Origin of the sequence: Cohnella sp. 56, from assembly GCF_037963805.1 — a bacterium.
Lineage (GTDB): Bacteria > Bacillota > Bacilli > Paenibacillales > Paenibacillaceae > Cohnella.
On record NZ_JAZDQE010000029.1, the window covers coordinates 1 to 52173 of the forward strand.

Genomic DNA, 52173 nt, shown 5'->3' on the forward strand with positions numbered 1-52173 from the left:
ACGAGCCCAACGAGCCCAACGAGCCCAACGAGCCCAACGAGCCCAACGAGCCCAACGAGCCCAACGAGCCCAACGAGCCCAACGAGCCCAACGAGCCCAACGAGCCCAACGAGCCCAACGAGCCCAATGAGCCCAATGAGCCCAATGAGCCCAATGAGCCCAACGAGCCTAACGGGCCCAACGAGCCCAACGGGCCCAACGAGCCCAACGGGCCCAACGAGCCCAACGAATGGCCGGCGCGTCTCCCGAGGTCGATCAGCCGCCTATGCGCGCGATCAGGCCGTTCAGGCCATGAACGTACCGGCCGTGCACGATGCCGAACTCGGCGTTGACCTGGTCCAGATAGCGCGAGGTGCCCGATTTGTCGTGCCAGCGGTAGGCGGTGAGCGGCGAGTTCACGAAGTGAAAGTCGATGCCGGACAAAATGACCCGGAGCCAGTAGTCGTAATCCTGCGTATAGCGGAGCGATTCGTCGAACCAGCCGATCCGTCCGATGACGCTCCGGTGCATCATGACCGTGCAGCCGTTGATCGGGCAAAAGGTATGAAGCGCGCGCAGAAAATCGGCAGCGCTCGCGAACTTGACGGCCAGCTGCGGCTTCAGCAGCTCGCCGTGCGCGCCGATCAGATCGAAGTCCGTGCTGCTGATGAGCGCGCCGCGGCTCAGCATATGGCCCAGCTGTCCGGCCACCTTGTGCGGATAAAAAATATCGTCGGAGCTGAGCCAGGCGATGTACTCCCCGGTAGCCATCCGAATGCCGTAATTCAGCGCGCTTGCCGTGCCGCCGTTTGCTTTGCCGATGTAGTGAATCCGGGACCGGTAAGGGTCCAGCAGATGCTGATTGGCAGTGGAGCCGTCGTCAACCACGATGACCTCGATATGGGGATACGTCTGTGCCAGGGCGCTGGCAACCGCCTGGTTGACATAGCCGTCGTTATAAAAAGGAATGATGATACTCACCAAGGGGCCCGACACGAGCATGCCCTCCCTTCCACGCATCTGTACATAACAGTCTATGTATCAGATGAGAGGGGAGGCACGACGCTTGACAGGGGGCAAGCGTCACAGTCGTCAGCGCCGGCTGCAAGCGGACAGATACGCCCGGAGCGCCGAAGGCGCGGCAGGTCCCATGGGAGCCGAGACATGCAGAGTCGTAGTCGCGTCGATCGTCGTCAGACGCCCCAGCGCAGCAGCAGGCCGGCCTGTGTGAGTCCGCTGCCGAACCCGTACAGCGCGACCGTCTGTCCCGCCGCGAGCCGGCCGTCCCGCACGGCCAGATCGAGCGCCAGCGGGATCGAGGCCGCGGACGTATTGCCATACTCGGCCGCGCTCGTCAGCGCGCGCTCGTACGGCAGTCCGAGCCGCTCGCAGATCGCCTCGATCATGCGCAGATTGGCGCTGTGGGGCACGAGCCAATCGAGCGACTCCGCCGCGAGGCCGGCGTCGTTCAGCAGGCTGCGCACGCCGTCCGGCACAGTGGACAGCGCCCACTTGTACACCTCGCGGCCGTTCTGCACGATGCGGCCGTCGCCCGCGAGATGCTGCCCGTTCCATTCGCGCGACAGGCCGGACGCGTAGACGTGGATGCCGCCGCCGCCGTCCGTCACGGCGTGCGACGCCAGCATGCGGCCTTGCTCCGCAAGCTCCACGAGTACGGCGCCCGCGCCGTCGCCGAACAGGATGCAGGTGGACCGGTCCGTATAGTCCGTAATCTTGCTCAGCGTCTCGGCGCCGATGACGAGAATCTTGCGGTACATGCCGGACAGAATCAGACCGTTCGCCGTCTGGAGCGCGGAGACGAAGCCCGCGCAGGCGGCGTTCAGGTCGAAGGCGAGCGCTGCCTTGAAGCCGAACGCCGCCTGCACGCGCGAGGCGACCGACGGGAACGGATTGTCCGGCGTCGTAGTGGCGACGAGGACGCCGTCGATATCGTCGGTCGCCGTCGGGTAACGGCGCAGCAGATCGCGGACGGCGGCGATCGCCAGGTCGCTGGTGTATTCGTCGTCGGCTGCGATGCGCCGCTCGCGGATGCCCGTGCGCCGCACGATCCATTCGTCGTTCGTATCGACCAGGGCGGACAGCTCTTCGTTGGTCAGTCTGCGCTGCGGCACATAGCTGCCGATCGCGGTGACGGCGGAGCGGGATTGAAGCGCGGGTACGCGCGGATCCATGATCTGCAAGTCGATCGCCTCCATATAGTATCTGGTACTAATACTAGGTAATGATATCATAAGCTGTATTCGAGCGGGTGTCAATCTTTGTGTAATGTCAGTACAGCCGCACATGTGCAGGCTTTTTCTTCATTTTATACGATTTGCTCACAAACATCAGAATAGTTCACCTTCACGGAGCTCGATTGGTCAACATCGATCCGAGAGTACACTGTAAGCGCAGCAGAACCTGCGTTAAGCTCAATAAAGCATCGTTGATTATTGGAACTTATAGCGCTAAAAGGATCGTCGCCAAACTGTAGTGAAAAGTACTTTGGGTCGAGGGAGGAACCGTATATGGATTATTTGTTTCATCATCCTCGGTTGCAGGCATGCAGGCGGGAAGGGTCATCGTATCGATTTGACGAAAAAGGCGGGGGGGTATTTTATCGCCTTAACGGCAAGCAGCTGGAAGGGTATACTTACTTGCTCGCGGATGTGGAGAACAAGGAAGACTACGCCATCTGCTTGAATGTTAGCTTTTGGGAGGAACATGAGGATAAAGCCTGCGATTTGTTTATCGCCGTGGGCGTGCTGCCTCGCGTGACGACTACGATATGTGTTCCTCTGCAATATTTGGACGGACAGACGCTGTTCGGACCTCGCCGCCCCGGCATATTGAAAACAGTCGTAAAAGGCAATCGAATCAACCTGGATCGATTGGCGGCCTTTTCCTTAGGTTTGCCTGCCTCCCACAGCCAAACGGAGCTGACGGTAAGCAACGTTCGTCTGTCGAACACGGAGCCGATGTTGGACGCCAATCTGCACGCGCTGGTCGATCCCTTGGGGCAATATGCCAAGAGGGAATGGATCGGCAAGACGGGAAGTATCGAGGAGAGCAATCGCCGTCTAACGGCATTGAGAGCCGAGGCGCAGCAATTTTTAGCGAATCATGAGGACGGATTTTACGGGGCGGCGGACATCAAGTTCGAGGCTACCGGTTATTTTCGGGTGGAACGGGAAGGGGAGCGGCATTGGCTGGTCACGCCCGACGGACACGGCTTTTTTAGCAGCGGAATGGATTGCGTCCGCCCTCATTCGCCGGGTCCTCTGGACAGCGGTACGGAAAGTCGGGATTATCCGGTCGAGAACCTCAAGCTGGCTTTCGGAGCGGAATGGAATACAGCTTGGAGCGAGATCACCAAGTACCGCTTGATCCAGTGGGGCATCAATACCGTTGCCGCATGGAGCGATCACGAATTTTCCCGGCGCGCCAAGATTCCTTTTGTGGCGATGCTGAACCATTTTCCTGCGACGACCGCTGCCATTTACCGGGATTTCCCCGACGTATTTTCGCAGGAATATGAGGCGCAATCCCGTGTATATGCCCGTCAGCTGGACGAGTACCGGGGCGAGAAGTGGCTGATCGGCTATTTTATGTCCAATGAGCCGAATTGGGCTTTTGTGGACCGCCTGAATTTGGGCTACGAGCTGCTTCGAAATCCGGCGCAGCTGGCTTCCAAGAAGCGGTTGATCGAATTTCTGAAGGCGCGTTATGCCGATTTGGATGCGCTTAACCTGAGCTGGGGAACGACGGTGTCGAGCTATGAGGATCTGTTCGGGCTGGGGGATTTTCCGGTGGTAGCCGAGAGGGGATTGGCCGATCTGCAGGCATTCTCGCGCATCCTTATCGACGAATATATCCGGGTTCCCGCACAGGCGCTCAAGCAGGCCGATCCTCATCACTTAAATCTGGGCATTCGATACGCTTATATCTCAAGCTCGGACCTATACAGCGGCAGCGCGTATTTCGATATTTTCTCAATCAACTGCTACGAGCATATGTGCAGAACTGCGGTAGAAGAGGTATACGGCCATGTCGGAAAGCCGGTGATGGTGGGAGAGTTCCACTTCGGCGCTATCGATCGGGGATTGCCGGCTACCGGCATTCGCGGCGCGCTGGACCAGGAGAACCGCGGCAAGGCCATCCGCCGTTACATTGAAGATGCGGCAGCGCAGCCGAACTGTGTGGGCGTGCATTATTTTCAATTGAACGATCAGCCCTTCTTGGGCCGGTTCGACGGCGAGAATTACAATATCGGCCTTGTCGATGTGTGCAATCGGGCGTATACGGAGGTCACGGAACCTTTATCCGAGGCGAACAGACGGCTTTATTCGCTTCGGAGCGGAGCCGAGAAGCCGATTGAGGAGCCGGTCGCTTATATACCTGCCATCTTCTACTGAACGCGGTATGATAGCCAGCCTTGCGGCGGGATAGCCGTGCAGAAAAGCGCTCGGACATGCAGAGTCCATCCCAAGACAAATACAAATGGCTTCACCCGAAAGGGAAGCCATTTGTCCTAAACTCTTTATCTGAGAGGCGCGAAGCCGGATACCGGCTTTAAAATTTGTTCTACGCGCGATAGCACGTCTGCCGTTAAGTTTAGGTCGACAGCCTTTATGTTTTCTTCAATCTGCGATGGACGGCTGGAGCCGATGATGGCCGAGCTCACGTTCGGTTGGCGCAGCACCCATGCCAGAGCAAGCTGCGATAAAGTAAATCCAAGTTCTGCAGCCAACGCTTCCAGCTTGGCGGTGCACGTGAGCACATCCTCACGCAAATAGCTGTTAATCACGCCGTTCGTCTTTTCATTGGCTGCTCTGCTGTCTTGCGGTATCGTATGGCCAGGCTTATATTTTCCGGTCAATACGCCTTGCGCAAGCGGCGAGAAGACGACCAGTCCAATACCGTCCAGTTGGCATTGCTCGATTACATTTTCTTTCTCGATATAGCGTTCAAACATATTATAGATGGGCTGATTGGAAACCAAAGGACGCAAATTTAATTTTCTGCCTAAAGCTGCTGCTTCTTCAATCTGCGATGCGTTCCATTCGCTGACGCCGGCATAGAGGATTTTTCCTTGAGCGGTCAGATCGTCAAGTGCGCGAAGCGTCTCTTCGATCGGCGTGTTATCGTCGAAGCGATGGCATTGATAAAGATCAATGTAATCGGCTCCTAACCGTTTCAGACTGGCTTCGCACTGTTCTACGATATGCTTGCGGGACAATCCGCGTTCATTCGGTCCGTTTCCTTGCGGGAAGAACACTTTTGTCGCCAGCACATAACTGCTCCGATTGTATGCTTTTAAAGCATTGCCGAGTACCTGTTCAGCGCCCGAATAGGAATTGGACGTATCGAAGAAGTTGATCCCAAGCTCATAAGCTCTTGAGATGCAGGCGGCCGCCGTCTCCTCTGCGGTCGTCGAACCGTAAGTCAACCAGCTTCCCAGACCGATTTCGCTTACTTGAAGTCCGCTGTTACCGAGCCTTCTGTATTTCATAATATAGATCCCTCCGAGATTAATGATCCCATCCAGAATAAAGGCTAAACTTAACTTCAGGTCAACACCTGGATGGAAAAAATATAGGGGGAGATTTAGATGGAATATTCAATCAAGCAAGTTGCAGAGAAATTGAATTTACCTATTTCCACTCTTCGCTATTATGATCGGGAAGGGTTGATGCCCTTATTAAAAAGAACGGAGTCGGGCATCAGAAAGTATTCGGAAACGGATATTTCCTGGCTGGAGTTAGTATGTTGCTTGAGAAATACCGGCATGCCCTTGGAGGAAATCAAAGCATTCATGGAATTATGCTTAACGGGCTCGTCGACCGGCGAGCAACGCAAGGAACTGCTTGAACAGCATAAAGCTTTTATTTTAAGCCAGATGAACATGCTGAGTCGCAGTTTGGAAATGATCAATTACAAGCTTGCAAACTATAACGAAATAGGAATCTTTCATATAATTTGAGGAGATGGAGCCATGAACGGACCTTTATATCGCGATCCTGTTTTTGACGGCGCGGCGGACCCTGTCGTGATCTGGAACAGGCAGGCGCAGCAATGGTGGATGGTGTATACATGTCGGCGAGCGACGGCAGAGGGAGCAGGCGTCACATGGGTTCACGGCACCGATCTCGGCGTTGCTTCATCCCATGACAACGGAAATAGCTGGACGTATCGGGGGACTTTGCAGGGGCTGGATATCGAATGGGGACGCAATACGTTCTGGGCGCCGGAGATCATCTGGCATGAGGGGCAATATCATATGTACGTAAGCTACATCCAGGGGGTGCCGGACCGCTGGGAAGGCCACGCACGTCGCATTCTTCATTATACGAGCCCGGACTTGATGGACTGGACTTATCGTTCGACGCTCGCGCTCAGTTCCGACCGGGTGATCGACATCTGTGTCTATCCGCTGCCGGACGGTCGCTTCCGGATGTGGTACAAGGATGAAGATAACGGTTCGTTCACCTATGCGGCCGACAGCGACGATTTGTACGACTGGAGAGTCGCAGGTCCGGTTCTGACGCATCGAGGGCATGAGGGACCGAATGTTTTCCGGCTTAAAGGATATTATTGGATGATTGTGGACGAATGGCGGGGACAAGGTGTGTTCCGTTCGGACGATCTCATACATTGGGAGCGGAACGGAATCATTCTCGATCAGCCCGGTATTCGCGAAGACGACGGATCAATCGGTTTTCATGCCGATGTGGTGGAGCAGGGAGAGGAGGCTTATATTTTCTATTTTACGCATCCTGAGCGCGGGGAAGCGAATCAATCGGAGTTGTCCTCGCATGCCAGACAAAGGTCTTCCATTCAGGTTGCCCGATTAGACGTGGCGGATGGTGTGCTCGTATGCGACAGGAATGAGCCGTTTACGCTTTCTCTCCGATTGAATGACGATTCGATACGATGAAGCCGATATAAGAGCGAAGTGAAGAACCGTTAAGACGCCGCGTCCCCGGTCGCTCATTTACGTGCTGCTCGCGTTCGTCTCGCTGATCGTGCTGTTCCCGATTTGTATCAGTATCTTCCGGGGCAAAAAAATCATCATGGCGCTGTTCGTCGCCGCGATGATCGTGCCGTTCTATACGACGGAGGTCGCCAGATTCCAGATCAGGTAATAGCCGCCAAGCAGGAGCAAGCGTGGAATCACAGGCAGAAGGCGAATCCGCGAACATGCGCGGATTCGCCTTTTTGCCGATTGCATGAGCGGGATAACGGGGACGGTCGGATACCGTCCTCCCTCCACCCGGATTTAGCCTTTGCGGCTCGGCAGCTTGGTGACGGAGCCGGTGCCCGGATTTTGCTCGGAAGCGAATTCCGTGTCGCTTTGGCTCGTGGACGGGAATTTGTTCGCGTTCACGTTGGCGCCTTTGCGGGTCGTTCCGTTTTGCTTGTTGTTCGGCATCTGTCGCACCCCCGAATATGATGTACAGCCCCTTTAGCTTCCCGAATCCGCATGCCGAATATACGGAGCGCGGCCGGCCTAGATCCCGAAGTCGAAGTCGGGGTATACGTACGGATCTTTTGCGGGTTTGATCTTGACGGATTTGTCCGCCTTCAGCAGCATGACTTCCGCTCCGGTGGCCGCATATACCGTTTTTTCGAGCGTGCCGGTAATCGTCATCCAATCGTCGTTTTTATACAGCTTTTCGTCCACATACTCGACGATGATGCCGTAGGGGAGCGCATCCGCCGTGCAGCACTGGACGGCGAATCGTCCGAGTACGAAGCGGCCGTCGCCGATCGTTTTATCCCGATAGACGAAGCCCGAGAGCGAGATCTTGCGGCCGATGAACCGGTCGAGGAAGAAATCCAGGGTGGTCAGCGTCTCGATATAGCTTTTTTCCTTCACTTCAATGACGGGCTGACGGTACAGCTTGAAGGCGTACTTCGCATAGGGCTCCATCAACGAATCGTGCGGAAAAAGCTTGTCGAGCTCGGAGTCGGCAGAATCGGAAGAAGCGGCGGACTTTGCGGAGTCGGTGGCGGAATCGGCGGTCGCGGCGGAATTGTCGGAAGCCGGGTTCTGGCCCGGGATCTCGCGGTTCGGCTCGGATGCCGCCGCTTTTCCGGAAGCATCCGGCGATGCAGTCGGCGCTAGGACTGTGTTCTGGACTGCTGGAGCGTCCGCTGCTCCTGCTTTTGATTTCAATGCGGATGCGCTGTTCAGGTTGATGCCCTTCTGGGAGGCCATCGCGCTCCCGATCGTCGTGTCCGGCGACAGGAAAAAGACGGCCAGCGGGATGACGAACATACTATAGACGGCAAGGTGACGATGCCATGGTCCGGCCGGCGCATGGCTGCACTGTTCGTCGCATTCGTGAGCATGCTGGCCATTCCATTCGCGCAGCGCCTGGTAGAAGAGGGACGCGGCGATCAGGTAGAGCCCGGCTGCCGCCAGCTTCGTGTAGATAGCCATACGGGGTGCGATATACAGCTGCAGATGTCCGATATTGTGCAGATGAACGATGTAAAAAGCGATGCCGGCCAGTATGACTGCGCGAACGAGAGAATGGGCAATCAGGCGGTAGTCGGTCGAATGGGGCATATGAATCGAATCTCCCTTCATCCATGACGGCTTGTCCAATAACCGGCAAGCCACGAGAAAACGAGCACGAACAATGTGACCAGCACGATAAGACGAACGACAAAACGGGATTTGAACACGGACAGCAGCATCAGCGTATTTTTAAAATCGATCATCGGTCCGTAGACCAGAAATGCCAACAGCGCGCCTTTGGGAAACAAACCTGTAAAGGAGGCGGCGACAAAGGCGTCGGAAGTCGAGCAGAGCGAGATCAAATACGCGAAGCCCATCATCAGCAGATGCGATCCGAGCACGCCCCCGCTCAGCTCCAGCAGCTCGCCCCGGCTGACGAACGTCTGAATAAGGGCGGTCAGAAGGGCGCCGAGCATCAGAAATTTTCCCATCTCAAAAAATTCGTCGGCGTCGTGCGTGGCGAGAGAGAGCAGTCGTGACGATCCGCCGGACGCGTCGTGCGAATGCGTGTGTGCATGTGTATGCGTATGATGGGGCTGATGGCCGGACGGGACGACCCCGGTCGCCGGGCCTGGCGCTGAAGTTCGTATCGGATTGGCACGCTGGAACAAATAAAGCGTAATGCCCACGGCTACCGCTACCGCAAAGCCCATCAGGGTACGGTACAAAGCCATATCTGTCATCGTGCGGAAAGCGGCGTAAGTCGCGAAATAAGTTACGGGATTTACGATAGGCGCGGCCAGTATATAAGCGATTCCGATATAGACAGGCATGCCTTTGCGGAGCAGCCGGCGCACGATCGGGATCATGCCGCACTCGCATACGGGCAGCAAGATGCCCAATAGACAAGCGCACAGGACGCCCAATACGGGGTTGCGCGGCAGCCATCTGGTGAGCGCGGCTTCCGAGACGAACAGATTCAGCAGCGCCGATACAAGCACGCCGAGCAGCATAAAGGGCAGCGCTTCGAGAAAGATGCTCACAAATATCGTTTTGATCGCTTGCCATTGTGAACGATCGACATGGGTGATCCGGGCCAGAGAGCCGATGCCCTGTCCGGTGAAAATAAGATAGAGCAATATGAGACAGCCAATCGTAGCCGAATTCAGCGTCCATCGGTACACCAACGAAGACAAGCCGTTCACCTCGCTATGCTATGTATTGCCTGGTATTCTATTAGATCGTATGCGAGAGAGAAGAGAAATGTTCTCTTAAAATAAAAATTTTAGCTGCTAGATTAGAGGCGAGAACGAGAATTGACAGAGCTAGCGGTCTCTGTTACCTTTATTTAAGAGTAATTATTACGAATTAGCAAGTGGAGATGCGAATCGCCTCTCGTAGTGAAGGCGATGGCGGCTGCCGGGCATCGAGATGGCGAATCGCCTCTCGTAGTAAAGGCGATGGCGGCCGCCGGGCACCGAGATGGCGAATCGCCTCTCGTAGTGAAGGCGATGGCGGCCGCCGGGCACCGAGATGGCGAATCGCCTCTCGTAGTGAAGGCGATGGCGGCCGCCGGGCACCGACGTGGCGAATCGCCTCTCGTGGTGAAGGCGATGGCGGCCGCCGGGCACCGAGATGGCGAATCGCCTCTCGTGGTGAAGGCGGTTATCTTTTTGGACAACAGTAGTAATAATTACAATTATACGACTTTGGAGGCACAAAATGAATTCAAAAGTGAAAAAAACATTGCTTGTATCGGCCGGGTTGACGTTGCTGCTGGCGGGCTGCGGCAAAAACTCCGGGGCATCCGACGCGCAGGACGACGCCAAGCTCAATGTCGTTACGACTTTTTATCCCATGTATGAATTCAGCAGACAGGTCGGAGGGGAGCACGCGAATGTTACTGCGCTCATTCCGCCCGGCGTCGAGCCGCACGATTGGGAGCCGAGCGCCAAGGATATGGTGAAGCTGAAGGAAGCGGACGTTTTCGTGTACAACGGCATCGTTGAGGGATGGGCGGAAGACGCGCTGTCCAGCGCGGCGAACGACAAACGGCTGGTCGTGAAGGCGAGCGAAGGCATCACGCTGATGGAAGGATTGCCGGAGGAAGAGGAGGAAGGCGAAGAAGCGCATGAGCACGAGCATGAGCATGAAGACCATGCGCTCGATCCCCATGTATGGCTGAATCCGGTATTGGCGCAGCAGGAGGTGGCCGCGATCGAGGCTGCATTCGAGCTGGCCGACCCCGAACACAAGGACGACTACAAGAAAAACGCGGAAGCGTACATCGCCGAGCTGAAGAAATTAGACGAGCAATACCAAGCCGGATTGAAGGATACGAAGCGCAAGGAGTTCGTCACCCAGCATGCGGCATTCGGCTATCTTGCCAAGCAATACGGATTGACGCAAGTGCCGATCGCGGGCTTGTCGCCCGAGCAAGAGCCTTCCCCGGCCAGCATGGCCGATATCGCCGAATTCGCCAAGCAGCATCAGGTCAAGACCATTTTCTTCGAAACGCTGGTCGAGCCCAAAGTAGCGCAGACGGTAGCCGACGAGATCGGCGCCAAAACGGATGTGCTGAATCCGCTCGAGGGCTTGACGGATGAGGACAGGAAAAACAATCTCGACTATATCGGCATTATGAAAAATAACCTGGAAGCGTTGAAAAAGGCGCTGAACGAATAGTGCCGAGGCACGTTAGCCGAAGGAGACCCCTAAGAAGGTCTCCTTTTCGATATGAAATCGCTTGTCGGCTTCGAAGCCGCTCTATCTTTTCAACAATATCAGCAAAATTCAGTCCGATAAAGCAATAAATTTCATGTTCACTTTATCATTACACTATCCTCGATGCTCGAATTTAAATACACTCATTCGTGCAATCAATCATTCGGACAAGGAGGCGAATGCAGGACAAGACTTGGATGGATAAAAGTAGTCGCAACAAAATGGAAGCGCTCTATTTATCTAATTCAAATCATGGAGGAATGTGTAGTGACGGCTCAGACGTTAAACCCGCAATCGGCGGCAAGAAAATGGATCATATGGATGGCGGCTTGTCTCTTGATTCTCTCTCTCGGCATGCTTCAGCCGAAGCCGACGGCCGCGGCAGCGCAGACGATCGCCAACGGTACGCCCTGGAAGGATGTCAACAATGCGACGTTCCAGGCGCATGCCGGCTCGATCCTGAAGGTCGGCTCGACCTATTACTGGTATGGGGAAGACAAAATTCACAATAGCGCAAACTTCAAAGCGGTCACGGTCTATTCCTCGACCGATCTGAAAAGCTGGAAATGGCGCAGCTATGCGCTCACGACTTCGTCCGCGGCGGAGCTGGCTTCCTCCAAGATTGAGCGGCCCAAAGTCATTTATAACGAGTCGACCGGCAAATATGTCATGTGGGCGCACTATGAGAACGGCTCGGACTATTCGCTCGCACGTGTGGCTGTCGCCACCTCCTCCACTCCCGCGGGACCGTTCACGTACCAGGGCAGCTTTCAGCCGAACGGCAAAGCCTCCAGAGATATGACCCTGTTCAAAGACACGGACGGACAGGCCTACCTGATCTCGTCGTCCGACAACAACTACAACCTGAGACTGTACAAGCTGACCTCCAACTATCAGGGCATCGCATCCGAGATGAACATGATCTACAATGGGGATCATCGCGAGGCGCCGGCGATCGTCAAGAAAGGGTCGACATACTACCTGATCACGTCCGGGGCGACCGGCTGGTATCCGAACCAGGCGATGTACTCGACGGCGACCAATCTGAACGGACCGTGGTCCGCGCTCCAGCCGATCGGCAATTCCTCGACATTCTACTCGCAGCCGGCGTTTATTCTGACCGTGCAGGGCAGCAGCGCGACGTCGTACATTTATGTAGGCGATCGCTGGAATTCGAGTACGCTGGGCGATTCGCGGTATGTCTGGCTGCCGCTCACGCTGAACGGCACGACGGCTTCCATGGATTATTACGACAATATCAGCGTCGATGCGGCGACAGGCGCCGTCTCGGGCGTGTCCAACGGAACGCTGCTGTCGCAGGGCAAGCCTGCGACGGCGCAATCGGCCGCATCGGGCTCCCCGGCCAGCTATGCGAACGACGGCAATTACCAGACCAAGTGGGTGGCCACGAGCGTCACCTGGCCGCATTGGTGGAAGGTCGACCTGGGGTCGGTGAAGACGGTCAAAAACGTGCAGCTGTCGTGGTATATGGTGAACGGCTCCGAAGGCTTCTACAAATACAAGATCGAGACGAGCACGGACAACGTCAACTGGACGGTTGCGCTGGATCGGACCAATAATACGACTTACGGATTTACGTCGGACACGCTGTCGGCTTCGGCCAGATATGTGCGCATCAATATGGTCGACGCCGACCTGTGGAACAATCCGGGCAACTGGTATACCCCGCAGCTATGGGAAGTGAAGGTTTACGGCACGTAATCGACTCGCACACGTTCGTCCGGCAATAAGGAATTGAAGCTGGGAACATTTCGTTTTACCAGCTTGTCGATGATGGAATTGATATGGAGGGCATCGTGTTGACTACACCGAACGCTGCGTATGCGGGCTATCTTTTTGTACATTTCACAGGCGAAGACGCGGAAGGAGAGCAGGTTTATTTCTCCTACAGCGAGGACGGCCTGCATTGGAAGGATCTGAACGCAGGTTTGCCGGTGCTGCGTTCCGGCATCGGGGAGCAGGGCGTGCGCGATCCGTTTCTGGTGCGTTCGCCCAAGGAGAACAAGTTTTATCTGATGGCTACGGATCTCCGGATCGCCGGCGGCAAAGGCTGGACGGCAGCGGTGAACGCCGGCAGCCGCGACATCGTCGTATGGGAATCCGCCGATCTGGTGAACTGGTCCGCGCCGTGGACCGTCACGCTGGGCATTCCGGGGGCCGGCTGCGTCTGGGCGCCGGAAGCGATATACGACGAAGCCGCCGATGAATTTCTGGTGATCTGGGCATCGATGACGCAGGAGCCGGATGCAGCGGCAGCGAAGCATAAAATTTATAGCGCCCGCACCCCTGATTTTCGCAGCTTCGGCCTTTCCGAAAAGTATATCGAGCGGGACAACGATATTATCGATACGACGATCATCGCGCACGACGGGCAATATTACCGCTTTTCCAAGGATGAAGCGACGAAGCGGATACGGGTCGAGCGGAGCGCCTCGCTGGAGAGCGAAGGCTTCGCCTATGTGAGCGCCCCGGTATTGGAGTCGCAGCCGGGCGTCGAAGGCCCCCAGATTTTCAAGTTCAACGACCGCGAAGCCTGGTGCCTTATCGTCGACCGGTATGCGGAAGGCAAAGGCTATCTGCCGCTCGTGACCGACGATCTCGCAAGCGCCGATTTTCGTGTGCTGCCCGACGAGGCCTTCGATATGGGCAAAAACAAAAAGCGCCACGGCGGCATCCTGCCGATCACCGCGGACGAATGCGCGCGCCTGATCGCGGCGTTCGGCGACGGCCAGCAGGCATTGCCGGGCCAGTATGCCGATCCGGACCTCGTCAAGTTCGGAGACCGCTACTATTTATATCCGACGACGGACGGCTTTACCGGCTGGTCGGGCACGCAATTTCATGTGTTTTCCTCGGCCGACATGCGGCTGTGGCGGGACGAGGGCGTCATCCTGGATCTGGCGACGGCGGACGTGCCCTGGTCGATCGGCAGCGCCTGGGCGCCGGCCATCGGCAGCAGAGCCGGAAGGTACTACTATTACTTCTGCGGCAAAGCGGAAAACGGCAAGAGCGCGATCGGCGTCGCGGTCGCGGATTCGCCGGTCGGGCCGTTCCGCGCCGAGCCCGAGCCGCTGCTGACGATGGAGCTGATGGCGAAGCTCGGCATACAGATGGGACAGACGATCGATCCGTCCGTCTACGTCGAAGAGGACGGCACGCCGTACCTGCTGTTCGGCAACGGCCACGCCGCCATCGTGCAGCTCGGCGAAGATATGGTCAGCATCGCCCGGGATACGATGCGCAATATCGAAGGCGCGCTCGACTTCAGGGAAGCGATCACGGTGCTCAAGCGCGGCGGCCTGTATCACTTCACATGGTCCTGCGACGACACGAACAGCGAGGATTATCATGTCAAGTACGGCACTTCCGCGCAGCTGTACGGACCTGTGCAGTACCGCGATGTCCTGCTGGCCAAAAACAAGGAAAAGGACATGCTCGGCACCGCGCATCATTCGATTATGCAGGAGCCTGGCACCGACGATTATTATATCGCGTATCACCGGTTCGTCACGCCCCTGTCGCGATTCGCGGAGGGGAAGGGCTATCATCGGGAAGTCTGCATCGCCCCGCTGGCCTTCGGGGACGACGGTCTGATGCAGCGCGTGCGGCTATAGATGAGATTGGCGGATGGAGGAGCGGACATATGACGCAAGATCGCGATTACTGGCTCGATATGCTCTTGCGCATCGCGCGACCCGTACTGGAGGCACTGCACGATAGGCGGCTGAAAGACAGCATGCCGGTCGCAAGCGGGGGACAGGGGCGGGAAAAGTACGCCGGGCTCGAAGCGCTCGGCCGTTCGCTGGCCGGACTGGCGCCGTGGCTCGAGCATGGCGTGCGGGACGGCGAGGAGGGACGGCAGCGGGAGCGGATGGCGGGACTCGCCCGCGCTGCGATCGACGCCGCGACGGATCCGCAGTCGCCGGATTGCCTTAACTTCTGCGAGGGCGGCCAGCCGCTCGTTGATGCGGCCTTCCTCGCTCACGCGCTGATCCGGGCGCCGCAGGCGCTGTGGGACGAGCTGGAGCCGCGCGTACAGGTCCAGTTGCGCACGACGCTGTTGTCGACGCGGGCCATACGGCCGGTGTTCAGCAACTGGCTGCTGTTCTCGGGCATGATCGAGGCCGCGCTGTACCGGATCGGCGAAGCGTGGGACCCGATGCGGATCGATTACAGCGTCAGGCAGCATGAGCAGTGGTACGCGGGGGACGGCATCTACGGCGACGGTCCCGAGTTCCACTGGGATTACTACAACAGTTATGTCATCCAGCCGATGCTGATCGATATATTGGACACCGTCGGGCATTGTCACGAAGACTGGCGGGCGCTTCGGGAAAAGGCGGCTGTCAGAGGCGTGCGGTACGCGGGCGTGCTGGAGCGAACGATCGGGCCGGACGGTTCGTTTCCGCCGCTCGGCCGTTCGCTGGCATATCGCTGCGGCGCATTTCAGCATCTGGCGCAGATGGCGCTGAAGGAGACGCTGCCTCCCGATGTCGAACCCGCCCAGGTCAGAGGCGCGCTCACCGCGGTCATCCGCAAGACGCTGGACGCGGACGGCACGTTCGACCGCGAAGGCTGGCTGACGATCGGCCTGCACGGCTATCAGCCGCAGCTGGGCGAACCTTATATATCGACCGGCAGCCTGTATTTGTGCTCGACGGCGTTTCTCCCGCTCGGACTGCCGCCCGGCGCGGCCTTCTGGCAAGGGGCAGCCGATTGGACGCAGAAGCGCCTGTGGGATCGGCCGGGCGAACTCGCCGTGCCGATCGACCACGCGCATGAGGAGAAATATGGGAAGTGAAAGTATACGGCATGTAAACCGGATCAAAGGGGATCTCTTCGGAGGTCCCCTTTGTCGTTCATGAATTAAGAGGTTTAAATCTTTAAGCATTAGGTTTGCATTCATAACGGTGAGAGACCGAGGATTCAATATAATTGGGATGAAACGCGGCAAAACAGCAACAAGGAAGGGAAGTTTATTTTTTGCAAAAAACAAACGGGAACTCGTTCGGTTTATGGATGCTCGCCTGGCCCATCTTCCTTGAAATCTTCCTGCAGACCTTGCTGGGAACGGTAGACACCCTGATGGTGAGCCGAATCTCCGATGACGCCGTGGCGGTCGTGGGCATATCCAGCCAGTTGTTCGGCGCTTTGATTACGTTGTTCACATCCTTCGCCGGCGGAGCGGGTATCCTCATCGCGCAGCGCATGGGCTCGGGCCGTCTGGAGGATGCCGGACGCTTCGCGCTGATGGGGGTCACGTTCAGCGGCGCGCTCAGCATTCTGCTCAGCCTTGCGCTTTTTTTATTCGCCGGTCCGATCGGCGGCATGCTGGGGATCGCGGATTCGCTGCGTCCGATGGCGAGCGTGTATATTTCATACGTGGGCGGCGGCATGTTTTTGGTGGGACTCAGCATTTCGTTCGGCACGGCCATCCGCAATACAGGCTATACGCGCGGGCCTATGTATACGGGCGTTGCGATAAACGTGCTGCATATCGCACTCAATTATTTGTTCATTTTCGGCGCACTCGGCTTCCCGAAGCTTGGGCTTGAAGGCATCGCTTGGTCGAATCTGATCAGCAGGCTTATCGGCGCAGCGCTTCTGTATGTGATGTTCCGGCAATGCTTCGGGGACCGGGTGAGGCTCCGTGAGTTTTTTGCGCTCAAACTTGCCTATGTCAAGGAGATTATCAAGATCGCCTGGCCGATCGGCATCCAGGCGTCCAGTTGGACATTTTCTCAGTTGTTGGTCTATTCGTTCATCTCATGGATCGGCACCGAGGCGCTGGCGGCCAGAACGTACCTGAATACGCTGGAGTCGTACTGCTTCACGCTCGGCTATGCCGTCGCCATGGCAGGGCAGATACGCACCGCGCATCTGTTCGGAGGGGGCCGCATCGTCGAGGCATACAGAGGCGCTTATCGAACGCTGTATATTGGATGGATCATCGTCATCTCGAACATGCTGCTCATGTGGGGGCTGGGGCGGCCGCTCATCGGATTGTTCACGCACAATCCGGATATTCAAGCCCTATGCCTGTCGATGCTCGCGATCAATCTGCTGCTGCAGCCGGCCAAGATGCTGAACATGGCGATGAGCAATGCGCTCAACGCCATCGGCGATACCCGGTTCACGATGTGCACGGCGCTCGTATCGATGTCCGTCATCGGCGTCGGATGCGCCTACGCATTCGGCGTGGAGGCCGGCCTCGGCCTCGCCGGCATCTACTGGTGCATGCTCGCCGACGAGACGGTGCGGGGTATGCTGGTGCTGAGCCGGTGGCGGAGCGGCAAAATATTGCGGGCGAGAGAGCGCCGGGCCGGGACGGCGGCGATCGCCGAGCAGGCATGAGGCGCACATGCAGGAAGGGATCTCACGAGAACTGCCCGCGGTATTGACGGGGCGATACGCCTTCGAGCCTCGCGAAGGCGGAGCTGAAGTAGGTCGCGTTGCGAAAGCCGACCTCCGACGCGATCCGCGTCACCGTGTAGGCGGATTCCATCAGCAGCAGCTTGCTCTGCTCGATCCGGTAGCGGATCAAGTACTCCATCGGCGAGCAGCCGTACTTGCGCTTCATGCAGCGGGCAATGTAGACCGGATGGAAGTTCAAGCGAGCGCCCAGCATCGCGGCTGTGATCGGTTCGCGGTAGTGCGTGCGCAAGAAGGAAGCCGCCCGCTCCGCGCAATGGGCATGTGGCGTCAGCCGCTCACGCTCGAGCGAGCCGATCAAGAGACCGAGAATCTCCTGGAACAAGATCTGCTGTCTGAGCGGGGTGGAACTGAGATGCGCCGAAGGGGAGAGGCTGTTAAGCTCTGCGAAGCTCTCCTCCATGGCTGCGGGCTGAGACAGCGTCGTATATTGGGGCAGCCTGAGCGTGAAAGGAAGCGTATCGAACTCGGAGGACTGCGGCCGAGTTCCGGGCGCAGGCTCGGGTCTCGGCGCTCCGTCATCCTCTGCGAGACGCCTTTCGCCCGTCGTACGGAAATGAAGCCAATGATAACGCGTCAGCGTCTCGCAATCCTTGACCCCAAAATGATGCCTGTCCGGACTCAGAATCAGCGCCTGGCCCGGCCGAAGCTCGTAGTGCGTCTGATCCTCCCCGATGAACAGGCAGCCGCTGAGCACGTACAACAGATCGAATACGCGGATATGCTGGCGGCTGCGATGCCGGTCTCCCGGATGAAACCGGGCCGAGCCGCTGGCGATGTAATACGGCAGCGGCGGCGAGGTCAATTCAAAGACGCGCATGTCGGCACTCCTTGCGTTAATGAATTTCCTTGTTCCTTGATTTCTAATAATGGGGGAACAGCGGCCGCATGGCAAGCAACGGCTATTTCCGAAGCGGCAATATCTGATGTAAACTAGACGGGAGGAGGATGGTATTGAGCATGAACGCCAGAATTGGAGTAAACATCATTTGGCTCGCATTCGCTGGGGCCGCGATGCTGTCCGGCTGTCAGGACAAGGAGCAACCAGCGGCTTCCATCCCCGCATCGTCCCCCGTCTCTTCGGCAGCGCCCGCAGTGACGTCTGGCCGAGAGGCAGGAATCGATACATCCGAGCACGTCGATCTTCAGTTCTACATGCTGGGCGATGCGCCCAAGGACTTGCCCCAAGTCCAGGAAGCCGTCAACCGGATGGCCGAAGCCGAGCTGAATGCGACGGTGCAATTTAACTATATCGCCTGGACGGACTACGATTTGAAGTACAAGATGCTGCTGTCCTCCGGCGAACCGGTCGATTTGCTGTTTACGGCGGACTGGACGCAGTATCAGACATATGCCAAGCGCGGCGCTTTCCGGGCGCTCGACGACCTGCTTCCTGCGGCACCCCGGCTTCAGCAGTTCGTGCCGGCTGAGATGTGGGATGCAGCCAGGATCGACGGCAAAATATTTACCGTGCCGTCGACCTACCAGGAATATGTGACCGGGGGATTCGTATGGCGGGAGGATTTGCGCGAGAAATACAACCTGCCGAAGCCGGTAGACATCCCAACGTTCGAAGCCTATCTAAAAGGCATTAAAAAAAACGAGCCGGATATTCAACCGGTTGCGATCGGCGACAAGATTCAGGACGCGCTGGCCTTCTCGTACCTGGATGTGTCGAGGGATTCCATCGGTTCGATGCCCTACGGCATGCTTGCCACGTACGATCATCCGGAAGCGATCAAGTCGTACTGGGGCTCTCCGGAGCAGCTGGCGGACCTCAAGCTGTTCAAGCGCTGGGCCGATCAAGGCTATTTTTCCAATAACGAGCTCAATACGTCGGAGTACAATCAGGATAAAATCATCAACGGCACGGCGGCCGCCATGTTCGGCGACAATCCGACGCGCTACAACGAGATGCTGAACAGCATGCAGGCAGCTCATCCGGAGTGGGAGCTCGGCTACTACCCGTTTCCGATGGCCAAGGGTTATTCGACCCCGGTCTATCCTACGCACAACGGCTACGCGATCCCGAAGACTGCGAAGCATCCTGAGCGCGCGCTTGCTTTCTACGAGAAGCTCGTGACCGACAAGCGCTACAATCAACTGACGCAGTACGGCTTCGAAGGCGTCAACTATACGATCGAGAACGGTTATTACCGGATGATCGGGGATCTGTCCACGAACGGCTTCCCGCGTGAGGCGATGAACGGCTGGGCGTGGCGCAATCCCGACTATATGCTTTTTACGCCCAGCTATAAAGATGTCGAGCGCATGTTCGCAGAGCTCGATCGGATTCGCAGGCCGGATATTTATTCGGGCTTCGCCGAAGACGATTCGAGTTATCTGGCGGAGAAAACGGCGCTTGAGCAAGTGCAGAAGCTTTATTTATACCCGCTGTTGGCCGGGCTCGTCGACGATGTAGACGCCGGCGTGCAAGTTTTCATGAAAAACGCCAAGCAAGCGGGGCTTGAAAAAGTACAAGCCGAATATAAGAAACAGTGGCTGACCTATCTGCAAACGCGCAGTTCCAACTGATATTCATCCGCACCCTAAGCATGCGATATCCAAATCGCATGCTTTTTTTGTGTCCAAACCGGCTTTTGTGCAGAAAAGTCAGAATCGTTCACTGAACAAAACGCTCGATACTTCACGGGTGAACTGGATTTTCACTATGGCAGGCCAGTGCGATCTACTATATTTGAGTCATTCCCGAGGACGGCAATCGCGATCCGGGTTCACAACAGATTCCATGCAGATTGATTTGAAGGAGGGCTCGACATCATGTCGAGAAAGAACGGATTCATTCAGGAACTGGTAAAAAATCGGATTTTGTTTCTTATGCTGCTGCCGGTGCTCGTTTATTTCTTCATCAACAACTATCTCCCGATGATCGGCATCTATTACGCGTTTGTGCGGTTCGACTTCAACACGTCGCTGTTCAAACTGGACTTTGTCGGACTGCAGAACTTCGACTTTCTATGGAAGTCGGGCAAGCTGCTCGAACTGACCTACAACACGATCGGATACAATGCAATCTTCATTATTTTGGGCAACGTGCTCTCCATTACCGTCGCCATCCTCGTCAGCGAGGTGAAGAGCAAATGGTTCAAGAAGATTACGCAATCCGTATTGTTCCTGCCGTACTTCGTCTCGTTTGTCATCCTGAGCGTCATCGTGTTCAACATTTTCAACTATGAACACGGCGTTCTGAACACGGTACTGAAGTCGCTGGGGGCGGACCCTGTCGACGTGTACAGCAAGCCCAAGCTATGGATTCTGCTGATCGTCGTCTTCTACCTGTGGAAAAGCTTCGGCTACAGCATGGTCATCTACCTCGCTTCGATCACGGGCATCGGGGAGGATTACTATGAGGCTGCGAAGATCGACGGCGCCAATACGTTCCAGCGCGCCTGGCATATCACACTTCCGATGCTGAAGAACACGTTCGTCATCCTGCTGCTCTTCTCGCTCGGATCGATCATGAAAGGTCAATTCGACCTTTTCTACCAGATGGTCGGCAACAACGGCCTGTTGTACAGCACGACGGACATCCTCGACACCTATGTCTACCGCTCGCTGAAGGTGACATTCGATATGGGAATGGCCACTGCTGCCGGCGTGTACCAATCGCTGTTCGGATTTACGCTTATCATCGTCGTCAACGGCATTATACGCAAGATCAACAAGGAATACGCGCTGTTCTAGGAGGCATATCCGATGAGAATCAAGGAAGACAGGACATCCGTCTGGTTTCAAATTTTAGCTCACGTTATCGTTATCGCGGGCTGCATTTTATGCATACTCCCCTTCGTGCTGATTCTGTCGGCTTCATTTTCCAGCAATGCGTCCATCATCCAGGGCGGTTACAGCCTGTGGCCGAAGGATTTCTCCCTGGAGGGCTACAAGGTTATCTTCCAGGTACCGGACGAGGTGCTGCGCGCATACGGCGTGACGACGCTCGTCACAGTCGTCGGCACCACGCTCGGACTGCTGCTGATGACGATGGCAGGCTATGTGCTTCAGCGCAAGGACTTTAAATACCGGAACGTATTTTCCTTCTTCATCTACTTCACGACGCTGTTCGGCGGGGGACTCGTTCCTTATTATATGCTGATCAACAATTATCTGAAGTTTACCGACTCGTACTATGCGCTTATCTGGCCGTCGCTTATGACGCCGTTCCTGATTATTCTCATGCGGAGCTTCATCAGTTCCGCCGTGCCGGACGAGGTCATCGAGTCGTCCAAGATCGACGGCGCCGGCGACTTCCTGATCTACTGGCGTATCGTGATGCCGCTCGCTATCCCGGGACTGGCGACGATCGGCCTGTTCCTCGCGCTCCATTATTGGAACGACTGGTTCTCCTCCGCGCTGTTCATCAACAGCACCGCGAAGTATCAGCTGCAATTCTATCTGTACAACATCATCAACACCTCGTCGTTCCTGTCGAGCATCGGCGCCGGAGCGGGCATCATCCTCTCCGACGGAGTGCCGACCGAGACGATGAAGATGTCGATGGCGGTCGTCGTCACCGGACCGATCCTGTTCCTCTATCCGTTCGTTCAGCGTTACTTCGTCAAGGGACTGACGATCGGAGCGGTCAAGGGCTAAGCGGTTAGAACCGGGCATGCTCGCCATGCCCGGCTAACATAGATCAATAATGATTAGGGAGGATTCACATGGTTAGCAGAGTAAAGAAAACAGCCGGGGTCGCATTGTCTCTGGCACTGACAGCGTCGGTCTTCACGGCATGCAGCAGCAATAACAACGGCAACAATGCAGGCGCTTCGTCCGAACCGGCCAAATCGTCCGCACCGGCATCGTCGTCTGCCTCATCTTCCGCATCCGCATCCGCATCCGCTTCTGCATCGCCCGCCGGTCTCGATACGTCCAAGAAGGTTCACCTGCAGTTCTACATGCTCGGCAACGCGCCCAAGGACTTGCCGAAGGTCGAGGCCGAGATCAACAAGATGGCGGAGGCGGATCTGAACGCGACCGTCACGTTCAACTTCACGACATGGACGGACTGGGATCAGAAGTACAAGCTGCTGCTCTCGACGGGTCAGGACGTCGACCTGATCTTCACCGCCGACTGGACGCAGTATCAGCAGTACGCCAAGAAGGGCGCATTCCTGCCGCTGGATGATCTGCTGCCGAAGGCGGCTCCGAAGCTGAACGAGTTCGTGCCGAAGGACATGTGGGACGCCGTCAAGATCAACGGCAAGATTTACACGATGCCGGCCACTTATCAGGAATACGTCACGAACGGCTTCGTATGGAGAGAGGATCTGCGCAAAAAGTACGATCTGCCGACGCCGGTCGACATTCCGACGTTCGAAGCCTATATGGAAGGCATCAAGAAAAACGAGCCGTCGATCCAGCCCGTTGCTTTCGGATCGGATGTAAAGGGCTCGCTGAACGACACGTTCCTGGATGTGTACCGCAAAAAGGTCGGCGCATTGGCATACGGTATGTTCGCATCCTATGACAAGCCTGCCGAGATTACTTCCTACTGGGGATCGCCGGAGCAACTGGAAGATCTGAAGCGCTTCAAGAGCTGGCAGGACAAGGGCTACTTCTCGAAGAACGAGCTGAACGAGAAGACGACCAACCAGGATAAGCTCGTCAACGGCACGGCAGCCGCCATGATGGGTGACAATCCGACGCGCTACAACCAGACGAACAGCAATATGAAAACGCTCCACCCGGATTGGGAGCTCGGCTATACGCCGTTCGCGGTCACTACGGGCTATGCGACGCCGGTACATCCGATCCACAATGGCTTCGCGATCCCGGCCAGCAGCAAAAATGCGGAACGCGCCCTTGCTTTCTATGAAAAGATGGTTACGGACAAGCGTTATAACCAACTGACCGAGTATGGCTTCGAGGGCGTCAACTACACCGTTGACAATGGCTATTACAAAATGCTGGGCGACGCCAACACGAACGGCTTCCCGCGCGAAGCGATGCAGGGCTGGGCATGGCGCAATCCGGAGTTCATGCTGTTCGAGCCGAGCTATGACGGCGTCAAGAAAATTTTCGACGAGCTCGACAAAGTCCAGAAGCCGGACATCTACACGGGCTTCGCCGAAGACTACACGGAATACCAGGCAGAGCGCTCGGCGCTTGAACAGGTTGAGAAGCAGTATTTGTACCCGCTCCTGGCCGGTCAAGTCAAGGATGTAGATGCCGGCGTGAAGACGTTCATGGACAAGGCCAAGAAGGCAGGCCTCGACAAGATTCAGGAAGCTTACAAGAAGCAATGGCTAGCTTATCTGAGCGAAGCCGGCATCCAGTAAGAGAGTGAATAACAAAAAGCTGCAGGGTCCGCGATCGGCGGTCTCTGCAGCTTTTTTATTTATTGCGGGTTGCTCCGGGCTTTGCGATATTCGACCGGCGTGACGCCGGTATGCTTCTTGAACATGCGGTGGAAATAGGAGCTGTTCGTAAATCCCGTCCGCTCGGCAATCTCGGCTACGGGCTCGTCTGTCGAGATCAGGATGAGCTTGGCCTTCTCGATCCTCACGTTGTTGATCATATCGACGATCGTCGTCAGCGTATGCTGGCGGTACACCCGGCTGACATGATAGGTGGACATCCTCAGTTCTTCCGAGATGGAATTCAGACTCAGATTCGAATCGTTGTAGCGCGTCTCGATAATCTCATTGATTTTGCGGATCAAGTCCTCCTGCTTGTTGCTCCGCTTCTCGAATACCTTGGCGTTCAGCAAGCTGAAAAAACGCCCCATCGCTTCCGTCAGCTCGTCCAGCGTCTCATACTGATCGATGCCCGGTATGCTCAGCTCCGTGCCGATGCCGAGCCCCATCGAGCCGTTACGTTCGATCTCCTCCAACATATTGCCGAGCGTGACGCCCACATGGTTGGCCGCGGATTGCGTCGTCCTGAACGATAATCCCGACGTTTCCTGCAAGATATCGCGGTACATGGCGGCCGCCTCCTCCGCTTTGCCGGTGACGAGCGCGTCGATCAGCTTTTTTTCCTTGCCGATCGAGAAGGAGTGGCGATCGTCGGCCAGCAAGGCCGCCTCGATGATGGCGCCTCTGCCTCTGAAGAACCGCTGCTCCGTCGTCTCTCTCGCCAGCCTGTACATGCAGTGCAGCTCGTGAGGACTGCTCGTCGCCGGCGTCAGCGAGATCGTCAGCCCGATGCGCAGAAATTCCATGCAGGCATTCTGAATGTCCTTGAGCATCGCAACAAGCGCCTCCGTACTGTTGTCCTGCTCGCCCAGATTGATCATCAGGAGAATGCCGTCATCCTCGAGATCCACGGAGTCCCCGGCATAAAGCTTCGTCGAGATCTCGGAGGCGATGTTCATGATCGCGAACTTATAGGTCAACAGGTCCTTGCGGCTCTCGCTGCGGAGACTGTCGAACCGGTCGATCCGCAAAAAGGCCAACCGGAAGGGCTGGGTAAAATCGAAAGTGACTCCGACGCTCTGCAGCCTTTCCAATTGATATCCCGGATCGAAGTCCTGAATTTGAACGAGCTTGCGGAGCGTGTTCTGACGCAGCGTGTAGCTGCTGTTGCGCTTTTCGGATTCCAGGTCCGACATCCGCTTTTCGATCTTGTTGATCGGCACGTACAGATAGCGGGACATCAGCCAGGAAAACAGCAATCCAACGATCAGGACGACGGCTGCCACCTGCAGCGTTTTGCCGCGGATATCCTTGGTCTTGTGCGTGATCTCTTCATAGGGCGTGATGCGAATATAATGCCAATCGTAGGGCTTAGACGCCGTAAATGTAATCAGGGACGTCCGATTCTCGAACTTGGCGACGGTGAAGCCGGAGGATTGATCCGCAATGATATGTCCGAGCAGCGTCGAATCCGCCGGGCTCAGCTTCGCATGCACCAGATCGTCGACAGTCCACACGGTGTCGTGATCGTCCATCAAGTAGGTGCGCCCCGAGCTCTCGGTTTCCGCTTTGCCGAGCTCCCGGTTGATCCAGGAAGCGGAGATGTTCACGATGACGGCCGAGTTGATCTTCCGGTTGAAGTTGATTGCGTCGTAGCACAAGTAGGTATAGACGCCCGTACCCGGCTCGCCCGCGGACGAAGACTTGATCGTGCGCGGGATCGGCGTGAACGGCTTGTAGGTCTGGTAGTCGCCCAGAATATCTATGATGCCGGTATCCCGCACTTCCTGCTCACGCCAGGTGCCCTCCTGGCCGTTCTGGGCGGCGATATAATAATTGCCCGATACGGGATTGTACACATAGATCGATTGGACGAACGGCATCGTCGACAGGTAGTTGCGCAGATCGAGCATGGCCGCCTGGGTGTCGAAGGCATCCGGCTTGCTGTAATACAGCATTTTAGTGATCGCGCTGTTGCGGTAGATCTGAAAGGCGACCGTTTGCGCACTTTCCGCCGTGTTCGCTACGGCCTTGCCGGTCTGACGGAGGTTGGCGAGATCGTTTTCTACCGCTTCGTCCTGAAGCATGTCCGTGAAGATCAGATAGAAAACGAAGCTGCTCGCAACGAGGATGAGCGATATGCTCAGTGTGAGCCCCAGCAATATTCTCACGTATAGCTTCCCGTTGCGTCTGATTTGATTTAAGCGCATGATCTGGCTCCTCCCGGTGCTCCCGATTCGGATCAATCCCTCGGTCGTGTCTGTACTATTATATATTCGTATTGTGAACGGGAAAAAGTGGCGGTATGCTTCAGTTGTGAACGAAAGAGGGGTTGCACTGTGAACAAATCGGGCATCGGTGAACAATTCAGTTGCGAGTGAACAATCCGGTCATTTATGAACAGCAAGCGGATTCGGGGCAGCTCGTTATCCTTCATTCGGCACAAAATCGTTCACGATGATTCGTCTCGAAAGTTCACCGATTGTCTGACATTACGATAGTTAGGGGAAGTGAAAAAGAATAAACTGGTGGTGATCAAGCGAAAGGGTGTATGGCATGCCGCACGAAACAAGTTGGTTCGAAGAGGCCTGGCAGGCGTCAGTGGTAAAAGCGGCGAAGTAAATGTACCATGGCAATGCTTCAAACGCATGGTACAAGGGCTTCGAGGACCAAAGCTGGCGCACGGTGACCGTGTCGCACGATTGGTCCGTCGAAGAAGCATTCTCCCGGGAGCATTCGAGTGGAACCGGTTATTTGCCGGGTGGTGTAGGTCGGTACAGAAGAAAACTGGAAATTCCGGAAGCGGCGCAGGGCAAGCAGGTCTATATTACCTTTGACGGCGTATACAATCATGCACGCGTATGGTGCAACAGCTACTATCTGGGAGAGAGGCCGTACGGATACAGTGCGTTCACCTATGATATTACGGATTTTGTAACCCCCGGTTCAGACAACATCATTGCCGTCAAGGTCAATCATGCAGACGTCGCCGATTCGAGATGGTTCACCGGCTCGGGCATTTACAGAGAGGTGACGCTGACGGTTACGGAGTCCCTTCACATTGACCGGTACGGTGTATTTGCGACGACGCTTCAGGCAAGCGGAGACCGTGCGGAAGTGAACGCCAAGGTCCGGCTTCTTAATCATACGGTGGAAGCCGCCACGGTTCAGGTCAGGCAAACGTTGCTGGATGCCCGCGGAGAACTTGTGGGGGCGGTGGCGGAAAATATCACGCTAACCGGACAGGACGCCGCCGAGCTCGACCAGACTCTCTCTGTTGACAGGTTTCGGCTTTGGTCGCCTGGCGATCCCTGTTTGTATAAGCTGCGGACTGAGGTGTTTCGGGAGAGCGGCCTCTTGGACAGCGTGGAGACGACAGTCGGTATCCGCACCTTTGCTTTCGATGCGCACAAAGGTTTTTTTCTGAACGGGGAACCGATGAAGATCAAGGGGATATGCCTCCATCACGACGCAGGCGCGCTGGGCGCGGCAGTTACTGAACAGGGATGGCTGCGCAGGCTTGTTGCGCTGAAGGAAATGGGCTGCAATGCGATTCGAATGAGTCACAACCCGCCTTCCTCCAACCTGCTGGATTTATGCGACCGTTTAGGCTTTCTTGTGATGGACGAAGCGTTCGACGAGTGGGAAGGCGTCAAAAATAAATGGTCGACGGGACATAACGTTTATCCGCCCAAGCACTTCGGCTATTATGAACACTTCCCCCAGTGGGCCGAGACCGATCTGAAGGAAATGGTGCTGCGGGATCGGAATCACCCCTCTATCGTGCTGTGGAGCATCGGCAATGAAATCGACTATCCGAACGATCCTTACTGTCATCCTTACTTTGAGACGATGACCGGGAACAACGACGCGAACAAGCCGGAGGCCGAGAGAAAATACGATCCGAACAAGCCCAACGCGGAAAGATTGACCACGATCGCGAAGCGGCTTGTGAAGTACGTAAAAGAATGCGATACGACGCGGCCGGTGACCGCCGCCCTGGCTTTTCCTGAACTGTCCAATCTCATCGGGCTCGCCGATACGCTGGATGTCGTCGGCTACAATTATAAAGAGCATTTGTACGAGCGGGACTGCGGCCAATATCCCGGCAGGGTCATCTACGGCAGCGAAAATAGCTCCAGTCTCGAAGCATGGCGCGCCGTCAGGGATCATGAGGAGATATGCGCCCAGTTCATCTGGACGGGCATCGATTATTTGGGAGAGGCGAAGGGCTGGCCCGTGCGGGCTGCGTCTTCCGGATTTCTGGATCTTGCCGGCTTCAAAAAGCCGAGCTATTATTACCGGCAAAGTCTGTGGAGCGACAAGCCGATGGCATATCTGGCCGTTGAGAGCCGGGATCATCCGGCAATCGACAGCAAGCGCAAACGGCAGGATGCCCATCCGCACTGGAATTGGGATCGGGGGCAACCGCTCGAAGTATTCTGCTATACCAATTGTCCGCAGGCAGAATTGTTCTTGAACGAGCGCTCGCTCGGCGTCAAGCGGCTGCAGGACTCGCCGCAGGAATATATCAGCTGGGAGGTCAGCTTCGAAGAAGGTACGCTGAAGGTCGTCACCCAAGATTCGGAAGGAAACTTGCACAGCCAAGAGCTGCGTACGGCACGGCAGCCGCATCGCTGTGTTCTAAACTTGGAGCGAATGGAAGCGGAAGGCAACGGCAGAGACCTCATTCATATCGAGGTGCAGGTGACAGACGAGGCGGGCAATCTTGTCTATCTCGCCAACCCGGCAATTACCGTGAAGGTCGAAGGACCCGGAGAGCTTGTAGGTATTGAAAATGGCGACGTGCAGGACTTGGAGCCGTACCGCTCCGGGACGAGAAAGGCCCACCGAGGGAAGCTGCTGGCCTACGTTAGAACGAACGGGGTAGCCGGGAGAATCATGGTCACGGCGGAGGCACCGGAGCTGGAAGCGGCGGTGGGCGTCATCGAGACAAGATGAGAAAGATTTCTATACAATGCCATGGATCCATTCATTAGAAGCACACTTATTCCCTGCGGGCAATTGGCGAGACGCGAGTCTTGCCGGCCCGCAGGGGCTTTTTTACATGTTCGAATCGACCAATCTCCGCATTAGCCGCCCCGCTTATGCCGCTGCGCTTCGTGCACAATAAATGTGCATCTCCGCACTAGACACCCCGCCGGGGCTGCCGAGCCTGCGCATCATGCACAATAAATGTGCACCTTTGCGCCAGTAGCCCCGCCGGGGCCGCCGCGCCTGCGCTTCAAGCACAATAAGTGTGCACTTCGGTGTCAGTAGCCCCGGCGGGGCCGCCGCGCCTCCGCTTCAAGCACAATAAGTGTGCACTTCGGTGTCAGTAGCCCCGGCGGGGCCGCCGCGCCTGCGCATCACGCACAATAAATGTGCACCTTTGCGCCAGTAGCCTCGGCGGGGCCGCCGCGCCTGCGCATCATGCACAATAAATGTGCATCTCCGCACTAGCCACCCCGCCGGGGCCGCCGAGCCTGCGCTTCGTGCACAATAAATGTGCACCTTTGCGCCACTAGCCCCGGCGGGGCCGCCGAGCCCGCGCATCATGCACAATAAATGTGCACCTTTGCGCCAGTAGCCCCGCTGGGGCCGCCGAGCCTGCGCATCATGCACAATAAATGTGCACCTTTGCGCCAGTAGCCCCGCCGGGGCTGCCGAGCCTGCGCATCATGCACAGTAAGTGTGCATCTTTGCGCCAGTAGCCCCGGCGGGGCCGCCGAGCCTGCGCATCATGCACAGTAAGTGTGCACCTTTGCGCCAGTAGCCCCGCCGGGGCCGCCGAGCCCGCGCATCACGCACAATAAATGTGCACCTTTGCGCCAGTAGCCCCGGCGGGGCCCAGTACCGACACGGACAAGCAGGACGCCACGTTCAAGATTGCGAGCTGACCGCCCGCACGCGCGGGGGCTCGTAGAGAGACCCCAGCGCATTAGACGCCGAAGCTCCGCCTACGACGCATACTGCTTGCGGAACTTCAGCGGCGAGATGCCCGTGTACTGCTTGAAGCAGCTGGAGAAGTAAGGCGCGAATTGGAAGCCGACATGCTCGGCTATTTTGGAGACCGGCCAGTCGGTCTTGACGAGCAGCAGCTTGGCCTGCTCCATTCGATACGTATGCAGGTATTCCATCGGCGTGCGGCGGTAGATCTCCTTCATGCATCTGACGATATAGTTGGGATGGAAATGCAGCGCCTCCGACAGCCGTTCGTTCGTCAATGGCGCTTGATAGTGCTGCCGCAAATAGGCCTCCGTTTTTTCCGCGAGCTTCAGCACCGGCGATTGCCCTTCATCGCCGAATCGCTCGTCGAGCAGGCCGAGCAGCTCCATGAACAGCTGCTGCTCTTGCCAGAAGGTGTCATGCCGAAGCTTGCGGGCATAGTCGAGCAGCTTGCCGAGATGCCGCTCGGCGATCGGGAACTCCGGGGGCGAGGCGTACTGCAGCAGTCTGATCGTGTACGGATTGTCCCAGGCGTTGCGGCTCGGATAGTAGGGGCCGGAGGACGACTCCGCTTGGCCGCTCGCGCCGCCGAAGCCGAAATGCATCCAGTAAAAGGTCGTGTCTGTGTCGCACGGCTTGACCGCATAATGGAATCGATCGGGGAGCAGCAGCAGCGTCTGTCCGCGCGTGACCTCCCATTGCATATCATCCTCGCCGATGTAGAGCGCACCCTCGACGACCCAGAGCAAATCGTACAGCCCGAGATTCCGGCGGCTCGGATGCTGCTCGCCGGGCCGGAACGTCGTCAGGCCTGTCACGATGTAATGGGGCAGGGGCGGCGTTTCCAGCACAATCCGTCGTTGCGTATTCATTGCGCACCTTCTTTGGCAGGGTGAGATTTTATAAATTTTTGTGTGCCTCAGCTCGTATTTTTGCCTGTATCCCAAAGATAAAATAGAACCTGTAAACGGTCAAATCTTGTAGGGATAGAGCGGGAGGTAAGGCGCTTGAAGGAGCAGCAGGCAACGACCGGACAACAGGTGTCCGTGCGCATCAAGGACGCGTTCTGGGACGTCTATACGGGACTGGTGCGGGATACGGTCATTCCCTATCAATGGGAAGCGCTGAACGACCGGATTCCGGACGCCGAACCCAGCTTCGCCATCCGGAACTTCCGGATCGCGGCAGGCAGAGAGCAGGGCGAATTCGGCGGCATGGTATTCCAGGACAGCGACGTGGCCAAGTGGCTGGAGGCGGTGGGCTATGCGCTCGCTACGCATCCGGACCCCGAGCTGGAGCGGACGGCGGACGAAGTGATCGAGCTGGTCGCGGCCGCCCAGCAGGAAGACGGCTACCTCAATACATACTTCACGATCAAGGAGCCGGGCAAAAGGTGGACGAACCTGTACGAAGCGCATGAGCTCTACTGCGCGGGCCATATGATCGAGGCTGCAGTTGCCTACTGCGAAGGCACAGGCAAGCGGCGTCTGCTCGATGTGGTCTGCAAGCTCGCCGACCATATCGATACGGTGTTCGGACGAGAGCCGGGACAGCTCCGCGGCTACGACGGCCACCAGGAGATCGAGCTGGCGCTCGTCAAGCTGTATGCGGCGACCGGCGAGCGCCGCTACTTGAAGCTGGCGCAGTTTTTTATCGACGAGCGGGGCACGGCGCCGAACTTCCTCGTCCGCGAATGCGAGCAAAGAGGAGGCTTCAGCCTGTGGACGGGTACGAAGCAGCCGATCCCCACGCCCCGGCAGCTCGCCTACAATCAGGCGCACCGGCCGGTTCGCGAGCAGGAAGCAGCGGTCGGACATGCCGTCCGCGCGGTATATATGTATACGGCGATGGCGGATCTGGCCGCGCTGACGGGCGACGCCGGGCTGCTTGAAGCATGCCGCCGCCTGTGGGCCAACATGACGGGCAAGCAGATGTACATTACCGGCGGGATCGGCTCTACCCATCACGGGGAAGCCTTCTCGTTTGACCACGATCTGCCGAACGATACCGTATATGCAGAGACCTGCGCCTCGATCGGACTCATTTTTTTCGCCAACCGTATGCTTCGTCTCGAACCGAGGAGCGAATACGCGGACGTGATGGAGCGCGCGCTCTACAACAATGTGATCGGCAGCATGTCCCAGGACGGCAAGCATTACTTCTATGTCAATCCGCTGGAGGTATGGCCGAGGGCTTCGGACGACAATCCCGACCGCAGGCATGTCAAGGCGGTGCGCCAGAAGTGGTTCGGGTGCTCCTGCTGTCCGCCCAACGTCGCCCGCCTGCTCTGCTCGCTGAACGATTATATTTACTCGGCGTCCACGGAGCGGAATACGGTGTACACGCATCTGTTCATCGGCAGCGAAGCCCGGTTCGAATTGCCGGGCGGCACGGTGGCCTTCAAGCAGCGCTCTCACCTGCCTTGGCAGGGCTGCGTGCAGTTCGAACTGACCGAGGCGCAGGGCGAAGGCGAGTTCGCGTTTGCGGTGCGGATTCCGTCCTGGTGCTACGGACAAGCGGTCATGAAAATCAACGGCGCCGAGTCGGCGTACGAGACGGTAGGCGGATATGCCATCGTGAGCCGGAGCTGGGCAAAAGGGGATCTCGTGGAGTGGGAGCCGCGGCTCGAGGCGCGCTTGATCGCGGCGAATCCGGAGATTCGGGCCGACGCGGGCAAGGCCGCCATCGAGCGCGGGCCGCTCGTCTATTGCCTGGAGCAGGTCGACAACGGCGGGCCGATCTCGGCACTCTCCGTCGATCCGGCAGCCGAGCTGCGGCCGGTGCAGGACGGCGCGCTGCCGGGAGGCGCGATCGCCGTCGAGGCGGCGGGCTATCGCACGGGGCCGGGCGGCTGGCAGCCGGATACGCCATACCGCCCGCTCGACCAATCGCCGGCGTCCGAGCAAGTGAAGCTGAAGGCGGTGCCCTATTTCTTGTGGGGGAACCGGCAGCCGGGCGAGATGTCCGTATGGATACGGCTCAGTCGCGTTTGACAGTCATGCAGTGACAGGGGCGGATAGGCCCCCGCAAGGCAGCAGGCAGGCGAAGTAATCACAGCCTGCTGCCTTGCGGGGGCTTTTGCATGCGCTTCGGCCGCGCTGCAGATGGCTGCTACCGGACGGGGACGTAATAAACGGAAACTTCGACCTCCTGGTCGTAGTTGCCGAACCGGCTGCCGAACAGGTTGACGCCTCCGCGATGAACGGCCGTCTCGGGATTCGAGATCTGGAACGGAATGTCCCTGCCGACCTGGAGGTTCAGATCGTCCGGCGTCACATCCGACAGCCGCTCGCCGTCCAGATAGGTGCCGTCGCTGCGAATCGTCAACGTCTTCAGCAGCCCGTACTGCGTACCGATCGTCCACCAGGAGGGCGTATAGACGCCCCGATGGCGTCCGAAGTCGCCGGGACAGGTCCACATCCCGACATGGATGCCGTTAAGGGCGAAGCCGATGTCGGACGGCCAATGCTCGTTGTAATCGGGCGCCTCCGAACATATCTCGAACGATATTCTCAATTCGCGCAGCCGCTGCGTGCCGACGAGATAGTTCGGGATGCGATACTGGACGAAGCCGCTGCCGAACCAGAGATGCTTCGCCTTCACATGATCCGGACTGGAAAAGTAACGCGGATCGTCCACCATGCCGATGATGCCCGTCTCCGACGCAAGACCGCAAGTGGGCTGCACCTCATAATCCGCATATTGTCCCACCGGAATCGATACGGCATAAAAATTGTCGTCTGCTTGCTGCGGCTTGGTGAAGCGCAAGGTCAGAGATTCCCGGAGCAGATGACATACCTTTCTCCTTCCCCGCGTGCCCGAGACGCTCTCGGTCCGTATGATGCCGGCCTCCTCCAGCTTTTGAATATGCCGCGTGACGATCGCGGACGAGACGTCGAGCGTTTCGGCAAGTTCATTAATACTTTTGGCTTCCTCGCTTAGCAGCTCGATAATTTTAACCCGGCTCTTGGAAGAGAAGCATTCGAGAATCGGCAGGTTGTCGCTGTTGACCTGAATATCCATGGGCGTCGTCCTCATTCTTTTTTTTGTATTGTATAACTTAAAAGTTAATTAATCAACTTATTGTTGACATATATCAGCTATCGAGGCATAATTCGAACTAGATTATTACCAATTAATTATCTAGTTAACTTAAAAGTAAACAAAATGGAGGGAACAGCATGTCCGGTACGCACAAGTATGTAAAAGATTACCCGAGGCCGCAATGGGTGCGCGACGAGTGGCAGCTGCTGAACGGGGAGTGGGACTTCCGCTTCGACGATTCGTTCGAGGGAGCGCGGAACAAGTGGTACGACAAGCTCGACGGGGACAGGAAGATTCAAGTCCCGTTCACGTACGAGACGAAGGCGAGCGGTATCGGCGAGGAGAAGTTTCATCCGTGCGTCTGGTATGAACGGCATGTATCCATTCCTGCTCAAGCTGCAGATACGCGCGTTTTGCTTCATTTTCAGGCTGTCGATTATTCGGCCAAAGTGTGGGTGAACGGCGTCTATGTCGGCGCTCATGAAGGCGGGTATGCGGCATTCTCGCTGGATATTACGGATGCGGCGGAGACGGGCGCATCTAACCGGATCACGGTCCGGGTGGAGGACGGCAACAGCACGATGCAGCCGCGCGGCAAGCAGCGCTGGGTCGGCAACAACTACGGGTGCTGGTACGTGCAGACGACGGGAATCTGGCAGTCCGTATGGTTGGAATATGTGGATGCGCTTCATGTCAAGCGTGCGAAAATTACGCCCAGGCTGGAAGATGCCGCGGTTGCGTTCGAATATGAGCTGGGCGATACGGTTCGTTCCGTCGAAGGTTTGACGCTGCAGACGATCATCCGGTTCAACGGAGAGCTGATCCGCTCCACAGAGACGAATGTAGATCGGAAGTTCCTGAAGGTCGATCTAAGCGTGATGAACGACGTCGGCGAGTGGAAGGTGCACGCTTGGCACCCGGACAGCCCGAATCTGTACGATGCGGAGATTGTGCTGAAGAAGGACGGCAAGCCAGTCGATACCGTGTACACGTACTTTGGCATGCGCCGCATTGCCATCAAGGGCAGCAACGTGCTGCTCAACAACCATCCGATCTATCAGCGTCTCCTGCTCGATCAGGGCTATTGGGAAGATACCCATCTGACGCCGCCGTCCGAAGAAGCGATTATCGAAGATATCGACAAAACGCTGGCGCTCGGCTTCAACGGCGTACGCAAGCATCAGAAGCTGGAGGATCCGCGTTATTTGTACTGGGCGGACCGCAAGGGACTGCTCGTCTGGTCGGAGATCGCGGCCACGTACGAGTTCGGGGACGATGCGGTGCAGCGGTTCACCAAAGAATGGATGGAGGTCGTGCAGCAGCACTACAACCACCCAAGCATCGTGACCTGGGTGGCGTTCAACGAGTCATGGGGCATCGGGAACGTAGGCCGGGACCCCAAGACGCAGGCGTTCACCGAATCCATCTATCATTGGACCAAGTCGTACGATCAGATGAGGGCGGTTCTCGTGAACGACGGCTGGGAGCATACCGTCTCGGATATCATTACGCTGCATGACTACGAGGAGCTCGGTTCCGTACTGGCAGCGCGGTACAAGGACAAGGACGTGCTGCTCAGCAATGAGATCGCGCACGACAAGCACCGCTTCCCGTTCGCCGAAGGCTACCGGTACCAGGGACAGCCTGTCATCATCAGCGAATACGGCGGCATCGCGTTCAAGAGCGAAGACGGCTGGGGCTACGGCAACCAGGTGAGGAACGAGGAAGAGTTCCTGAGGCGGTACGAGGACATTACGGAGGCGATCAGGAGCCTGGATTATGTCAGCGGCTTCTGCTATACGCAGTTAACCGACGTTCAGCAGGAAGTGAACGGGCTGCTCACGAGCAAGCGGGAGCCCAAGATCGACATGGAGAAAATCAGACGCATCACCAAAAAGTAAATCCTTCCGCATCTGGGGCTGCCTTCGGGCAGTCTTTTTTAGCGATGCGGCCGAGTCCCAAAATTATGAGCCACGATCAAAAATAAGACGGTATACGCCCGATCTGGGCGAGTGATAGTGTTAAAACTGTAAGCGGCGACATCAAGCTTGAGCCTGAGAGGGGGAGCGATCCGCCAACGATCAACAAGCAGGGCACACCCGGGAATCGGAGGAAATCGTATAACAGAAGCTTCTAAATCCGTATCTCGACAGAAAGGAAGGTTGAATAATGCAGAGCTTGAACCGGGCAATGAGGATGCTAAGCACGCTGCTTATCGCTATTGCATTATTTGCAAGCGCTATCATGCCGGCCGGCGCCGTCACAACTTCGGATTACAGCGAGCAGGTGGCCTATACGGACGCCAGCCACGCCAAGATCACGTTCGTCTCGCTTGTCTCGTCGACCTACGTCTACGTGCACTACAAGGTCAACAACGGACAAGATTTGAACTATCTGATGGGCCAGAGCGGCAATACATGGACGTACGATGTCGGCGGGCTGAGCGCCGGCGATGTCATCACCTACTGGTACACGTATCAGAAAGGAACGACCCAGTACGACACGCCGCAATGGGGCTACAGCTACACGCATACCGCCCAGACGGGCACGGTCGCGACGCCGACATTCAGCCCGGCGGGCGGCACCTACAGCGCCGCGCAGACGGTGACGATCGCGAGCGCGACGAGCGGCGCGACGATCTACTACACGACGAACGGCGCGACCCCGACGACGTCGTCGAGCGTATACAGCGGGCCGATCACCGTATCGGCCAGCCTGACGCTGAAGGCGATGGCCGTCAAGTCGGGCCTGACCAACTCGGCCGTCGCCACGGCCGCGTATACGATCGGCACCCCGTCGACGGGCTTGGCCAAGTTCGAGCCGGCCGACGGCAAGACGATCATCGCGATCGGCCAGGACAAGAACGAGATGGACGCGTACCAGGCGCTGACCGATATCCCCGATCAGGCGGGCTATATGATCTACACGTCGACGATGGATGCCGGCGGGATGACGGGCCCGGTTGACAAGGGCGCGGGCATCAACGACTTCGCCTATTGGGCCGCGAACAAGACGAATTCGGTCGCCCAGCTTGGCATCGACATGGTCGATTACGACGGCAACCCGGTCGGGCAGCAGGAAGTGGATAAGGTGGCCTCTGGCCAGCGGGACACGAACCTGATCACGATCGCGACGGCGGTCAAAAATGCCGGGAAGCCCGTATTCGTACGCATCGGCTACGAGGCGGACAGTCCGTGGAACAAATACGAGGCCGCCAGCTACATCAAGGCGTTCAAGCATGTGCACGACATCTTCAGACAGCAGGGCGTAGGCAACGCCGCGTTCGTATGGAGCCTCGTCGGATACGGCAACGCCGGCGGTCCCGCCCCTTATTACTCGCCGGTGCCGATCGAGTCGTGGTACCCCGGCGACGACTACGTCGACTGGGTATCGATCAGCTGGTTCGGCTGGCAGACCTCCGCGGACGAGACGACCGCCGCGCAGAGCAGGCAGGACGCGGTATCCTTCGCCGCCAACCATCACAAGCCGCTCATGATCGCCGAGGCGACGCCGCGCACGTACAACAACATGCTGCTGACCAACTCGTCCACCTGGAACAACTACTTCCAGAAGATCTTCGACTTCATTGCAGCCAACAACGTCAAGATGTTCTGCTATATCAACCAGAACTGGGGCGTGCAGCCGATCTTCTCCGACCCGATGTGGGGCGACTCTCGCATCCAGCAGTCCGGCGCCGGCTACATCTACGACAAGTGGAAAACGGAAGTGACGAAGTCCAGATACTTGAATTCTTCGTCCGGCCTGTACGCGGCCATCGGCTTCAACCCGACCGCGCCAGCGGCGCCTGTCGTGACGAGGCCGACCTATTCGCTGCCGGGCCGCGTCCAAGCCGAGCAGTGGTCCGACGCCAAGAGCGTATACAATACGCCGCTGCCCGGCACCGGCAACAACATGGCGCTCTGCTGGCTCTCGTCGAACAGCACGATGAGCTACAAGACGAATGTGACTGCCGCAGGCTCGTATCGCTTTAAATTAAGAATCGCCAACGGCTCCGGCACGTCGACGACGGCCACGGTCAAGGTGGACGGCACGACGGTCGCCACGATCAGCATACCGACGACGGCCGACTGGGATACGTACGCGGACGCCGTCAGCGCCGCGGTCAACCTGACGTCCGGCGCGCACACGATCACGTTCCAGCCGGGCGGCACCTTCAACTTCGACTGGTTCGAAGTGAATCCGTAAGACCGCACGCAGCACGATCGCTGCAACGCATCGTGCCCGGCGCATCGCCGGCCATCGCTGCCGCCCGAGTCCAAGGCGGGCGGCGGCGATCGGCCCGTCCGGGCCAAATCAACGGAAATCGAGGAAACATCATGCTCATTCAGAAAAACACGGTTATCCGGCATGGCGAGGCGTCCCGCAAGAGCCGCCCTACGCTGCTGCGCAAGCTGGCGCGCCAGCGAAATCTGCAGTTCATGGTGCTGCCGGGCATCGTCTGGATGTTTATTTTCTGCTACATTCCGATCTTCTGGCTCATCATCGCGTTCAAGGAGTACGACATCACGAAGCCGATGCTGGACGCGCCCTGGGTCGGCCTGAAGCAGTTCAAGGAGATGTTCGCCGACAGCCGGTTCTACGAGGTGCTGGTCAACACGGCGGGCATCAGCTTCTACAAGCTGATCGTCGCGTTCCCGATCCCGATCCTGTTCGCGCTGCTGCTCAACGAGATCGTCAGCCCGCGGTTCAAGAAGCTGATCCAGACGGTGACGTATTTGCCCCACTTTATATCGTGGGCGATCTTCGGCGGCATCCTGCTCAACTGGCTGTCGGATACCGGATTCGTGAACAACGTGCTGATCGCGCTTCATCTGCAGAGCGAGCCGGTCTTCTACAACTCCGTTCCCGACTACTTCTGGGGCATCGCCGTCACCTCGGACGTGTGGAAGGAGATGGGCTGGAACGCCATCATCTATATCGCCGCCATCTCGACGATCGACCAGGACATCTATCAATCGGCCGATATCGACGGCGCGGGCCGGTTCCGCAAGATGTGGTATATCACCGTCCAGAACATCCGTCCCACGATCGCCATCTTGTTCATATTGGCTGTCAGCAACGTGCTGAGCGGCAGCTTCGAGCAGATCTTCGTCCTGCGCAACAACATGAACCTGCCCAAGAGCGAGACGCTGGACCTGTTCGTCTACAACATGGGCATCGTGAGCGGCCGATTTTCGTATTCGACGGCGGTGCTGCTGTGCAGATCCGTCGTGTCGCTGCTGCTCCTGCTGCTCGCGAACTTCGTCTCCAGGAAGCTGACCAAGGAATCGCTTTTTTAGCCGCCGAACCGACAGGCATCTCCGGCACAAACGTAAACGCGAGGAGTCATGCGTATGGAAGCCACACCGATCCGCAAGCGCAGAACGACGGATATGTTCAATATTTTCAACGGGCTCGGCATGCTCCTGATCTGCCTGTCCACGATCTATCCGATCTGGTACATCGTCATCAACTCGGTCACGGGCACCGAAGAATCGATCCGCCAATCCGTCAACCTCTGGCCGAGCACGTTCTCGACGGACAGCTACCGCGTCGTGTTCCAGAACAGCGGCCTGCTGACCTCATTCGGCATCAGCGTCGCGAGGACGGTGCTGGCGACCGCGATTCACGTCTTCTTCACGGCGATGGTCGCGTACGGATTGTCCAAAAAGCACCTGCTCGGCAGAAAGCTCTACATGCTGATCGGCATCGTCACCATGCTGTTCAACGGAGGGCTCATCCCGACCTTCCTGCTGATCCAGAACCTGCACCTGTACGATACGTTTCTCGTTTACATCATTCCGACGATGTTCAGCTTCTACAATCTGATTATTTTCGTCAGCTTCTTCAATTCCTTGCCGGAGAGTCTCGAGGAATCGGCCAAGGTGGACGGAGCCAACGAATTCACCGTATTTCTGCGGATCGTCATCCCGTGCTCGAAGGCGGTGTTCGCGACGCTCGCGCTGTTCGTCGGGGTGTACAACTGGAACGACTACTTCTTCGGCGTCATCTATGTCGACAATGAATCGCTGCGTCCGATCCAGACGCTCCTGTACAAGATCGTATCGGAAAATTCGGTAACCCTGCTCCAGCAGCAGGCGATGAACTCCATGGGCAAGCGGATCTCGCCCGACTCCATCAAGTTCGCGACGATGGTCGTCGCGACCGTCCCGATCGTCGTCGTATACCCGTTCCTTCAACGCTACTTCGTGAAGGGCTTTATGATAGGCTCCATCAAAGGCTGAGCGCAGGCTTTACGTTCCTATGGAACTCATTATATATAATCTCTAGGGGAGGCTTCACAATGAGCAGGAAGATCCATGCAAGCATGTCGGCAGCGCTCGCGGCTTCGCTGATGGCGGCGGTGCTGGGCGGGTGCTCGTCCGACAATAACGCCAAGTCGTCCGCGAGTCCGGCTCCAGGCACGGCGGAGGCCACGGCCACGGCTGCGCAATCCGCCGACGCGACGCAGTCCGCATCCGCGACGGCGAGCGGGCCCGATGCCGACCAGCCGGGGTGGCAGCTCGACACGTCGCCGATTACGTTCAAATGGTTCCTCGACGCGAGCTGGTATCAATTCAAGTGGGGAGACAGCCTCGTCTCCAAGTACATTACCGAAAAGACGGGCGTCACCATCGACTTCGACGTGCCGTCCGGAGACCCGAACCAGAAGCTGACGACGATGATCGCCTCCAATTCGCTGCCTGACTTCCTGTCGGTCGGCTTCTGGGAGGACAGCTTCAAGAAGCTGCAGGAGAGCGGCATGGTGTACGCGCTGAACGAGCTGGCGGATCAGTACGATCCCTACTTCTTCAAGGTGGCGGGCGATGCGTCGCTGAAGTGGTATAAGCAGCCCGACGGCAATACCTACGTCATGCCGAACGAAGCGTACACCGTATCCGACATGAAGGCGACCGGCGTCACCAACGCCAACCAGACCTTCCTCGTCCGCAAAGACCTGTACGAGGAGATCGGCTCTCCGGACATGCGCACGCCCGAAGGCTTCCTCGGCGCGCTGCGGACGATCAAGGAGAAGTACGGCACGTACAAAGGGCAGAAGATCATTCCCTTCTACGCGCAGGGCGCGTCGACTTCGGGCGTGTACGGCCTCGAAGAGCTGCTCATGAACATGCTGGCCATCCCGTACGAGAAGGACGGGAAAATCTACGACCGCTACACGGACCCGGAATACGTCAAGTGGCTGAAGACGCTGAACCAGGCTTACCGCGAGAAGCTGATCACGATCGACTTCATGGTGGACCAGGCGCCCCAGGTCAACCAGAAGATGAACAACGCCAACTACTTCAGCATGCTGCAGGAGTGGACCGGCATCGAGGCCGCCATTCCCGTTATGAGCAAGCAGGACCCGAGCATCGTGTACGAGGCGATCGACGGACCTTCGAACAGCAATCTGGACCCCGCGCAGATTTTCCCGGGCAGCATGACCGGCTGGCTGCCGGTCATGATCTCCAAAAACACGAAAAATCCCGAGCGCGCGATTCGTTTCCTGAGCTATCTGGCCAGCGAGGAAGGGCAGAAGGATATTTTCCTCGGCAAGAAGGGCGAGACCTGGGACACGATCGACGGCAAGGATCAACTGCTGCCCGAGGTCAAAAAGGCATACGACGAGGACCAGACGGCGTTCGGGCAAAAGTACGGCGCGGTAGACACCTACTGGCAGATGCGCAATCCGGTCGTCGTCTCCCAGTGGAGACCGGCCAAGATCGCGCCGGTGCAGCAGATGACCGACTGGGCCAACAAGCATGCCGACTTCACGAAGGTATACGCCAAGGACCTGGACCCGCTCGGCAACTCGCCTGAGGGCGTCGCGTTCACGAAGATTCAGCAAGTGTACGGACAGACGCTGCCGAAGCTGCTCACCGCCAAGTCGGAGGCCGAGTTCGACAAGCTGTGGAGCGGATTCGTCGGCGAGCGCGCCAAGCTCGGCTTCGACCTCGTCCAGCAGTACAGGCAGCAGCAGCTGGAGATGCTCAAAGCCAAGCTGGCGGAATAACCGGCGTTATGTTACATCTATAGTGAGCGCGCGGCGGAGGGTAGCGGGACGGCACAGTCCCGCTACCCGCATTGCCGCTCCGCTACGGAGGCCGCCCTGACGGCTCCCGGGACGCACAACCGCAGAAGGTGAAGCCGCCCATGCCCAGAAGGCCCGAATCGATCGCCCGGCTGGTCGGATATGTCCAGGGTTTAAGCATATCCGCCAAGTTCGTCCTCATGTACGTCATCGTTTTTGCCGTACCGATTTTTGTCTATGCCTTCTATTCCTTCAACAACACGACCGCCAGCATGCAGGCCGGCTACAGCCGGCAGAGCCTCGACAATCTCGAAGCCGTATTCGAGCATATCAACCGGAACATCGATACGAGCGAGACCGTGATCGGCACGGCGCTCGACAACGACCGGTTCCTCGAATTCATCGATGGCGACATGACCCAGGACGATCTGGCTTTGATCGGCTTCAAGCAGAATGAATACGATCAGATGGTCAATCTGAAGAACCTCAACCCGACGATCAACAATATTACTTTTTATATGGATAACGAGCTTATTTACGAGCTTCCGCCCGTGCTGGTCGGCAAGGCGGCTTTTCAGGATTCCGCGCTGTTCGATCGGCTGATCCGGATGCGGGGGAGGGAATACTTCCGAATCAACCGGGACGACAGAAATGCCGTCGGCGTCCCCGTGCATGTCGTCTCCCTGTACAGAGGCATTACGGACCACCGGCAGCATGAGGGCGTCATTGAAGTAAACATGCAGCAGAACCTGTTTTTCCAGGACCTGTACGACAACGCCGAGGAAGAGAACGAGCTGCTGCTCGTGCTGAAGGCGGATGAGCCGCATGCGCTGCTTTTTAACGAGAATAGCGCCTTTTACAAAAAGAGAATGCCCGCATTCGCCGATCTGTCCGCGAATTTGACAGCGCATACGGGCAAAGAAAAAGAGTCCTACCGGTTCGAGACGTCCGGCGAGCGGTTCGCCGCGAATGCCAAATATATCAGAAAAATGGACGCCTATCTGATACAGGTCTACTCCCTCGAGGGAATCACCGGCAAGGTCCGCGACGTGCGCAACCGGATTCTGATCGCCGTCCTCGTCGCGATCTCGGTGCTCGGCATCGTGACGTATGCGCTGTCGTCCCTGCTGCTCAAAAAGCTGGGCGTCGTCGTCGCCTCCATGCGCAGGGTGCAGGCGGGCGATCTGAACGTGGTCGTCCCGGTCCGCGGCGGAGACGAGCTCGACGCACTCGCGGGTCACTTCAACCATACGCTCGTGAAGGTCAAAGATCTGATCGCGCAGCTGCTCGCCAAGGAGCTGGCGGTCAATGCGGCCGAGAACAAGGCGCTGCAGTCTCAGATCAATTCCCATTTTGTCTACAATGTGCTGGAATCGATACGCATGCTCGCCGAGGCGGAGGATAAGCCGGACATTTCGGAGGCCGTTTTTGCGCTGGGCAAGATGATGAGATACAGCATGAAGGGACAGGGGCAGCATGTCAGACTGTCCGAGGAAGCGGCGATGGCCGGGACCTATGTCACGCTGATGAACATCGTGTCCGATACGCGGGTCGAACTGACCGTGGAGATCGCCGGGGAACTGGAGCAATGTCTGGTCCCGAAGCTGTCGATCGAACCGCTGGTCGAGAACGCGGTCACCCACGGCATCGAGCCGAAGGGCGAGGACGGCTCGGTCGCGATCGTCGTCACGCGCCGCGGCGACAGCCTGATCGTCGCGGTCGTCGACGACGGCGCCGGCCTGGACGACCGCGAGCTGGCGCGGATCAACGGCGCGCTCGACGAGGAGGACGTTAGCCGGATCGAGCTGGCCAGCAAGAGCGGGATCGGCCTGTTCAACGTTCATCGCCGAATACGGCTGCTGTACGGCAAGTCCTACGGCATCTCGATCGCCAGCGAGAAGGATGTCTATACGCGCGTGGAGATGCGCTTGCCCTGTAACCGGAATATAGGGGGTTGGTAATCCATGATCAAGGTTGCGGTCGTCGACGATAAAAAGCTGATTCGTCAGGGCATCGTGTCCCTGCTGCGGAAGGCGGCGCCGGATATCGAGATCGTCGCCGAATTCGGGAACGGCGCCGAAGCGCTGGACTTCCTGCGGACGGAGGCGGTCGACCTCGTCGTGACCGATATCCGGATGCCCCGCATGGACGGCATCGCGCTGATGGAGCATGCGCGGGAGCTGCCGCATACGCCGAAGTTCATCGTGCTCAGCGAATACGACGAATTCAAATATGCGCAGCAGAGCATCGAGCACGGGGCGAGAGCTTATATTCTGAAGCCCGTGGACAAGGCCGAGCTGATCCGGGTCGTCGCCAGAGTGGCCGGGGAGATCGAACGGGACCAGGGTATCCATCAGAAGGAAGATCAAATTTTGGCCAAAGAGAAAAAATTGATGGAGGAGGAGCTGCGGCTCGCACTGCTGAGCGGCATTCATTCGGACGCGGCGATGGAGCGGCTTGCGCAAAGGAGATGGCTGTCCGGCGGCTCTCCCTTTTACGTCTCCTTGTTCCTATGCGACGAATCGGCGCTTGCGCAGGGCGGCGGACCGCTGCCGACCGGCTTGAGCCCGGCCGCACAAGCGCATGAGAACATGCCGTCCGGCGAGATGCTCGCGCTGGAGCTCGGCAGGTCGACGCTGATTCTCTCGGTCAGCGAGGAGCGGATCGTCGGGCTGGCCGACGGCCTGCGTCGTGACGGACGCTGCGCCGCTGCGGCTATGAGCGGACCGTGTGCGGACGGGAGAGAGCTCCGGCGCGGCTATGCGGAGGCCGAGCAAGCGCTCAAGTACCGATATTTATATCCCGGTCGGACGATGATTCGCTATGCCGACATCTCCCGCCCGCACGGAGACGATCCGCTGCCTGGCGCGGACATCGACAAGCTCATCCTGCTGGTCGGCACCGGCAAGCTCGCGCAGCTCGACGAGCTGTTATCGCGCATTTTCGACCGGGATACGATCGTCCGCAACAGCATCGAATATTTGGAAGGGACCGTCAAGCACTTCTATGCGGCGCTGGCGGATCTGGCGGGGGCGCTCTCGCACAAAGGCTCCGAGGCGCTCAAAAAGTATGACAGCCTGGGCGATTTGTACCACTATGACGGCATGAAGTCCTACCTGTCCAGCGCCGCCGAGTTCGTTCGCGTGCTGGATCACGACATGGCCGCCATGAAGAGCGCGTATCTGACCAGCCACGAGATCGAGAAGGCGATCGCCTACATGGAAAAAAACTATGACAAGGACATCAGCCTCACGACCGTCTCCAATTACGTTTCCATGAATTACTCCTATTTCTCGCATCTGTTCAGGGCGAAAACCGGGGTTAGCTTCGTGGAATATTTGAGAAAAATCCGAATCGCCAAGGCGATGGAGCTATTATCCCGCTCGCAGCTGAAAATCAGCGAAATATCCGACAAGGTCGGCTTTAACAGCTACAAGCACTTTACCCGTTCGTTCACGGAGTCGGTCGGCATCTCGCCGATCGAATTCAGGGAGCAAAAGCAAACGATGGAAAAAATGCTCGAGGAAACGACGCTTAAATAGAAGAAAGAAGGAAAAAGGAGGCTGGCAATCCGCATGAATCTGAACGATGTGTCCGCCGCCGTCCGTCCGCTGGCAGCGGGACGCGATGCGGTCAAGTTCGAGCCCGGGCGCGGCTTGATCTATTCCGGGGCCGGACAATGCATGGAGTCGGCGGCGGCGATGGTCCGCTCAGTGCCGGAAGACCGCAAGCCGGTGCTCATCGCGCTCTATGAAGGCTTGAACCGCGGCGGCTATTGGCGCAATCCCGACATACTGGAAGCCCACAACGTATTTCCCGGCGCCTATCTGCAGATCGGGCTGCAGCTGCCGATCCACGACGAGGGCGATCTGCGGGCGATCGGGGAAGGCGGCTACGATCCGCTGATCGACGAGATGGCCGGCGTCTACAAGAGCATCAAGCTGCCGATCTTCCTGCGGATCGGGTACGAGTTCGACGGCGAATGGAACGGCTACGATCCCGCCGCCTACAAGCGCGCATACAGGCGGATCGTCGACCGGATAAGCGCATATGGCGCGGACAATGTCGCATACGTCTGGAACACTTACATTGCCGACAACCGGCGCATGTGGGACTGGTACCCGGACGATCCCGATACGGGCACGGCCGACGGCGACCGCTACGTCGACTGGTTCAGCTTCAACACGATCACGCCGAACTTCGATGCCGCGTGGTACATGGAGCAGGCGGCTGCCCGCGGCAAGCCGGTCATGATCGGCGAGAGCTCCTATGCGATCGTGCCGCCGGACTATGCGTTCGGGACCTACATGCGGGATTTTATGAGCATGCTGACGAGCTATGGCATCCAGGGCTTCCAGTATATCAACTGGGAATGGCAGGTCTACCCCGCGATCGCGAACTGGCAGGACTGGGCCAACGGCAGATACACCGACGATCCGGCGCTCGTACGGCAGTACAATGCCTTGATGGACGACGAGCGCCTGATCTTCAGGGCTAGCGCCTACCGCGATCCGGTCGCACTGTTCGTCGACTGCGCGCGGGCGCTCGCGCCGTCCGACGCGGACGGCATCCCCTGGGAGCGGAGATTCGACCATTGCACGCTGAAGGACGGCTGCGACTATGCGCTCGCGAACGCCGTCGTCCGGTACGGGGACGGCTGGTTTCCCTACTGCGAGAGCGAGGGCGAGGGCGAAGCGCTGGAGCTGCAGCTGCGGCTGCATATTCCATCAGGCGTGTCCGGCAGCGTGATCCTGAATCTGAACGTGGGAAACGGCGCTTCGCTTGATGGAAGCGAGACGTATCTGATACGCGTCCAAGGGCAGATGTACGAGACGCGCGTGCGCAAGGGCGGATACCACAAGATTCCGGTCGCCGGAGAGACGGGTGATTCGGATCGGCCTCTCATCGTCTGTCTGTCGAACAGACGCAGGGGCGGCACCGTCAAGCTCGCGCAGTTCGGCTTCCTGACCCTATCCGGAGACGCGCTCACCATGCCGGGAGCGGTGCGAGCCGAGTCTGACGGGAGCGGTACAGCCGTCAGCTGGGAGCCGGTTGAAGGAGCGTACACGTACAACGTCTACAAGGACTATCAGCTGATCGGCATGACGGACGAAAACCGTTTTACGGACGCGGCTGCAGGCGACAGGCCCGGTGTCTACAGCGTATCCGCCTATGATCGCCAACGAGGCGAAGGTATTATGAGTTTCCCCGCAACCGCGCTTTAATCGTCCGCTTTGCCGCCGCGCGCTCTCCCGCGACCGAATTATTTTACTATTTTAGAAATGGAAGTGGGCGGCATTAAAATTTACGTCTCATGATATAGAACAGGAGCGAGGCACTGAGCCTCGCTCCTTCATTTGTTCCGCCCTCGCCGACACCAGCGGCGGGCGTCAATCCGATCTGTTAATAAGCCGTCCATCCCGCATCGGCCGCGATGATCTGGCCGTTCACGAAGCTGGACTCGTCGGAGCCGAGGAATACGGCAAGCCGCGCGATCTCTTCGGGCTGGCCGGCACGCGGCATCGTACCCAAGCCAGTACCTTGGCGGCCCGCGCCGAACTCGGAGATGTTGGTCATCGAAGCCTGGATATTCGTCATGACGCCGCCCGGCGCGATACCGTTGCAGCGGATGCCGGATTGCGCATACATGTACGCCGTATTTTTGGTCAATCCGGACACGGCGTGCTTCGATGCCGTATAGGCCGCGCCGGCGCGCGCCCCGCGCAGGCCGCCTGCGGATATATTGTTGACGATGACGCCATGGCCCTGCTCGAGGAACATATTCGTCGCGATTCGCATGGCGCGCATGACGCCGGTCGTATTGACGGCAAATACGCGGTCCCAGCGCTCGTCGCTGATCTCGCCGACAGGCTCCATCCCGTCCATAATGCCCGCGTTGTTGACCAGAATGTCCAACTTTCCGAAGGCCTCCCGGGTATCGGCGAACAAACGCTCCAGCTCGGCCAGCTCGGCTACATTGGCCTGGTTCGCGATGGCGGTGCCGCCGCTGGCGTTGATGCCTTCGGCTACCGCCTTGGCACCTTCAAAGTTGTAGTCGGACACGACAACCTTGGCGCCCTCCGCCGCATAGGCTTCGGCAATCGCTTTTCCCATGCCGGACGCCGCACCCGTTACGATCGCTACTTTATCGTTCAATCGCATCAGACATCCTCCTTCATTTATACTGTACATATGTTCAATAAAATTATAGTTTAAACCTGAAAGCGCACTCAATCAGCAAAAAAAAGCGGATTGTACAATATCCAACAAAAACGAAAAAACTGTTCGATAGAGGAGGCGCCATTTATTTGAATAAAAACGATCTCCGCGTCATTAAAACCAAACAAGGCATTCACCAGGCGCTGCTTAAGCTGCTCAAAAACAAGCCTTTGACGCACATCAAGGTAACGGAGCTGTGCAAGGAAGCGAAAATCAATCGCGGGACGTTTTATTTTCACTACGAAGAGGTCGGCGATGTATTCAAGCAATTTTTCGAGGAGATCATGCTCGATCTGAAGGATTCCTACAATGAGCCCTACAGGCATCACAATACGATCGACATCCATACGCTCGATCCGAAAACCGTACGCATCTTTCATCACATCAAGAAGTACGAGGATTTCTATAAAATCGTGCTGTCTCAGGACGTTTCGACCCAATATTATTACATGCTGTTTGACGAGATCAGATCGAACTTCATGACGGACAAGAATACGTCGTCGCTCGGGGACATAACCCCGTATTTCTTTTCCTACACGGCCAATGCGATCATCGGGCTCATCATCGAATGGTATCGCCACGATTTTCGGGAATCCGTCGATGACATGAATGAGCTGTTCGTCGGCATTATGAAAATGAAAATGTAGGTCTAGCTGCCGTCCCTGTAGCGGCCGGGGGTGACGCCGGCAAATTTCTTGAACTGACGCATGAAGTGGGTGTCGTGCTCATAGCCGCACATGGCGGCGATACGGGATACGGAATATGCGCTGTGCCGCAGCAAATACTTGGCGTATTCCAGCCTGCCGTTGATCATGTCGGTTACGACGGAGCAGCCGAACAGCTCTTTGTATAAATGCTGAAAATACGACTTGCTCAAGTTTAGCCTCGCGGCCAGCTCGTCAACGGACGGATGGCGCTGCGGCGAATTGTAGAGCTCGTCGCGCAGCTCGGAGAACTGACGGTAGTGGCGGCCCTGCTTTTCGGTGAAGGACATCTCGTGCAGATTGCTCAGCTTCATCAGCAGTGACCGAATCTCGGCGTCGACGATTCGCGCTCTGAGCGGGCCGCCGGCCTTCAGGATGCGGTGCATCTCCATGATGCTGCGGGAGATGAGCGAAGGATCGGATGCGGGCAGCAGCGTATTGAGGGGCAGTCTGAGCTCGGCGATGATCGCCGCCATGCCTTCGCCGGTGCAATGGAACCAGTCGTTGACGAACGGCAGCTCCGATTCGCGATACATATGAGGGGTATCCGGGCCGAACAATATGTACGAATCTCGCTCGCAGATCGTCCGGCTGCGGCCGACGACCACCTCGGAGCGGTTTCTGAAAAAGACGAAAGCATAGTCTCCCGAACCGTGCGGACGATCGATGACAATTCCGGTAGAATGCAAATAACGATATCCACAGCTCAGCAATTCGATCATTCCGGTCACCTCAATGCGAATAAAAGCAGAATAGGTCAGTTTATATCATCATAATCGATTGTCGTTTCTACTTCAAACTTCTACAATTTCAGTGAGTTGCCGGACTGCTCGGCCATTCGGGCCTTGCGTTCGCCGGCAAGCGGCGAATTCGGAGGAGGACAAAGACAATATGATCAAAGCCGTCGTACACGCCGACTGGTCAGTCGGGACGATTAACCGCAACATCTACGGACACTTCGCCGAGCACCTGGGCAGATGCATCTACGAGGGACTATGGGTCGGGGAGGACTCGCCGATTCCGAATACGGACGGCATCCGCAACGACGTTATCGAGGCGCTGCGCAAGCTGCGCGTGCCGGTGCTGCGCTGGCCGGGCGGCTGCTTCGCGGACGAATATCATTGGAAGGACGGCATCGGTCCGCGCGAGTCGCGCAAGCAGATGATCAACACGCACTGGGGCGGCGTCGTCGAGAACAATCACTTCGGGACGCATGAATTTTTCCGGCTGTGCGAGCTGATCGGGGCGGAGCCGTACATCTGCGGCAACGTCGGCAGCGGCACGGTCCACGAGATGGCGGAATGGCTCGAATATATGACCTCGGACGGCGACTCGCCGATGGCGAATCTGCGCCGGGCGAACGGCCGCGAAGAGCCGTGGAAGCTGACCTACTTCGGCGTCGGCAACGAGAACTGGGGCTGCGGAGGCAATATGCTGCCGGAGTTCTACGCGGATCTGTACCGTCAATTCCAGACCTACGCGCGCGAGCACGGGGGCAACAAGCTCTACAAAATTGCGGGCGGGGCCAACTCGGACGACTACCGCTGGACCGAAGTGATGATGAGGAAGGCGGAGCGTCATATGCACGGGCTCAGCCTTCACTATTACACGGTGCCCGGGACGTGGGAGCAAAAGGGATCGTCGACGGCGTTCAGCGAAGACGAATGGTTCGCGACGATGCACAAGGCGATGCGGATGGACGAGCTGCTGACCCGTCACGGTACGGTGATGGACGTACACGATCCGGCCAAGCGGGTAGGCATCATCGTCGACGAGTGGGGCACATGGTTCGATCCGGAGCCGGGCACGAATCCAGGGTTCCTGCATCAGCAGAACACGATGCGCGACGCGCTCGTCGCCGCGCTCCATCTGCACATTTTCCACAAGCATTGCGCACGCGTACAGATGGCCAATCTGGCCCAGCTCGCGAACGTCCTGCAAGCGGTCGTGCTGACGGACGGCGAGCGGATGCTGCTGACGCCGACGTACCATGTTCTGGAAATGTACAACGTGCACCAGGATGCGGAAGCGCTCGCAATCCATGGACAGTTCGGGGAATGCGCGTCTCAAGGGGAAGGCGGCGCGCTGGCGCAGGTCGGCGTCACGGCGTCCCGGAAGGACGGCGCGATTCATATCAGCCTCTACAACGTGGATCCGTCCCGCCCGGCCGAGCTTGACCTGGAGCTGCGCGGCGTCCTCGGCGCCCATGTCATTGCCGACGCCAAGCTGCTGTCGGCCGACGAGATGCATGCGCACAATACGTTCGCACAGCCGGACAGCGTCAAGCCGCAGCCGTATACGCAGGCGGCGATCGGGCAGGACGGCAAGCTCGCGGCGATCCTGCCGCCGGCGTCCGTGGCGGTCATCCGCCTGGTGCCGGCGCATTCCTCCTAAGCCACATAGCGGGCTGCCGCTGCGAACGAACGATATCCGTTCGAGCGCCGGCCCGTGCGAAGTACAAAGTCCGTCAGGGGACAGAGGACGAATCTGTCCCCTATCCCTCGTCCTCTGGCGGATATCCTCGCGTTTCCCCCTGCGCGCTGCCAATATGGCCAGCCTCCGCACGCCGAATAAGAATGTCGCACATCTTTATTTTGCCGATAATGCCCATCCCGCGCCGAATAAGAATGCCGCACATCTTTATTTTGCCGATAGTGCCCATCCCGCGCCGAATAAGAATGTCGCACATCTCTATTTTGCCGATAATGCCTATCCCGCGCCGAATAAGAATGCCGCACATCTTTATTTTGCCGATAATGCCCATCCCGCGCCGAATAAGAATGTCGCACATCTTTATTTTGCCGATAATGCCCATCCCGCGGCGAATAAGAATGCCGCACATCTTTATTTTGCCGATAATGCCCACCTCGCGCCGAATAAGAATGCCGCACATCTTTATTTTGCCGATAATGCCCATCCCGCGCCGAATAAGAATGTCGCACATCTTTATTTGCCATCCATACTTTCTCTCCAGGACCGAATCTCCGCAACGATTCGGATCCGTCATCCCAATCGTTGAATCCGTCATCGACCGAGCCGGGCATTGCCTATAAAATATAGTATACTCTTGATAGCTGATTCATCTTCCCAAGAAGCGACTAGTGCACTACTCTTGAAATAGCCAATCCATTACAAAAGCTTCTTGTGGAAAAGGGTAATGAAGAGAAACAGCTCTTTTCCAGGGAGGTTTCTTGTATGACCACCGGACCGAAGAAAGCAGAAGTG

The 52173-nt window shown here is 57.5% G+C and carries 39 protein-coding genes; 26 read left to right on the forward strand and 13 right to left on the reverse strand.

All coding sequences use genetic code 11. The features are described from left to right. Nucleotides 1-255: 255 nt before the first annotated feature. Nucleotides 256-975 (reverse strand): glycosyltransferase, encoded by a 720-nt coding sequence (locus tag VQ071_RS28560; RefSeq protein WP_445293353.1) that lies wholly within the window; start codon nucleotides 973-975, stop codon nucleotides 256-258. A 197-nt stretch (nucleotides 976-1172) separates the two neighbouring features. Further along, on the reverse strand, nucleotides 1173-2171 hold the full coding sequence (locus tag VQ071_RS28565; RefSeq protein WP_340518352.1) for a ketoacyl-ACP synthase III: 999 nt from the start codon (nucleotides 2169-2171) through the stop codon (nucleotides 1173-1175). A 336-nt stretch (nucleotides 2172-2507) separates the two neighbouring features. Here VQ071_RS28565 and VQ071_RS28570 point away from each other — a divergent pair, with 336 nt between their 5' ends. After that, complete coding sequence (locus VQ071_RS28570) at nucleotides 2508-4394, forward strand: hypothetical protein (protein ID WP_340518268.1); 1887 nt, start codon at nucleotides 2508-2510, stop codon at nucleotides 4392-4394. Between the two features lie 125 nt (nucleotides 4395-4519). Here VQ071_RS28570 and VQ071_RS28575 read toward each other — a convergent pair whose 3' ends face one another. Beyond that, complete coding sequence (locus VQ071_RS28575; RefSeq protein ID WP_340518271.1) at nucleotides 4520-5491, reverse strand: aldo/keto reductase family protein; 972 nt, start codon at nucleotides 5489-5491, stop codon at nucleotides 4520-4522. Nucleotides 5492-5590: 99 nt separating this feature from the next. Here VQ071_RS28575 and VQ071_RS28580 point away from each other — a divergent pair, with 99 nt between their 5' ends. The 3 genes from VQ071_RS28580 to VQ071_RS28590 all read left to right on the forward strand — a co-directional run bounded on the left by VQ071_RS28580 (nucleotide 5591) and on the right by VQ071_RS28590 (nucleotide 7124). Further along, complete coding sequence (locus VQ071_RS28580; RefSeq protein ID WP_340518273.1) at nucleotides 5591-5962, forward strand: MerR family transcriptional regulator; 372 nt, start codon at nucleotides 5591-5593, stop codon at nucleotides 5960-5962. Nucleotides 5963-5974: 12 nt separating this feature from the next. Then, on the forward strand, nucleotides 5975-6916 hold the full coding sequence (locus VQ071_RS28585; protein ID WP_340518274.1) for a glycosyl hydrolase: 942 nt from the start codon (nucleotides 5975-5977) through the stop codon (nucleotides 6914-6916). 61 nt (nucleotides 6917-6977) lie between these two features. Next, nucleotides 6978-7124 carry a hypothetical protein gene (locus tag VQ071_RS28590; protein ID WP_340518276.1) on the forward strand — a complete coding sequence of 49 codons (147 nt, stop codon included), beginning with the start codon at nucleotides 6978-6980 and terminating at the stop codon, nucleotides 7122-7124. Nucleotides 7125-7258: 134 nt separating this feature from the next. Here the strand turns inward: VQ071_RS28590 and VQ071_RS28595 are convergent, their stop codons facing one another. From VQ071_RS28595 to VQ071_RS28605, 3 genes are all read right to left on the reverse strand, one after another. Next, nucleotides 7259-7411 (reverse strand): hypothetical protein, encoded by a 153-nt coding sequence (locus tag VQ071_RS28595; RefSeq protein ID WP_340518278.1) that lies wholly within the window; start codon nucleotides 7409-7411, stop codon nucleotides 7259-7261. A gap of 78 nt (nucleotides 7412-7489) precedes the next feature. After that, nucleotides 7490-8554, reverse strand: a complete 1065-nt coding sequence (locus tag VQ071_RS28600) for a TIGR03943 family putative permease subunit (protein WP_340518281.1) — start codon at nucleotides 8552-8554, stop codon at nucleotides 7490-7492. Between the two features lie 17 nt (nucleotides 8555-8571). Continuing rightward, nucleotides 8572-9642: a permease gene (locus tag VQ071_RS28605; protein ID WP_340518283.1), complete on the reverse strand. Its 1071-nt coding sequence runs from the start codon at nucleotides 9640-9642 to the stop codon at nucleotides 8572-8574. 179 nt (nucleotides 9643-9821) lie between these two features. Here VQ071_RS28605 and VQ071_RS28610 point away from each other — a divergent pair, with 179 nt between their 5' ends. The 6 genes from VQ071_RS28610 (at nucleotide 9822) to VQ071_RS28635 (ending at nucleotide 17545) form a co-directional block, all read left to right on the forward strand. Next, nucleotides 9822-10133 carry a hypothetical protein gene (locus VQ071_RS28610; protein WP_340518285.1) on the forward strand — a complete coding sequence of 104 codons (312 nt, stop codon included), beginning with the start codon at nucleotides 9822-9824 and terminating at the stop codon, nucleotides 10131-10133. A gap of 35 nt (nucleotides 10134-10168) precedes the next feature. Beyond that, nucleotides 10169-11131 carry a metal ABC transporter substrate-binding protein gene (locus VQ071_RS28615; RefSeq protein ID WP_340518287.1) on the forward strand — a complete coding sequence of 321 codons (963 nt, stop codon included), beginning with the start codon at nucleotides 10169-10171 and terminating at the stop codon, nucleotides 11129-11131. Nucleotides 11132-11437: 306 nt separating this feature from the next. After that, entirely contained in the window at nucleotides 11438-12892 is a 1455-nt protein-coding gene (locus tag VQ071_RS28620) for a family 43 glycosylhydrolase (protein WP_340518288.1), read from the forward strand. A gap of 95 nt (nucleotides 12893-12987) precedes the next feature. Beyond that, the gene (locus VQ071_RS28625; RefSeq protein WP_340518290.1) at nucleotides 12988-14805 is read left to right on the forward strand and encodes a family 43 glycosylhydrolase; all 1818 of its coding nucleotides are present in this window, start codon (nucleotides 12988-12990) and stop codon (nucleotides 14803-14805) included. A 29-nt stretch (nucleotides 14806-14834) separates the two neighbouring features. Further along, nucleotides 14835-15992 carry a DUF2264 domain-containing protein gene (locus VQ071_RS28630; protein WP_340518292.1) on the forward strand — a complete coding sequence of 386 codons (1158 nt, stop codon included), beginning with the start codon at nucleotides 14835-14837 and terminating at the stop codon, nucleotides 15990-15992. Nucleotides 15993-16174: 182 nt separating this feature from the next. Next, complete coding sequence (locus tag VQ071_RS28635; protein ID WP_340518294.1) at nucleotides 16175-17545, forward strand: MATE family efflux transporter; 1371 nt, start codon at nucleotides 16175-16177, stop codon at nucleotides 17543-17545. Nucleotides 17546-17567: 22 nt separating this feature from the next. On the opposite strand, the gene VQ071_RS28640 is transcribed toward VQ071_RS28635, so the two are convergent. Continuing rightward, nucleotides 17568-18443 carry a helix-turn-helix transcriptional regulator gene (locus VQ071_RS28640; RefSeq protein ID WP_340518297.1) on the reverse strand — a complete coding sequence of 292 codons (876 nt, stop codon included), beginning with the start codon at nucleotides 18441-18443 and terminating at the stop codon, nucleotides 17568-17570. A 140-nt stretch (nucleotides 18444-18583) separates the two neighbouring features. On the opposite strand from VQ071_RS28640, the gene VQ071_RS28645 reads away from it, so the two are divergent. The 4 genes from VQ071_RS28645 to VQ071_RS28660 all read left to right on the forward strand — a co-directional run bounded on the left by VQ071_RS28645 (nucleotide 18584) and on the right by VQ071_RS28660 (nucleotide 23922). Then, on the forward strand, nucleotides 18584-20158 hold the full coding sequence (locus VQ071_RS28645) for an extracellular solute-binding protein (protein ID WP_340518299.1): 1575 nt from the start codon (nucleotides 18584-18586) through the stop codon (nucleotides 20156-20158). A gap of 246 nt (nucleotides 20159-20404) precedes the next feature. Beyond that, complete coding sequence (locus tag VQ071_RS28650; RefSeq protein WP_340518302.1) at nucleotides 20405-21328, forward strand: ABC transporter permease; 924 nt, start codon at nucleotides 20405-20407, stop codon at nucleotides 21326-21328. Between the two features lie 12 nt (nucleotides 21329-21340). Continuing rightward, nucleotides 21341-22234, forward strand: a complete 894-nt coding sequence (locus VQ071_RS28655) for a carbohydrate ABC transporter permease (protein ID WP_340518304.1) — start codon at nucleotides 21341-21343, stop codon at nucleotides 22232-22234. Between the two features lie 68 nt (nucleotides 22235-22302). Next, nucleotides 22303-23922: an extracellular solute-binding protein gene (locus VQ071_RS28660; protein ID WP_340518306.1), complete on the forward strand. Its 1620-nt coding sequence runs from the start codon at nucleotides 22303-22305 to the stop codon at nucleotides 23920-23922. 59 nt (nucleotides 23923-23981) lie between these two features. Here the strand turns inward: VQ071_RS28660 and VQ071_RS28665 are convergent, their stop codons facing one another. Beyond that, on the reverse strand, nucleotides 23982-26210 hold the full coding sequence (locus VQ071_RS28665) for an AraC family transcriptional regulator (RefSeq protein ID WP_340518308.1): 2229 nt from the start codon (nucleotides 26208-26210) through the stop codon (nucleotides 23982-23984). A 412-nt stretch (nucleotides 26211-26622) separates the two neighbouring features. On the opposite strand from VQ071_RS28665, the gene VQ071_RS28670 reads away from it, so the two are divergent. After that, nucleotides 26623-28962: a glycoside hydrolase family 2 TIM barrel-domain containing protein gene (locus VQ071_RS28670; RefSeq protein WP_340518310.1), complete on the forward strand. Its 2340-nt coding sequence runs from the start codon at nucleotides 26623-26625 to the stop codon at nucleotides 28960-28962. Between the two features lie 998 nt (nucleotides 28963-29960). Here the strand turns inward: VQ071_RS28670 and VQ071_RS28675 are convergent. Further along, complete coding sequence (locus VQ071_RS28675; protein ID WP_340518313.1) at nucleotides 29961-30821, reverse strand: helix-turn-helix transcriptional regulator; 861 nt, start codon at nucleotides 30819-30821, stop codon at nucleotides 29961-29963. A gap of 135 nt (nucleotides 30822-30956) precedes the next feature. Between VQ071_RS28675 and VQ071_RS28680 the strand changes: the two genes are divergently transcribed. After that, a complete protein-coding gene (locus tag VQ071_RS28680) occupies nucleotides 30957-32942 on the forward strand; it encodes a glycoside hydrolase family 127 protein (RefSeq protein WP_340518315.1) in 1986 nt (661 codons plus the stop codon). A gap of 118 nt (nucleotides 32943-33060) precedes the next feature. Here VQ071_RS28680 and VQ071_RS28685 read toward each other — a convergent pair whose 3' ends face one another. Continuing rightward, a complete protein-coding gene (locus tag VQ071_RS28685) occupies nucleotides 33061-33972 on the reverse strand; it encodes an ArsR/SmtB family transcription factor (RefSeq protein WP_340518318.1) in 912 nt (303 codons plus the stop codon). Between the two features lie 158 nt (nucleotides 33973-34130). On the opposite strand from VQ071_RS28685, the gene VQ071_RS28690 reads away from it, so the two are divergent. The 8 genes from VQ071_RS28690 (at nucleotide 34131) to VQ071_RS28725 (ending at nucleotide 47250) form a co-directional block, all read left to right on the forward strand. Further along, nucleotides 34131-35894 carry a glycoside hydrolase family 2 protein gene (locus tag VQ071_RS28690; protein WP_340518320.1) on the forward strand — a complete coding sequence of 588 codons (1764 nt, stop codon included), beginning with the start codon at nucleotides 34131-34133 and terminating at the stop codon, nucleotides 35892-35894. Between the two features lie 289 nt (nucleotides 35895-36183). Further along, nucleotides 36184-38199 carry a chitobiase/beta-hexosaminidase C-terminal domain-containing protein gene (locus tag VQ071_RS28695; protein WP_340518324.1) on the forward strand — a complete coding sequence of 672 codons (2016 nt, stop codon included), beginning with the start codon at nucleotides 36184-36186 and terminating at the stop codon, nucleotides 38197-38199. A 131-nt stretch (nucleotides 38200-38330) separates the two neighbouring features. Next, a complete protein-coding gene (locus VQ071_RS28700) occupies nucleotides 38331-39293 on the forward strand; it encodes an ABC transporter permease (RefSeq protein WP_340518326.1) in 963 nt (320 codons plus the stop codon). A gap of 54 nt (nucleotides 39294-39347) precedes the next feature. Next, nucleotides 39348-40238: a carbohydrate ABC transporter permease gene (locus VQ071_RS28705; protein ID WP_340518327.1), complete on the forward strand. Its 891-nt coding sequence runs from the start codon at nucleotides 39348-39350 to the stop codon at nucleotides 40236-40238. A gap of 59 nt (nucleotides 40239-40297) precedes the next feature. After that, a complete protein-coding gene (locus tag VQ071_RS28710; RefSeq protein WP_340518330.1) occupies nucleotides 40298-42007 on the forward strand; it encodes an extracellular solute-binding protein in 1710 nt (569 codons plus the stop codon). Between the two features lie 140 nt (nucleotides 42008-42147). Beyond that, nucleotides 42148-43986, forward strand: a complete 1839-nt coding sequence (locus VQ071_RS28715) for a sensor histidine kinase (protein WP_340518332.1) — start codon at nucleotides 42148-42150, stop codon at nucleotides 43984-43986. Nucleotides 43987-43989: 3 nt separating this feature from the next. After that, on the forward strand, nucleotides 43990-45567 hold the full coding sequence (locus VQ071_RS28720; RefSeq protein WP_340518336.1) for a response regulator: 1578 nt from the start codon (nucleotides 43990-43992) through the stop codon (nucleotides 45565-45567). A gap of 33 nt (nucleotides 45568-45600) precedes the next feature. Further along, nucleotides 45601-47250, forward strand: a complete 1650-nt coding sequence (locus VQ071_RS28725) for a hypothetical protein (RefSeq protein ID WP_340518338.1) — start codon at nucleotides 45601-45603, stop codon at nucleotides 47248-47250. A gap of 178 nt (nucleotides 47251-47428) precedes the next feature. On the opposite strand, the gene VQ071_RS28730 is transcribed toward VQ071_RS28725, so the two are convergent. Then, nucleotides 47429-48187: an SDR family oxidoreductase gene (locus VQ071_RS28730; protein WP_340518340.1), complete on the reverse strand. Its 759-nt coding sequence runs from the start codon at nucleotides 48185-48187 to the stop codon at nucleotides 47429-47431. Between the two features lie 146 nt (nucleotides 48188-48333). Between VQ071_RS28730 and VQ071_RS28735 the strand changes: the two genes are divergently transcribed. Next, a complete protein-coding gene (locus VQ071_RS28735) occupies nucleotides 48334-48891 on the forward strand; it encodes a TetR/AcrR family transcriptional regulator (RefSeq protein WP_340518342.1) in 558 nt (185 codons plus the stop codon). A 2-nt stretch (nucleotides 48892-48893) separates the two neighbouring features. Here the strand turns inward: VQ071_RS28735 and VQ071_RS28740 are convergent, their stop codons facing one another. Continuing rightward, a complete protein-coding gene (locus VQ071_RS28740) occupies nucleotides 48894-49670 on the reverse strand; it encodes a helix-turn-helix domain-containing protein (protein ID WP_340518344.1) in 777 nt (258 codons plus the stop codon). Nucleotides 49671-49839: 169 nt separating this feature from the next. Between VQ071_RS28740 and VQ071_RS28745 the strand changes: the two genes are divergently transcribed. Further along, a complete protein-coding gene (locus tag VQ071_RS28745; RefSeq protein WP_340518347.1) occupies nucleotides 49840-51342 on the forward strand; it encodes an alpha-N-arabinofuranosidase in 1503 nt (500 codons plus the stop codon). A 100-nt stretch (nucleotides 51343-51442) separates the two neighbouring features. Here VQ071_RS28745 and VQ071_RS28750 read toward each other — a convergent pair whose 3' ends face one another. After that, on the reverse strand, nucleotides 51443-51892 hold the full coding sequence (locus VQ071_RS28750; RefSeq protein WP_340518350.1) for a hypothetical protein: 450 nt from the start codon (nucleotides 51890-51892) through the stop codon (nucleotides 51443-51445). Nucleotides 51893-52173 lie beyond the last annotated feature (281 nt).

Excerpts from the sequence above, each read along its gene's own strand:
- VQ071_RS28650 (WP_340518302.1), top strand. The coding sequence starts at position 20,405 with ATGTCGAGAAAGAACGGATTCATTCAGGAACTGGTAAAAAATCGGATT.
- VQ071_RS28675 (WP_340518313.1), bottom strand. The coding sequence starts at position 30,821 with ATGAATACGCAACGACGGATTGTGCTGGAAACGCCGCCCCTGCCCCAT.
- VQ071_RS28630 (WP_340518292.1), top strand. The coding sequence starts at position 14,835 with ATGACGCAAGATCGCGATTACTGGCTCGATATGCTCTTGCGCATCGCG.
- VQ071_RS28570 (WP_340518268.1), top strand. The coding sequence starts at position 2,508 with ATGGATTATTTGTTTCATCATCCTCGGTTGCAGGCATGCAGGCGGGAA.
- VQ071_RS28600 (WP_340518281.1), bottom strand. The coding sequence starts at position 8,554 with ATGCCCCATTCGACCGACTACCGCCTGATTGCCCATTCTCTCGTTCGC.
- VQ071_RS28705 (WP_340518327.1), top strand. The coding sequence starts at position 39,348 with ATGGAAGCCACACCGATCCGCAAGCGCAGAACGACGGATATGTTCAAT.
- VQ071_RS28745 (WP_340518347.1), top strand. The coding sequence starts at position 49,840 with ATGATCAAAGCCGTCGTACACGCCGACTGGTCAGTCGGGACGATTAAC.
- VQ071_RS28715 (WP_340518332.1), top strand. The coding sequence starts at position 42,148 with ATGCCCAGAAGGCCCGAATCGATCGCCCGGCTGGTCGGATATGTCCAG.
- VQ071_RS28685 (WP_340518318.1), bottom strand. The coding sequence starts at position 33,972 with ATGGATATTCAGGTCAACAGCGACAACCTGCCGATTCTCGAATGCTTC.
- VQ071_RS28730 (WP_340518340.1), bottom strand. The coding sequence starts at position 48,187 with ATGCGATTGAACGATAAAGTAGCGATCGTAACGGGTGCGGCGTCCGGC.
- VQ071_RS28575 (WP_340518271.1), bottom strand. The coding sequence starts at position 5,491 with ATGAAATACAGAAGGCTCGGTAACAGCGGACTTCAAGTAAGCGAAATC.
- VQ071_RS28655 (WP_340518304.1), top strand. The coding sequence starts at position 21,341 with ATGAGAATCAAGGAAGACAGGACATCCGTCTGGTTTCAAATTTTAGCT.
- VQ071_RS28585 (WP_340518274.1), top strand. The coding sequence starts at position 5,975 with ATGAACGGACCTTTATATCGCGATCCTGTTTTTGACGGCGCGGCGGAC.
- VQ071_RS28710 (WP_340518330.1), top strand. The coding sequence starts at position 40,298 with ATGAGCAGGAAGATCCATGCAAGCATGTCGGCAGCGCTCGCGGCTTCG.
- VQ071_RS28595 (WP_340518278.1), bottom strand. The coding sequence starts at position 7,411 with ATGCCGAACAACAAGCAAAACGGAACGACCCGCAAAGGCGCCAACGTG.
- VQ071_RS28695 (WP_340518324.1), top strand. The coding sequence starts at position 36,184 with ATGAGGATGCTAAGCACGCTGCTTATCGCTATTGCATTATTTGCAAGC.
- VQ071_RS28565 (WP_340518352.1), bottom strand. The coding sequence starts at position 2,171 with ATGGATCCGCGCGTACCCGCGCTTCAATCCCGCTCCGCCGTCACCGCG.
- VQ071_RS28665 (WP_340518308.1), bottom strand. The coding sequence starts at position 26,210 with ATGCGCTTAAATCAAATCAGACGCAACGGGAAGCTATACGTGAGAATA.
- VQ071_RS28700 (WP_340518326.1), top strand. The coding sequence starts at position 38,331 with ATGCTCATTCAGAAAAACACGGTTATCCGGCATGGCGAGGCGTCCCGC.
- VQ071_RS28740 (WP_340518344.1), bottom strand. The coding sequence starts at position 49,670 with ATGATCGAATTGCTGAGCTGTGGATATCGTTATTTGCATTCTACCGGA.
- VQ071_RS28580 (WP_340518273.1), top strand. The coding sequence starts at position 5,591 with ATGGAATATTCAATCAAGCAAGTTGCAGAGAAATTGAATTTACCTATT.
- VQ071_RS28750 (WP_340518350.1), bottom strand. The coding sequence starts at position 51,892 with ATGTGCGACATTCTTATTCGGCGCGGGATGGGCATTATCGGCAAAATA.
- VQ071_RS28725 (WP_340518338.1), top strand. The coding sequence starts at position 45,601 with ATGAATCTGAACGATGTGTCCGCCGCCGTCCGTCCGCTGGCAGCGGGA.
- VQ071_RS28670 (WP_340518310.1), top strand. The coding sequence starts at position 26,623 with ATGTACCATGGCAATGCTTCAAACGCATGGTACAAGGGCTTCGAGGAC.
- VQ071_RS28720 (WP_340518336.1), top strand. The coding sequence starts at position 43,990 with ATGATCAAGGTTGCGGTCGTCGACGATAAAAAGCTGATTCGTCAGGGC.
- VQ071_RS28615 (WP_340518287.1), top strand. The coding sequence starts at position 10,169 with ATGAATTCAAAAGTGAAAAAAACATTGCTTGTATCGGCCGGGTTGACG.
- VQ071_RS28660 (WP_340518306.1), top strand. The coding sequence starts at position 22,303 with ATGGTTAGCAGAGTAAAGAAAACAGCCGGGGTCGCATTGTCTCTGGCA.
- VQ071_RS28645 (WP_340518299.1), top strand. The coding sequence starts at position 18,584 with ATGAACGCCAGAATTGGAGTAAACATCATTTGGCTCGCATTCGCTGGG.
- VQ071_RS28640 (WP_340518297.1), bottom strand. The coding sequence starts at position 18,443 with ATGCGCGTCTTTGAATTGACCTCGCCGCCGCTGCCGTATTACATCGCC.
- VQ071_RS28690 (WP_340518320.1), top strand. The coding sequence starts at position 34,131 with ATGTCCGGTACGCACAAGTATGTAAAAGATTACCCGAGGCCGCAATGG.